The following is a 53,327-nucleotide window of genomic DNA, read 5'->3' as shown; positions in this document are numbered from 1 at the left end:
GGTCCACGGCCTTGCGGCTTTCACGCTCCGCTTCGACGAACCGGCCGACAGCGGCGAAGGCCAGGGCCCGATGGCGGCGTGCCGCGGCGTGGTTCGGGTCCAAGACCAGCGCCCGTCGCAGCGCCGCGTCGGCGGCCGCGAAGTCGCGGTCGGCAAACAGCGTCACCAGCCCCAGCGCGGACCAGGCCCGGGCCAGTTCGGGATCGAGGCCGACCGCGGCCTGGGCCGAGGCCTTGGCGGCGGCGAGCAGGCCCTGCCCGCTCGCCCCTTGGCCGGCCAGATGCTGGGCAGCGAGAGTTTCCGCCAGGCCGACATGGGCCGGGGCCCAACCAGGCGCCTCGGTGACGGCGGCCTCGAAATAGAGCCTGGCCTGGGCCTGGGCGGCGGCGAAGGGCGCGGCGAGCGCGGCGCGGCCCTGGGTCACGAGCGCGGCGGCCTTGGGCGGGGCTTCGGGTCGGGCCCGGGCCGCGCCTTGCGCCGCCGCTTGCGCCATGACCAGCCGGTAGCCGCGCTTCGGCAGGGTCTCGATATAGCGGCGCTCTCGCGTCTCGCCGAGCGCGCGGCGCAGGCGGCTGACGGCGGCGGCCAAGGTGTCGTCGCCCACCGCGCGGCCGCCCCAGACGGCCTCGATGATCTCGTCCTTGCCGAGCACCCGTCCCGCGGAGCCCGCGAACAGCAGCAGCAGGTCCATGAGGCGCGGTTCGAGATGTGCTTCGACCCGGCCGTCGAGCGCGCTCAGCAGGCCGCGGGCCGGCTCGACCCGCCAGCCGCCGAACTCGAAAGCCTGTTCGCTGAGCGCGCGCGGGCTCATCGCCGCGCGCGCTACTTCGGTGACCAGACGACGATGTCGTAGTGGTCGCCGGCTTCGGTGAGGTCGACGCGGACACCGTGGGCCTGCCGGCCTGTCAGGTGGGTGATCGCGTCGCGGCTGCGGCCCTCGGCGTGCTGGCGCCGCGTGGTCACCCCCGGCTCGTCGGCGAAGTTCGCGACGCAGGCCAGGAGGCGGTAGGCCAGGCCGCTTTCGTGGGCGGCCATATCGCAGAACGCGCGGGTCGCGGCGTTGTCGGTGACGGCGCGGCAGGGCGCCGGCGCGGCGAAATCGACGCCGGACCAGATCCTCTGCGGCTCGCCGGTGCGCCGGGCCTCGTCATCCACCCCGTGAAGGGCCGTGCAGAGCGGGGGGAACTCGTCGGCGAAGGCCGGCGCCGCGGAGAGGGTCGCGAAGATCAGGGCGTAGATGAGCCGGCGCATGGCGTGACTATAGTCCGATCTCGGCGAGTTGGCAGATCGTCTTCCTCTGCCGCCTGCGGTGGGAAAGGAAGTTTGACGCCATGACGCCGCGGCGCGATCCTTCCAGTGAACGACGTTCAGGAGCCACAGCCATGGCCGACGGCAACATCACCAAGGACGCCATGTACGGGGCCGTCGCCCCGGACGACTTCGAGTCGATGCTGACGCTGGACCGCTACGGCGAGCGCTCGACGGCGTTCGACAAGATCATCAGCGCGACCCACGACCATTTCTGGGACCCGCTCGACAAGCGCTACATCGATTTCGATGAGCCCTTCGACCTCGTCAACGTGGCCATGACGCCGGAGGAGCAGAACCCGCTCCTTCGCCTGCCCTACGTCGCCGAGACCCTGGAGGACCCTCTGCAGAAGGTCGCCTTCATCAACTATATGCAGCTGCGCGGCTTCTCCTCGATCCTGCATGGCGAGCAGGGCGCGCTGAACCTGTCGGCGAGCCTCTGCCACGTGCTCTATGACCAGGGGGCCCAGGAATACGCCGCCAACCAGACCCGCGAGGAGGCGCGCCACGTCACCGCCTTCGCCAAATACATCAAGAGCCGCTGGGGCCGGCCGACCGAGTGCGGGGCGGCGCTCAAGACCCTGCTGGTCGAGATCATCGAGACGCCGGAGGTCTACAAGAAGATCGTCGGCATGCAGATGCTGGTCGAGGGCCTGGCCATGGGCGCCTTCGCCAACGGCTACCGCTACAATCGCGATCCGGTGGCCAAGAAGCTGTTCCAGCTGGTGATGACCGACGAGGCCTTCCACCACAAGTTCGGGAAGATCTGGGCCGACCGGACGATCCCCAAGCTGACCCAGGCCGAACGCAACACGGTCGAGGACTGGACGGCCCACTGCGCCCAGAGCCTGCTCTTCGACCGCGGCGACCCGCGCCAGATGGCCGAGATCTACGGCCTGTTCGGCCTCGATCCCGAGCGGGTGATCGCCGACATCGTCGAACGCCGGAAGACCCGCGACCCGAACCGCAAGTTCAAGGGCGAGACCAACGTCTTCCGGGTGCTGATCAAGACCCTGCTGCAGGCCAGCCTGATCACCGAGCGGACGCGCGGCTTCTACGCCATGTACGTCGACATGGACGAACTCGCCGCCGAGGGCGAGCGCACGGTGGGCGACGACATCGCCGAGGACGGCATCCGCTTCCTGCAGGCGATCAATTTCAAGGACCGCAACCGCTCGGTTTCTATCGCCGCGGAATAACAGCGTAGGCGCCTGCAACGCTCCGCCCTTAAAAGGGCATGGTTGTGTTGCGTCCTTATGCAGCGCCCGCGAAGCCCTCGCGGGCGTTTCAATTGTCATCATACGAAGCTATTCACCCGCCCATGTTGAAGCGTCTGCTCACGATCCTGGCCGCCACGGCCGCCCTGGCCGTCGCGGCTCCGGCCGTGGCCAACGCCATGGTTCAGCCGGTTTCCCACGTCGATCCCGCCCGGATGATGGGCCGCTGGTACGAAGTGGCGCGCATGCCCAACACGACCCAGCGCGGTTGTCATGCCGGTACGTCGGACTGGACTCGCACCTCGGAGGGCTTCGCGGTCATCCAGGCCTGCCACCGCGGGTCGCCCGACGGCCCGTTGGCGGAGTGGAAGGCGCACGCCCGCGTCGCCGACCCGGTCTCCAACGCCAAGTTCAAGATGAGCTTCTTCGGCGGCCTGATCTCCCAGGAATACTGGGTGCTGGACGACCGGGCCGACGAGGGCTGGCTGATCCTGGCCACCCACGACGGCAAGTATCTCTGGCTGATGGCGACCAAGCCCACCCTGCCGGCGGCGTTCAAGACCGAGGCCGTGGCGCGGATCAAACAGCTGGGCTTCGACACTGGGCGCCTGGAATTTCCGCTGCCGATTCACGGCTAGCCGTCCGCGCGCCCCCAGTCGGCGTTCCGGGCCTTGCCTTGGGAACGAAGGCGGAACAATCTGGGCGGATGGACGTCTCCGCCAGCCCCGCCGGCCTGTCGCGCCCCGAAACCACCGCGGCCGTCACCCGCGGAGCTGGGCGGCTGCTGACGGCGCTCGGCTACGCGCCGCTGGCGGAGGTCACTTTGCCGAACGGGCGGCGCGCCGACCTGATGGCGCTGGGACGGCGCGGCGAGATCTTCATCGTCGAGGTGAAGTCGAGCCTGGAAGACTTCCGCACCGACCAGAAGTGGCACGAGTACCAGCCCTATTGCGACGCCTTCGCCTTTGCCGTCGCGCCGGAGTTCCCACGCGAGCTGCTGCCTGAGGAGCCTGGTCTGATCGTCGCCGACGGCTTCGGCGGCGCGGTGCTGCGCGAGGCCCTGCCGGCGGCGCTGGCCGGCGCGCGGCGCAAGGCGCTGACGCTGGCCTTCGGGCGGCTCGCGGCGCTCCGCGCGGCGGGAGTGGTGGCGTTCAGCCTGGAATGAACGGTGGGCGGCTGGGTCTACATCATGGCCACGGCGCCTTACGGCACGCTCTACGTCGGGGTGACGAGCGACATATCGAGACGCGTCTTTGAGCACAGGGAAGGTATCGGAAGCGCGTTCTGCCGGAAGTACGCGGTGAACCGGCTTGTTCACTCCGAGCCGTTCGAGGACATCAGCCACGCGATCCATCGCGAAAAGCGGCTGAAGAAGTGGCCGAGGGCGTGGAAGATCAGGCTGATCGAGGAAACCAATCCTGCCTGGAGCGATCTCTACGAAACGATCCTCGAGTGGGGACCGCTTTGATCGCCACATCCCAAACGGTCGTCATCCTCCGGTCAGCCGCAGGCTGATCCGGGGGACCCAAGCTGAGCCGGCGGGACATCTGCTGAGTTGAAACTGACTCGGCTTGGGTCCCCCGGATCGCGTCTTCGCGCGACCGGAGGATGACGACCTTTTTTGTGGTCTTTGGCGTTCAGACAGCCGCGCGTCATCGCCCCGGGTTAGTTGTCATCGCTTTCAGCGCGCCCATGTGGCGGCGCGAGACGGCGATTTCGACCCCGGTGGCGAGGATCACCGCGCCCCGGCCGCCGGCGTGGCGGATGCGCACGATACGGTCGCGCCGCACCAGGCTCGAGCGATGGACGCGGACGAACACCGCCGGGTCCAGCCGCTCGGCGAGCGCCCCGATCGACTGGCGGATCAGGAAGCTGCGGGCATGGGTGTGGATGCGCACATAGTCCCGCTCGGCCGCCACCCAGTCGATGGCGGCCACCGGCACGCTGGTCCGCCCGCCGCGTTCCTGGATCCAGATCTCGCGGTCGAAGTCGCCGGCGGCGGAGTTAGGCGAGGGGCCGCTGCGCAGATTGCGCAGGATCTCCTCCAGTTCGCCCACCCGCTCGGCGGCGGCGCGTTCGGCGAGCGTCTCGCGGGCGCGCGCCAGCGAGGCGGCAAGGCGGGCGGGCTCGACGGGCTTCAGCAGATAGTCGAAGGCGGCGCGGTCGAAGGCGTCCAGCGCGAAGCGGTCGAAGGCGGTGACGAAGATCACGATCGGCGCCTCCGGTCCGAGCGCATCCAGCACCTCCAGCCCCGTCAGGCCCGGCATCTTGATGTCGAGCAGCACCACGTCGGGACCGCGCTCGGCGATCAGCTTGCGCGCCGCGATCCCGTCGGCGGCGGCGCCCACCAGCTCCACGTCGGGCTGCTCGCGCAGCAGGATCTCCAGGCGCCGCCGGGCCAGGGGCTCATCGTCGACGATCAGCACGCGCAGCATGGCTCAGCGCCGCTCCAGCGGCAGCTCGACGGTCGCCGCGAAGCCGCCGCCGGGCCGGGGCCCGCAGGTGAGCGCGCCCGCCTCGCCGTAGAGCACTTCGAGGCGGCGGCGCACATTGGCTAGGCCGACGCCCAGCGTCGTGGGCGCCCCGGATTGGCTTGGGCTGATATCCGGCGCCCCGTCGTCGCGCACGGTGATCGCCAGGCGGCCGCCACGCAGCTCCGCGGCGATTTCGATGGCGACCGGCCGCGTGGTGCGCGCCACGCCGTACTTCACCGCGTTCTCGATCAAGGGCTGCAGGATCAGACCGGGGACGAGCGCATCGCGCAGCTCGGGCGGCGTGACCTCGGAGAGCCGCAGGCGGTCGCCGAACCGCTCCTGCTCGATGGCCAGATACTGGTGCTGGGCGGTGAGTTCATCGGCGAGCGTGATCTTGTCGCCCGGCGCCTTTTCCAGGGAGGCGCGCAGGAAGTTGGATAGCGACAGCACCATCCGCTCCGCCCGCTCCACGTCCTTCTGCAGGATCAGCGACGACAGCGCGTTCAGCGTGTTGAACAGGAAGTGCGGGTTGATCTGATAGCGCAGCATCTGGTTCTGGCTCTCGGCGGCCAGCGCCTGGGCCTCCAGCAGCCGCAGGCTCTGCTCGCGGGTCATCTCGTCATAGCTCAGCGCCAGCACCACCGCGCACCAGGCGATGAAGGACCAGATCACCACGCTCAGATTGTACCCCCACGACCAGAAGAGTTCGCTTGGCGTGTCCTTCAGCGGCTCATAGGGGAGCACGAGGTAGAAGGCGGTGTGGTTGATCGCGGTCCAGACGATCCCGCCGGCCAGGGAAAGCCCGCCCGCCAACAGGAAGCGGCGCCGCCACGACCAGCCCCGGCTGGCCAGCAAGGCCCGCTGGATGAGGTAGCAGACCCCCACGCAGAGGATGCAGACCGCCGCGCGGCGCACCCCCATGTTCATCAGTCTCGGGATCGGGGTGTCCATGCCCAGCGACCGCACCGAGGTCAGGGCGTAGGTCACCAGCCACAGGATCAGGTTGGCGGCCAGATAGCGGTCGAACAGCGGCCGGCTTTGCGGCTGCGCTCTGCTCTCCAAGGGAAAAACGCCTCCGCGCCGCTAGGTGTCCGCGGCGAGGTTAGGGCAGGCGGCCGGTCGAGGCGATGCCGTTCGTCGTGCGAATGGTTCCGTTTGCAGCAGCGACTGCAACTGGCCTCGCCGGTTGCAGCCTTCATCGAATACGGCGTGATCGACCGTGCGTCTAACCGGATGCTGGCCTGGCGAAGCTTTTGTCCAAGCTGTTTGGAAAGGCCCGGTCCCATGCGCAGCCGCAACACCGTCCTGCAGGCCCTGCATCTGATGAAGGCGCTCGACGCCCGGATCAGTGTCAACGAGGTGATCGCCTTCCTCTACGCCGCCGAGAACGAGGGCCTGACGGTGCAGGAGATGGCCGATGTTTCCGGCCTCACGCAGTCGACCGCCTCGCGCAGCCTGCGGGCGCTGGGGCCGCCCGAGTCCGAGTGGTCGCAGGCGCCGGCGCTGGGGCTGGTCGAGGCCTATCTCAACCCCAACGACGCGCGCAGCCACGTGATCCAGCTCTCCGCCAGGGGGCGCGAGGTGCGGGAGCGGCTGGACCGCATCATCCGCCAGTCCGTGCCCATCCAGTATGATCGCGCCGTGCGGGCCGCTTAGCGCTCGCTCCGGGTGGCGCCTTGGGCTGCGTCGTAGGCGCGGCTGACCTTCTTGGGGACGATCTGGCGCCAGGCCTCGCGGACCAGGTCGTCGATCTCGTCAATCTCCAGCGCCTCGATGTCCACGAAGCTCCAGCGCAGGGCGCCGGCGATCATCGGCGTGAAGGCGTCGGGACGCGCCTCGAACAGCAGTTCCTGGTGGTGCTTCTCGAGCTTCATGATGCAGCGGCCGCGAGAGCCCTGCACGAAGCCCTTCTTGCCGACCTGGAAGCACGGCTCGCCGTACCAGCTATTCTCCCAGGCGCCGGGCAAGGTCAGCGCGACGGCGCGGATGTCGTCCCAGGTCGCCATCGCCCCCTTCGCCCAAGGACCTAGCGCGGCGCCCGCTTGGCCAGGATCCGCTGCAGGGTGCGCCGGTGCATGTTCAGCCGGCGCGCCGTCTCCGAAACGTTGTGGTTGCAGAGCTCGTAGATGCGCTGGATGTGCTCCCAGCGCACGCGGTCGGCGCTCATCGGGTTTTCCGGCGGCGGGGGAGAGTCGCCGCCGCGGGCCAGCAGGGCGCGGGCCACATCGTCGGCGTCGGCGGGCTTGGAGAGGTAGTCCACGGCGCCGGCCTTCACCGCCTGCACGGCGGTGGCGATGTTCCCGTAGCCGGTCAGCATGATGATTTTGGCGTCGGGCCGGGCGTCGCGCACCGCCTCGACCACCTTGAGCCCCGTGCCGTCTTCCAGGCGCATGTCCAGCACGGCGAAGGCCGGCGCGTGGCTGCGCACCGCGGCGAGCGCCTCGGAGACCGAGCCGACGAGCGTGGGCTCGAAGCCCCGCTGCTCCAGCGCGCGGCCCAACCTGGTGCGCAGAGGCGCGTCGTCGTCCAAGACCAGCAGGCTCTTGTCGGAGAGGGCGGCGACGTCGGCGGAGAGGTCGGTCATGCGGGAACTCCCTAGGGGGTGGGCTCGCGAGGCTCTGACAGGTGCGGCATCCTGTCGCACGTCATAACGTCAGGGCAAGCTGGAACTCGTATCAGGCGACTACATGGCGCCCGCCTCGATTTTCGAGCGCGGCCAGCGGGCCGACACGACGGCGCCGTGCGGTCTGCCGTTCTGAAACGTCACAAGGGCCCCAGTTCGTTCCAAAAGCGTCTTGGCGATGAAGAAGCCCAGACCCATGCCGATGTGGCCGGTGCGCGACCCTTCCGCCCCTGGCCGGGTGGTCACATAGGGCTCGCCGAGCTTGGACAGCACCTCAGCGGAAAAGCCCGGCCCGTCATCGCGCACCTCCATGGAGATGGTCTCGGCGTCGAAGCGAGCGGAGACCAGGATTTCCGACTTCGCGAAATCCACGGCGTTCTCCACGAAGGAGGTGAAGGCGTGGGTGATCTCGGGCAGCCGGCGGATGTCGGGGGTTTTCATGCCCTTGGCGCCGGTGACGATGGCCTCGACGCGGACGCCCTTCACGCCGCCATGCGGCTCGATCACCTCCTGCACCAGCTGGCGCAGCGACAGGCGCTCATGCACCACGTCGGCGGCCGCGTCGGGGGTCTCGGTCAGGCGGCGCAGGATCTCGCGGCAGCGCTCGGCCTGGGAGACCAGGAGTTCGGCGTCTTCCTTCACCGCCGGCGTCGGCGCCTCGCGGCCCAGCTCCTTGGCGACGATGGAGATGGTGGCGAGCGGGGTGCCGAGCTCATGGGCGGCGGCGGCGGCCAGCGCGCCCAGCGCCGATAGCCGTTGCTCGCGGGCAAGCACCGCCTGGGTCACGTCGAGCGCCAGGGCCATCCGCGCCGATTCCACCGCCGCCTGGCGCACATAGCCGGCGGTGAGCGCGATGCCGGCGATGTTGGCCAGCGCCGCGGCGACCCGGAAACTCAGCGGGATGACCACCTCCATGCCGGGCGACTGCGGCAGCGGCAGGGAGACGATCGCCAGGACCGCGGAGATCACCGAGGCCATGGCCGCCAGCGTCAGGACCGGGCGCAGCGGCAGCGTAGCGGCCGCCAGCGTCACCGGCGCGATCAGCAGCAGCACGAAGGGGTTCGACGAGCCGCCGGTCAGGAAGATCAGCGTGCTGATCTGCAGAATGTCGATGCCGAGCTGCGCGCCGGCCTCCCGGTCGCCGAACACCCGCTGGCCGGGCGAGGCGACGCCGGTCAGCAGGTTCACCCAGATCCCGGCGCCCACGACCGCGAAGCACAGGAAGAACGGCAGGGAAAAGCCCATGCCGGCGGCCACCAGCAGCAGCGCGGTCTCGCCGGCCACCACCAGCCAGCGCAGGGTGACGAGCGTGCGGACCCGCAGGCGTCCGCGGTGGACCGCGCCTTCCGACCAGTCCTCGCCCTGGTCGGCGCCAAGACCGATCCCGTCCCTGGCCAGTTCGCCCGGCGTCGCCGGCTTGGACCCGTCCTCGCCGCCGTCCTCACCTTGCATAGGCGCTGCGCCGGCCCTATCGAGACCGGGCTGGATCGGCGGCGCGGGGTGCGTCCTCGGTCTGGCCATGCCGGCTCAGGATCGCGCGCCTGGGCCGCCGTGACGACCCCTAAAGCAGATTCGGGCCCTAAAGCGGATTTGGGCATCCAGCCGCTGCGGCCGGCGCCCGGAAGGAAAGCAGGAACCGCTCATGAGCCGAACCGTGTGGATCATCCTGGCCATCCTCGCCGTCGCCTTCGCCGCGGTCACCGGCCTGGCTGTCAAGCGCGGCATTCTCGGCGGCCAAGGGCAAACCGCGGCCATCGGCGGACCGTTCCACCTGGTCGACCAGAAGGGGGCGCCCGCCGACGCGTCTGTCCTGAAGGGAAAATGGAACGCGGTCTTCTTCGGCTTCACCTATTGCCCGGAGGCTTGCCCGACGACGCTCCTGGCGCTTGGCCAGACCGAAAAGCTGCTGGGGCCCAAGGCCGGCGACTTCCAGGCGGTGTTCATCTCGGTCGACCCCGACCGCGACACGCCCAAGGTGATAGCCAACTACCTGTCGAACTCCGCCTTCCCGCGCCGCACCGTGGGCCTGACCGGCACGCCGGCCCAGGTGGCTGAGGTCGCGCACGCCTACAAGGTCTTCTACCAAAAGGCGGGTGAGGGGCCAGGCTACCAGATCAACCACTCGACCATCACCTATCTGATGAGCCCGACCGGCGATTTCGTCTGCGTGATCCCCTACGGCGAGGCTCCGCAGCAGATGGCCGGCCAGATTCAGGCGGCGATGAAGCAGGGGCCGCACGCGACATCGTGTAGCGCCTAGCGCGTATAGGCGCTCCAGAACGAGCCCGCCGCGGTCGCCGCGCCCACCACCTCGGCGTCAAGCTGGCCTGTGCGGACAAGGGCGAAGCGCTCGGCGAGCAGGGCCCGCAGGTCCAGGCCGTCGTCCGCCCAGCGGGCTTCGACCGCTGGCACCACGCGGCGCAGGGTGTTGACGATGGCGATCGGCGCGCCGGGCGGCAGGGCCTGGGCGATCAGGCCGATATCCTCGGCCGGACGCAGGCAGTGCTGCAGAACCCAGACGCTGAAGGCCGCCTGGGCCCGCAGGCCGCCGCCGATCAGCCCTTGGAACGTGCGCCGCGAAACGACCGAGAAGTTGGCGTGATCCACATAGGCCGGCGCCAGGGCGCGCATCTCCGCGCTGCTGTCGACGCCTAGGACGACGCAGCCGAACCGCTCGATGAGCGCCTTTGAGAGACGTCCGACCCCGCAGCCGTAGTCGACCACCAGCATCCCGGGCTGGATCGCCAGCCACTCGCCCAGCAGCTCGGCGAGATAGGGAGTCTCCCGCCGCCAGCGGTCCTCGGTTCCCTGGCCGGCCGATCCGGTGACGATGATCCGCTTGGCGGCCTCGAGGTCGGGCGCGGCGAAGATGCCGGGGTCATAGGTCACGCGGGTCATGCGGCGATCCTAGCATCGGGTCCGCTGGCGCAAAGCTGGGGAAAAGCTGAACATCGGGTATGGACCCGGTTAACGGTTCAGGTGTTATGCTGCGGCGCACAAAGGATGGGGCATGCTCTACTCCCTCTATGAAGCGGGTTTCTATGCTGCAACGCCGCTGCGCGCGGCTGCGCGGATCACGCGGGATTTCTGGTCCTCGCCGCTCAATCCGGCGCGCGACAGCGAGCTCGGCCGCCGCCTCTACGCCAACGCCGACCTGTTCGCGAACCTGACGCGCCGCTACGGCAAGCCCGACTGGGGCATCGAGACCATCGAGATCGACGGCGAGCCCGTTCGGGTCCGGCTCGAGGAGGTCTGGTCGAGCCCCTGGTGCAAGCTCACCCACTTCGCCCGCGACATGGCCGACATGCGCCGCGCCGGCCGCCGCACCCGCGAACCTGCGGTGCTGATCGCCGCCCCGCTCAGCGGCCACTACGCCACCCTGCTGCGCGGCACGGTGGAAGCCTTCCTGCAGGACCACGAGGTCTACATCACCGAGTGGACCAACGCCCGCGACGTGCCGGTGATGGAAGGCCGCTTCGACTTCCACGACTACATCGACCACATCCGCGAGATGCTGCGGATCCTGGGGCCCCGGCCGCACGTGGTCGCAGTTTGCCAGCCGGGCCCGCCGGTGCTGGCCGCCGCGGCGCTGATGGCCGAGGACGGCGAGGAGTGCCGGCCGGGATCGATGACCTTCATGGGCTCGCCGATCGACGCGCGGCTGTCGCCGACCGTGACCAACAAACTGGCCGAGGAACGGCCCTTCACCTGGTTCCAGTCGACCATGATCGACACCGTGCCGCCGCCCCATCCGGGGATGGGCCGGCGCGTCTATCCGGGCTTTGTGCAGCTCGCCAGCTTCATGTCGATGAACGCCGCCAAGCACGAGGAGGCGCACCAGCGCTACCTGCGCCAGCTGATGGACGGCGACGGCGACGGGGCCGAGCAGCACCTGAAGTTCTACGACGAGTATCTTTCGGTGCTCGACCTCACCGAGGAATTCTATCTGCAGACCGTCGATGTGGTCTTCCAGCGCTACCTGCTGCCCAAGGGCGAACTGACGCATCGCGGACGCCTGGTCCGGCCCGAGCTGATCACCGACATCAGCCTGCTGACCGTCGAGGGCGAGAACGACGACATCTCCGGAATCGGCCAGACCCAGGCGGCCCACGATCTCTGCTCGGGCCTGCCGGCGGACCTCAAGCAGGACTATGTGCAGCCTAAGGTCGGCCACTACGGCGTCTTCAACGGCGCGCGCTTCCGCGACGAGATCTATCCGCGCGTGCGCAGCGTGATCTGGACCGCCGAAATGGCGCTTTCGCGCGAGCCGGCCAACGCCGCGCGGCCCAAGCGTATCAAGGCCGCCTAGAGGCCCCTCCCGTTCAGGGCCGAAGCCGCTTACTTAGGGCGCATGAGTCTCTTCGGCCGTTCTCTTGCCGACGGCGACCGGCTGGAAGTCGCCGGGACCGCCGTCACCTTGAAGGTGAACCGCCGCGCGCGCCGCGTATCGCTTCGGCTCGACCGGACACGCCGCGAGATCGTCGCCACCGCGCCGTCGCCGCGCCGCCTGCCCGAGGCCGCCGCCTTTGCCCGCGAGCGGGCCGGCTGGATCGCCGCGCGGATCGCCGAGCTGCCGGACGCCACCCCGGTCCATCCGGGCATGATGCTCGAGGTGTTCGGCGAGCCGGTGCGGCTGGAGGCCGGCAGCGGCCGCGCCAAATGGCTGCCCGCCGCGCACGGCGAGCCGGCCCGCATCACCGCCATGGCATCGTCCGATCTTGGGGGCGAAGGCTACGCGCGCGCGGTGATCCTGATGCTCAAGAAGCGGGCCAAGGCGGTGCTTGGCGAGCGCACGGAGGTCTACGCCGCCATGCTGGGCGTCGCCCAGCCCACGGTCACCGTCGCCGACGCCAAGGGCCGCTGGGGCTCGTGCCGCCCGGGCGTGCGGGGCGGCGTGGCGTCGATCCGCTATAGCTGGCGCCTGGCGCTGGCCCCCTTCGAGGTCGCCGACTATGTGGCGGCCCACGAGTGCGCCCACCTCTTGGAACTGAACCACGGCCCGCGCTTCTGGGCCCACGTCCGCGCCCTGGTCGGCGAACCCAAAGCCCACCGCGCCTGGCTGCGCAGCGAGGGCGCGCGCCTGCACGCGTTTGGGCGGTAGCTTCGCTCCAGATGCTCCCCCGCAGGGGGAGCTGTCTGCGAAGACAGACTGAGGGGGTTCAAGCCCACTCCGCTATCCGCTTTGGGTGGAACCCCCTCCGTCTCGGCGCTGCGCACCGAGCCACCTCCCCCTCAATCGCGCTGCGCGCTGGGGGAGGATCTGAAGATCAGTGCGGCGCCTCGTCGGCCGGCTGACGCGGTCCTGACGCCCCACGCGGCGGCGGGGCGGGATCGGCCTCGTGATCGCCGTGCAAGAGGTCCTGGACGCCGTTGAGGATCGCCCCGATCGCGTCGGTCGGCTGGTCTGGCGGCGGCGGGGCCTCGGCGCCGGGGATCGGCTGAACCGCGAGCCGTGGCAGGGCCTGGGTCATGTAGTCGTGCCAGATCGCCGCCGGCGGGCCGCCGCCGGTGACCTTCTTCATCGGCGTATTGTCGTCGCGCCCGACCCAGACGGCGGTGACGAAGCCGCCGGTGTAGCCGATGAACCATGCGTCCCGGTAGTCGCTGGTGGTGCCGGTCTTGCCGGCCAGGTCGTAGCCCTTCACCGCCGCCCGCGTGCCGGTCCCGGACACGATCACCTGGCGCATCATGCGGATCATGTAGGAGAGCGCCGGCTGGCCGATCACGGTGCGGCGCTGGTCGCCTCCGACATTGTGGTCGTAGAGCACCCGGCCGGACGCGGTGCGGATGCGCTCGATGCCGTAGCCGCGGGCGAAGACGCCGCCGTTGGCGAAGGGCGCGTAGGCCTGGGCCATCTCCAGCGGGCTGACCTCGACGGCGCCCAGCGACATGGAGGGGTCGAGCTGGATAGGCGAGACGATGCCCAGCCGATGCGCGGTCGCCGCCACGTTCGAGGTGCCAACCTCGTTGGCCAGGCGCGCCGCCACGGTGTTGATGGATTCCTTCAGGCCGATCTCCAGGTTGATCGGACCCAGGTATTTGCCGGTGTAATTGCGAGGCGTCCAATTGCCGATGGTGATCGGCTCATCGACCACCGGGGTGTCCGGGGTGCGGCCCGCCTCCATGGCGGTCAGATAGACGAAGGGCTTCCAGGAGGAGCCGGCCTGGCGCCTGGCCTGGGTCGCCCGGTCGAACTGGCTCTGCAGATAGTTGACCCCGCCGACATAGGCGCGGACGCGGCCCTCGCCGTCGAGCGACAAAAGCGCCGCCTGCTTGACGCCCTGGCCCTGCGCGCCCGCGACGCCGGCCTGCACCGCCTGTTCGGCGCTGGCCTGCAGGGGAAGGTCGAGCGTGGTCTCCACCACCAGGTCCTCGGTCGGCTGGCCGACCAGATGGCGGACCTGATCGTCGACCCAGTCGGTGAAGTACTGCGCCCGCTGGTTGGCCAGCACCGGATTGACCCGGATGGGGCCGGAGTTGATGGCGTCCTGCGCCTGCTGGGCGGTGATGGCGTGGGTGCGGACCATCTCGTCCAGCACGGTGGTGGCGCGCCGCTCGGCGCGCGCGGTGTCGGCCATCGGCGAATAGCGCGAGGGGCCCTTCATCAAGCCGGCCAGCATGGCGCTTTCGGCGAGCGTCAGTTGGGCGGCGGGCTTGCCGAAATAGCGCTGGGAGGCGGCCTCGATGCCATAGGCGCCTTCGCCGAAATACTCCCGGTTCAGATAGAGCTCGAGGATCTGCTTCTTGGAGAACTTGGCCTCCAGCCAGATCGCCAGGATCAGCTCCTGGGCCTTGCGGCGGTAGTTCTGGTTGGGCGTCAGGAAGAGCGCGCGGGCGAGCTGCTGGGTGATGGTCGAGCCGCCGCGCAGGGGCCCCGCGCCGTGATGGGTCCAGTTGTAGACCTGGCTGCGCGCGATGCCCCACGGGTTGAAGCCGAAGTGCCAGTAGAACCAGCGGTCCTCGATCGCCACGAAGGCCTTGGGCACATAGGGCGGCAGCTTGTCCAGGTCGACCGGCGGGGCGAACTGGCTGCCGCGCACCGCCACCAGGCCGCCGGAGCGGTCCAGGTAGGAGATCGAGGGCTGGCGCTTGACGTCGTAGAGCTTGGAGGTGTCGGGCAGGTCCACCGAGAAGACGGCGAAGAAGGCGACGACGAAGATCAGCGCCCAGACGCCGAGCACGAGCGTCCAGTAGATGAAGGCCTGCAGCGGCGTGCGCCCCGGCCGGGGCTCGCCCGAGCCAGCGCCGGAACCGTTGCCAGAGCCGCCGCCAGAGCCATTGCCGCCGCCGCTGCGGCCGGATCCGCGACCCGGCCCGCGTCCCGAGCCGCCCCTGGATCCATTGGGCGGCGGCTGCGCGTTCGCCATCTGCTCGTCCTACGGTCCCGGGCCGACCCATGTCGCAACACAGGGCGCGACCCATAGCTTAGCGCAGACAAGCACGCGACAAGATTGACGAGATATGAACGGCGGGCTTTGAGAGGGCCCTACGACGGCTTCGCGCGGCTTTCTTTGCAGCCAAGCTTAGGTCACATTCCGCGTCGAGTTTGGCCGCGCCGAGTTTTGGCCTCGCCGGTTTCGGAACAGTCGGGCCGGCGCGCCCTTAGAGGATGAGAGACGATGTTGCGGACGCGGGTTGCGGTGGCGATGGCGCTGGTGATGTTCGGCGCGGCGGCCTGTTCCAAGGGCGGCGGCGGGACCGCGCTCACCCAGGATGACATGGATCAGGGCAACGCCCAGGCGAAAGTCACGGTGGTGGAATACGCCTCGGTCGGCTGCCCGGTCTGCGCCAAGTGGCAGAAGGAGGTCTATCCGGCCTTCAAGGCCAAATACATCGACACCAACAAGATCCACTACGTGTTCCGCGAAATGCTGGTGGGCCAGGGGCCTGAGATCGCGGTGGCCTCGGCCGGCTTCCTGCTCGCCCGCTGCGCCGGCAAGGACAAGTACTTCGCGGTGACCGACGCGATCTTCACCAGCCAGCAGCAGGCCTTCGAGGCGCCGCGCGAGACCCTGCTCAACGTGGCCAGGTCGGTGGGCATGAGTGACGACGCCTTCAACAAGTGCATCAACGACGACAAGGCGATGCAGGCGCTGCAGGACCGGGTCGACCACCACAACCGCGACGACCACGTCAATTCGACGCCGACCTTCGTGATCAACGGCAAGAGCCTCGAGCCCGGCTACCACTCGCTCGACGAGATCGACGCGGCGATCAAGGCGGCGGGCGGCTAAGGCCGGCCATTCGCGCCGTAGGAACGCCCGCCGGACGGTTCAAGGGCGCGAAGCTCTACATTCACGCATACCCGTGTTGCGAAAAAAGCGGTTGCCCGCGATCTTAACACTGTTATCTTAGCGATGCTCAGTTCGTCGTGCGCCGAGGGTGGGGATACCCGGAGCGGTCCCACGCGGTGAATCGGGCCGGCGCCTTGAGCAGGGGCGCCGCCACTCCCCGAACCGGAGGGCTCATCATGAAGCTCCTGACCCTTGCGGCTGCCTGCGCGGCCGTCGCCACCCTCGCCGCCGCTCCCGCTTTCGCCGCCGATCCGGTGGTCGCCAAGCTGGCGCAGCCCGTTCCTCAAGCCACCAAGTTCATCGCCGGTGAAGCGGTGTTCAAGTGCGAGGGCGACACCTGCGTCGCCGCCGCGCCGCAGTCGCAAACCTTCTCGACCGCGGCCTGCAAGGCCCTCGCCGCCAAGGTCGGCGCGGTCGTCGCCTTCACCGGCGAGAAGGCCATGGACGACTCGCGTCTGTCGGCCTGCAACGCCGTCGTGGTGGCCCGCGCCGCCGGCGGCGCGCAGATGGCCAAGCAGTAACTCCAGACTTTTTCAGTCTCCCAGCGGCTCTGTTGTCGAGCTTCTGAACTTGGGCGCCGGCCTTCGGGTCGGCGCCCTTTTCTTTTTGCGCAATCCTGCCCTGAGGTCGCGAAGCCCGTGACTATAGGTCGGGTCCGGCGGGCCGCGTCGCGTCCCCCTTGTGTTGCGGCGCGGGAGGTCGCGTGCTATCAGGCGCGCGGCTTCGGGCAAGGGGTCCTTGAGACCTTTGCGCTCGCTGTGCTTTTTCCAAGCGCTTTCAAGCCTTTAAGGCTGCAGCGGCATTCGTCGCGGCGGCTCCCTAGACGCACCGGGCGGACACTTAAGTGGCGGACGATTCAAAGGTATCGAATGTGGGCGGCCGGTACGCTCAGGCCCTGTTCGACCTGGCGAGCGATGAGAAGCAGGTTGCGGCCGTCGAGGCGGACCTGAAATCCCTGAAGAAGGCGCTGGCCGAAAGCCGGGACCTGCGGACGCTGGTGGCCTCGCCCGCGTTCAGCGCCGAAGACAAGGGCAAAGCCCTGGTGGCCATCGCCGTGAAGGCGAAGTTCTCCATGACCACCATCAAATTTCTTGGGTTGCTGGCCACCAACGGCCGCGCCGGACTGCTCGCCTCGATCATCACCAGCTATGAGGCGCTCTCGGCCAAGGCCCGCGGCGCCGTCTCCGCCCAGGTGACCACCGCCATCGCGCTCAGCCCCGCCCAGTCGAAGGGCGTCGCCGCCGCGCTGCGCCAGGCGTTGGGCAAGGACCCTGAAATCGAGACCCGCATCGACCCCGCCATTCTGGGCGGCATCAAGGTGCAGGTCGGTTCCCGTCTGTTCGACGCTTCGCTCAAGTCGAAGCTCGACTCCCTCAAATTCGCCCTCAAGAGAGCGTAAGATCCATGGATATCCGCGCCGCCGAAATCTCGGCCATCCTCAAGTCGCAGATCGCGAACTTCGGCCAGGAAGCTGACGTCTCCGACGTCGGTCAGGTCCTGTCCGTCGGCGACGGCATCGCCCGCGTCTTCGGCCTCGACAACGTCCAGGCCGGCGAGATGGTCGAGTTCACCAAGGCCGGCGTTAAGGGCATGGCGCTGAACCTCGAGCGCGACAACGTCGGCGTCGTGATCTTCGGCGAAGACCGCGCCATCTCGGAAGGCGACGAAGTCCGCCGTCTGGGCGAAATCGTCGACGTGCCGGTGGGCAAGGGCCTCTTGGGCCGCGTCGTCAATCCGCTGGGCGAGCCGATCGACGGCAAGGGCCCGATCACCAACGTGGCCGAGCGCCGCCGGGTGGACGTGAAGGCGCCGGGCATCATTCCGCGCAAGTCGGTGCACGAGCCGGTGCAGACGGGCCTCAAGGCCATCGACACCCTGATCCCGGTCGGCCGCGGCCAGCGCGAGCTGATCATCGGCGACCGCCAGACCGGCAAGACCGCCGTCGCCATCGACACCATCCTGAACCAGAAGTCGATCAACGCCGGGACCGATGAGAGCGCCAAGCTCTATTGCATCTACGTCGCCATCGGCCAGAAGCGCTCGACCGTCGCCCAGATCGTCAAGACGCTCGAGGAGCGCGGCGCGCTCGACTACACGATCGTCGTTTCCGCGACGGCGTCGGAGCCGGCTCCGCTGCAGTTCCTGGCGCCTTTCGCCGGCTGCGCCATGGGTGAGTGGTTCCGCGACAACGGCATGCACGCGGTCATCATCTACGACGACCTGTCCAAGCAGGCCGTCGCCTACCGCCAGATGTCGCTGCTGCTGCGCCGCCCGCCGGGCCGCGAAGCCTATCCGGGCGACGTCTTCTATCTGCACAGCCGTCTGCTGGAACGCGCCGCGAAGCTCAACGAAGCCAACGGCTCGGGCTCGCTGACCGCGCTGCCGCTGATCGAGACCCAGGCCAACGACGTCTCGGCCTATATCCCGACCAACGTGATCTCGATCACCGACGGCCAGATCTTCCTGGAAACCGACCTGTTCTTCCAGGGCATCCGCCCGGCGGTGAACGTCGGCATCTCGGTGAGCCGCGTGGGCTCGTCCGCCCAGATCAAGGCGATGAAGACCGCCGCCGGCCCCATCAAGGGCGAGCTCGCCCAGTACCGGGAAATGGCCGCCTTCGCCAAGTTCGGCTCCGACCTGGACGCCACGACCCAGCGCCAGCTGGCGCGCGGCGAGCGCCTGACCGAGCTTCTGAAGCAGCCCCAGTACTCGCCGCTGTCGGTCGAGGAGCAGGTGGCGGTGATCTACGCCGGCACCCGCGGCTATCTGGACGGCATCGCCACCAACCAGGTGCGCCGTTTCGAGAGCGAACTGCTCGCCCACCTGCACGCCAAGCATCAGGGCATGCTCGACAAGATCCGCACCGAAAAGGACATCAAGAACGTCGAAGACGATCTGAAGTCCACGCTGGCCGCCTTCGCCCAGTCGTTCGCTTAGACGCGCGCGGGCAGAGGATCAGGATCTAGGGGATGGCCAGCCTCAAGGAGATGCGCAATCGGATCGGAAGCGTGAAAGCCACGCAGAAGATCACGAAGGCGCTGCAGATGGTGGCGGCGGCGAAGCTGCGCCGCAGCCAGGACGCCGCCCAGAACGCGCGGCCCTACGCCGAGCGCATGGCCGCGGTGATCGCCAACCTGGCGGCCGGGGTCTCGGGCGAAGGCGCGCCGCGCCTGCTGGTCGGCACTGGCTCGGACCAGCGTCACCTGATCGTGGTGGCGACCTCGGACCGCGGCCTGGCCGGGGGTTTCAACTCCTCCATCGTCCGCGCCGCGCGCGAGAAGATTTCGCGCCTGCTGAACGAGGGCAAGGACGTCCGCGTGCTCACGCTGGGCCGCAAGGCCCGCGACCAGCTGAAGCGGCTCGACCGCTCGGCCGGCGCCTTCGAGGCCGGCGGCAACCCCTCGCTCGCCGTCGCCGAAGAGGTCTCGGCGAAGATCCGCGAGCTGTTCGAGGCGGGCGATGTCGATGTCGTCACCCTCTATTTCTCGAAGTTCAAGTCGGTGATCTCGCAGACCCCGACCGCCGTCCAGCTGATCCCGGCGCAGGTCGAGGCCTCCGCTCCGGCCATCGATCTGAAGGGCGCCGTCTACGAATACGAGCCTGACGAGGAGACCATCCTCGAAGAGCTGCTGCCCCGGAACATCACCACCCAGATCTTTTCCGCCATGCTGGAAAACCAGGCCGGGTTCTACGCGTCCCAGATGACCGCGATGGACAACGCCACCCGCAACGCCGGCGACATGATCTCGGCCCTCACCCTGAAGTACAACCGCTCACGCCAGGCGCAGATCACCAAGGAGCTGATCGAGATCATCTCCGGCGCCGAAGCGCTCTAGCCGAATACCGAAAGAGACAGTCATGGCCACCACCACCGCCAAGAAACCCGCCGCCAAGAAGCCGGCCGCCCCGAAGGCCCCGACCAAGTCGGCCGCCAAGACCCCGGCCGTCGCCATCAAGGGCGTCGCCACCGGCAAGCTGGTGCAGATCATCGGCGCGGTCGTCGACGTGGAGTTCGAAGGCCACCTGCCGGCGATCCAGAGCGCTCTGGAAACCACCAACACCGACCAGCGGACCGGCGCGCCGTTCCGCCTGGTGCTCGAGGTCGCCCAGCACCTGGGCGAGAACACCGTGCGCGCCATCGCCATGGACACCACCGAGGGCCTGACCCGCGGCCAGCCGGTCACCGACACCGGCCGCCCGATCACCGTGCCGGTGGGCCCGGCGTGCCTGGGCCGCATCATGAACGTCATCGGCGATCCGATCGACGAAGCCGGCCCGATCAACTCGCCTTTTGAATCGCCGATCCACCGCGAGGCCCCGTCCTTCGCCGAGCAGTCGACCTCGGCCGAAGTGCTGGTCACCGGCATCAAGGTGATCGACCTGCTCTGCCCCTATACCAAGGGCGGCAAGATCGGCCTGTTCGGCGGCGCCGGCGTCGGCAAGACCGTGACCATGCAGGAGCTGATCAACAATATCGCCAAGGCCTACGGCGGCTACTCCGTGCTGGCCGGCGTCGGCGAGCGCACCCGCGAGGGCAACGACCTCTATTACGAAATGATCGAGTCCAAGGTGAACATGGACCCGAAGGAGCACGGCGGCTCCACCGAGGGCTCCAAGTGCGCGCTGGTCTACGGCCAGATGAACGAGCCTCCCGGCGCCCGCGCCCGCGTGGCGCTCACCGGTCTGGCGCAAGCCGAGTACTTCCGCGACCAGGAAGGCAAGGACGTGCTGCTGTTCGTCGACAACATCTTCCGCTTCACCCAGGCCGGCGCGGAAGTGTCGGCGCTGCTGGGCCGCATCCCGTCCGCCGTGGGCTATCAGCCGACGCTGGCCACCGAGATGGGCAACCTGCAGGAGCGGATCACCTCGACCAACAAGGGCTCGATCACCTCGGTGCAGGCGATCTACGTGCCCGCCGACGACATGACCGACCCGGCGCCGGCCACCTCCTTCGCCCACCTGGACGCGACGACGGTGCTGAGCCGCGACATCGCCGCCCAGGCGATCTTCCCGGCCGTGGACCCGCTGGACTCCACCAGCCGGATCATGGACCCGCTGGTGATCGGCGAAGAGCACTACAACGTCGCCCGCCGCGTGCAGGAGACCCTGCAGGCCTACAAGGCGCTGAAGGACATCATCGCGATCCTGGGCATGGACGAGCTGTCGGAAGAGGACAAGCTGACGGTGGCCCGCGCCCGCAAGATCTCCAAGTTCCTGTCGCAGCCGTTCCACGTGGCCGAGCAGTTCACCAACACGCCCGGCGTGCTGGTCAGCCTGGAAGACACCATCCGCTCGTTCAAGGCGGTGGTGGACGGCGAATACGACCACCTGCCGGAAGCCGCCTTCTACAACGTCGGCGCCATCGAGGACGCGGTGAAGAAGGCCGAGCAGCTGGCGGCGGAAGCGTAAAGAACGGACATGGCCGACAAGCTTCACTTCTCCCTGGTCTCACCGGAGCGCGAGCTGTTCTCGGGCCTCGTGGACCAGGTCGACGCGCCGGGCTCCGAAGGCGACTTCGGGGTGCTGGCCGGCCATGCGCCGTTCATGACCGCGCTGAAGGAAGGTCCGGTCACCGTGCACAACGACGGCCAGATCACCGTCTATCAGGTGCGGGGCGGTTTTGCGGATGTCACGCCGGATGGCTTCACCGTGCTCGCTGAGCACGCTATTGAAGCAGTCTAAATTATAGTTGTAAATTCGCCGCCGTAAGGTCTTGCTTCCGCCCTCGCGGTCCCGTTTTATGGCCCGCTGAAAAGTCAGGGAAAGTCTTAGATGCGCATCGTCCTCGCCAGCCTGCTCGCCACCGCGGCCCTCGCGTCCGTGGCTCAGGCCCAGACGCCTTCCGCGCCCGCGGCGCCCGCGGCGCAGACTCCTCCCGATGCGACCGCCGCCGCGCCGCCCGCGACGCCGACACCGCCCGCCACGCCGGACGCGAACGCCGCGCCGGCCCAATCCCCGACCGACGAGGCCCGGGCGAAGCTCGCGGCGCTCACCGGAGACGGCGCGCAGGTCCTGCAGATCGTCGAAAAGTTCTGCGTGCCGTTGGTGCGCGGCGGCAACTTCGACCAGCTGGCCAAGGCCAACGGCATGAAGAACAACCGCCGCGACGGCACCTGGTCGATCCAGCTCGGCACGACCAACAAGGACTACAACATCACCTTCTCGCCGCCCGGCGTGAACAAGGACGTCTGCCGCGGCGAGGTCCACTATGCGGTGGGCCAGGACCAGCCCATCGTCCAGGCGCTGCTGGTCTGGTCCTTCCTGCATCAGCCCGAGCTGATCCTGCAGGCCAACTATGTGGCGGTGGATCCGGACGGCATCAAGCGGGTGCGGAAGTCCTGGGAAGCCTTGAACGCGACCTCGTCCACGGCGGTGAATTTCTCCACCTGGACCAAGCCGGACGACAGCTCGCTGAACCCGAAATATTCGACCGGCGAGATCTTCTACCAGGAACGCAAGCTCGGATGAGCTGGACGGACGCCGCGGGACTTGCCGGCGTCCTGATGATCCTGGCAGCCTACGCCGGCGCGGCGCTGGGCCGGCTCGATCCCAAGGGCGTCTGGTCGCTCCTGGCGAATCTGATCGGCGCCTGCGGGATTCTGGTTTCGCTGCTGATCGCCAACTTCAACCTGTCATCGACCGTGATGGAAGGCTCCTGGGCGCTGGTCGCACTGGCGGGCCTGATCCGGCTGGCCGTGATCAAGCGGCGAGGCTGACCGTCTCGGCCAGCCAAGCGAGCGCGCTCTGCGCCACCGTCTCCCAGCCGGGCTCGCCGACCAGCCAGTGGCTCATCCCCGGCATGATCTCGAACGTCGCGCCGATGCGCTCGGCGATCGCCTTGGCGGTCGTGCTGGAGTGGACGACGTCGCCCTGGCCGGAGATCACCAGGGAGGGCGCTGCGATGGCCCCCGGGCCGACGCTGGTCGTCATGAAGGGGTCGAGCCACCAGTTCAGGGTCTCGCGCACGGCCATGGCGCTTTCCGGCCGTAGCCTGGCGACCGCCGCCTCCCGCTCGGCCTTGGGCATCCTGTCGAGGCTGTAGGCGCGCATCAGGCCACGATCGGGCTCCAGGGCGCCCGAGGAAAACAGCCCGGCGATCTGCACGCCGAAGGCGGTCGCCGCCTCCTCCAGGCTGGACCCCACCACGCCCCAGGGCGGCGAAGGGGCAAGCAGCACCAGCGCGCGGATCTTCGCCCGCCGCGCGGCCAGCTGCGCCACCAGGCCGCCCATGGAGTGGCCCAGCAGCACCGGCGGCTCGGCCAGGCTGTCGCAGAGCTTGGCGATGTCGGCGGCGTAGTCGCTCATCGAGACGCCGATCACCGCGCCGGTCGGCGCGTCCGCGGCGTGGCCGCGCAGGTCAGGCGCGATGACCTCGAAGCCAGCGGCCTCAAAGGGCGCGCGAAAGGCCTCGAAGCACCAGCCGCCGCAAAAGGCGCCGTGCACCATCACAATGGCGGTCATCTAGTTCTCTTTCACGCGGGCGGCCGCAAATGCGCCAAAGGCCTCGACCACCCGACGATAGGCCGCCTTCTTGAAGGGCACGATCAGGTCCGCCGCGTCCTCCAGATAGGCCCAGCGCCAGGCGTCGAACTCCGGCGGGCCGTGGGCGGTCAGGTCGAAGTCCGTGTCGTCGCCCTGGAAGCGGAAGGCGAACCACACCTGCTTCTGGCCTTTCCAGCCGCGCAGCGCCTTGGAGCCGCCGTGGCCAGGCGGGAAGTCGTAGGGCACCCACTCCTTGGTGCAGTCGAGGAAGGCGGCCTTCGTCGCGCCGGTCTCCTCGGCCAGCTCGCGGCGCGCGGCGGCTTCCAGGTCTTCGCCCGGATCGACGCCGCCTTGCGGGAACTGCCAGTTGTGCGGCCCGGGCGTGTTGGCGCGCCGGCCCAGCCAGACGCGGCCGTCCGCGTCGAAGAGCACGACGCCGACGTTCGGGCGGTAAAGGTCCAGATCCTGGGTCATGCGCCCCTGCTGTTCGCGCAGAGGTCTCTTAGCCTAGGACGCTTTCCAACGCATCAATGCGCCCATCCCTCAATGGGCCAGGGCCGAGGCCGGCGCGAGCTGGAAGCCGCGGTCGCTTAAGGACCGCGACCATTGGGCGACCTTCTCCAGCGTCACCGGATAGGCGAAGCCTGAGCCAAGCGCCTGGCCGCGCTGCAGGGCCGAGGCTTGCAGGGCCAGCAGCTGCTGGTCGATGGCGGTCTGGTTGAGCTGGTCATCGATCACCCGCTCGGCGGAGCCGCGGATGACGCCCTTGCCGGCGCGGCTGCGGGCCGAGCCGTCGTCGACGAAGGCCAGGCCCCGCCCGCGCACGGCTGAGGAAAAGGTCTGATAGGCCCCGTCCGAGGCCAGGAACTTGGAGCCCAGATAGTTGGTCAGGCCGAAATAGCCGGTGGCCCGCGACAGAATCCACTCCAGCTTCTTGACCGTCTCCGGGCCCTGTCCGCCGGCCATCAGGGTCAGCGGGCCAGGGTCGTTGTCCGGATAGTCCACCGGCTCCATGGGCGTCTCCAGCAGCACCTCGTGGCCGTGGGCGCGGGCCATGTCGATCCAGCCCTGCAGGCCTTCGGCGTAGGGGCTGAAGGAGAGCGTGATCTCGGCCGGCAGGGTCTCGATGGCCGCCTGGGTGGTCCGGGCGTTGAGACCTAGCCCGCCGATCACCAGGGCGACCTTCGGGCGGCCATTGGGCGCGAAGGGCCGGCGGTAGGCCTCGAAGGGGGTGCGGCCGTCCGGCGCGATGATCGGCAGCGGCCCGGCGGGGCCCGGCGCGAAGAAGCCGGCGATCGGGGCCACGGCCAAGGGCGCGCCGGGCGGCGGCGGGGCGGTGAAGGTCCCGGGCCTGTTCCAGCTGGCGCCGCCGGTCAGGGGCGCCAGCGGGCGGTCGGAGAGCCGGATCACGTCCTGGCTCACCCGCGCCGGGCCGCGCAGGGGGTTCAGGGTCTCGCGCCAGCCTTGCGGCGCGCGGCGGAAGGCCTGGCTGAGCGACAGGCGAACGGTGTTGGGGTCGTGGTTGGCGGGTCCGAGCGTCTTGACCAGGCCGAAGGCCGCGGCGGCCAGCAGGGCGGCGGCGGCGAAGAGGCCGACATAGCGGTTGGACGCCAGCGCGCGCAGCGGCGCGAGGTTCAGCGTCGGCGCGGAAAGGCGGGGAAGGGCGATGCTGGCCACGTTGCGGATGCTCCTCAGCTAAGGAGACTCCCAAAACAGGGTTAACGATCGCTTCTCAAAACTTAAGGAATTGGCCGGACCCAAGCCAAATCGCGACGAACGCTCAGGCGGCGGCCAGGCCGTGGCGGCGACTGCGGCGAAGGATCGCACCGACCCCGCCGAAGCCGACGATCATCAGCGCCCAGGCGCTGGGCTCGGGGACGTTGCCGGCCGGAACGGGCGAGGGCCGGTCGCCCGGCGGGTTGTCGCCGTTGGGATCGAAGGCGGTGTAGCTGAAATCGTCCAACCCCAGCCAGCCGCGATCGGTGACGCCGGTCTGGCCGATGGTCTGTTGGTTGATGGTGACCTGGGTCAGGTCGGTAAAACCGTCCAGGGCGATCAACTGGAAGTGCGAGGTGACCGCGATAGAGATGGTCGGGTTGCAGGCGGTCACGCAGTCAGCACCGCTGATGCCGCTGATCGTCACCATGTCCGGGCCGAGCGTGTTGCCGAAGCCAAGGCCGATCTTGAGATACCAGAGATTGAAGGCGACGTTGTCGGCCGTGACGCCGCTCAGGTCCGCACCGTCCGGTGGAGCCGTGCCGGTGTAGTGGGTGAAGGTCAGCGGCTCCACCTGAAACATGTTGCCAGTTTCCATGAACTGGCTGGCTTGGCCCGTGATCTGCGGGTCCAGCCCAACGGGCATGATGGTGAAGGCGTCTTGCTGAAAGTGCAGGCCGCCGTCGTAGAGGTTGTTCTGGAAGTAGCCATAGGCGTTCGGCGAGAAGTCGATGTCGTCGAAGCCGACGATGCCGGCGCGCGCGCTTTGCGCCACGCACAGCGCCGCGGCCAGTGCGGAAAACACGCCGATCGAAAAATGCCTAGGCATAGTAACCTTAACCCCCCGGCCATATGGCCAAGATACGAAGCAGCCATAGCATTGGATGCAAGCCGCGCGCCAAAACCTTCACCTGGTGCGCGAATTTGCCGCCCAGGTGTCGCCGCGGAGCTACGAAAGGTTAACGCCCCGCCGAGGCAGGGGTGGGCGCGCTAAGGCTGCTTCGGCGTGGGCGCCTTGACCTCGGCCACCTTCGACTTCGACAGGATGCTGGCCAGGCGGGCGGTGGGGGCCGACAGCTTAGGCGTCGCGGCGACTGAGCCGTAGCGCAGCACGTCCTCGGCGCGGGACATCTGGAAGTCCTTCTTCACGTCGAAGCCCTCGGGCGGCGCCTCGGCCGGGGTGTGGGCGCCCTTGCGGACCTTGCCCTCGTCGGCGTTGAGCGCGTTCTTGAAGGAGGCCTCGGAGAAGCCGAAGGCGCGGTTGGCGATCTCCTGCGCCTCGTCCTTGCTGGCCGCGACCTCAAGGTCGGGTTCGATGCCGGTCTTCTGGATCGAGCGGCCGGACGGCGTGTAGTAGCGCGCCGTGGTCAGCTTCAGCGCCCCGTCCATGCCGCCGCGCAGCGGGATCACCGTCTGCACCGAGCCCTTGCCGAAGCTGGTCAGACCGACGATGGACGCGCGCTTGCGGTCCTGCAGGGCGCCGGCGACGATTTCGGCGGCCGACGCCGTGCCGCTATCGATCAGCACCACCATGGGCAGGCCATTGGTGATGTCGCCGGGCCGGGCGTTGTAGCGCTCGACATCGCGCGGATCGCGGCCGCGCTGGCTGACGATCTCGCCGCCTTCCAGGAACAGGTCGGAGATGCCGACCGCCTGGTCGAGCAGGCCGCCGGGATTGCGCCGCAGGTCGAGGATCAGCCCCTTCATGTGGGGGTTCTTGGCCTTGATCTCCTCGAAGGCGGCCTTGGCCTCATCGGTGGTCTTCTCGTTGAAGCCGGAGACCCGCAGGATGCCGTAGTCGCCGTCCAGCTTCGCCGTGGCCGACTTCTGCTTGATGATCTCGCGCTGCAGCTTGACGTCGAAGGGGTCCGACTTTTCGCGCGCGATGGTGAGCGTCACCGTCTCGCCGGGCTTGCCGCGCATCTGCTTGACCGCGTCGGTGACCGAGAGGCCCAGCACGCTGTCGCCGTTGACGGCGGTGATGTAGTCGCCGGGCTTGAGGCCCGCCTTGGCGGCGGGCGTGTCGTCGATCGGCGAGATGATCTTCACCACGCCGTCCTCGGTGGTGACCTCCAGGCCCAGGCCGCCATATTCGCCGCGGGTCTGGTCGCGCATGTCGTCGAAGCCCTCGGGGTCGAGGTAGTTCGAGTGCGGGTCGAGCGAGGTCAGCATGCCATCCAGCGCTGCGTGGATCAGCTTGGTGTCGTCCACCGGGGTCACGTACTGGCGCTCGACGATATCGAGCACGTCGCCGAACAGGCCCAGCATCCGGTAGGTGTTGGCCTTCGGCGGCGTCGCCGCGGCGATCGCGTGCTGGCTCACATAGGCCATGGAGCCTGCGCCCAGCACGAAGGCCGAAACGCCGATCAGGAGGTACTTTTTCATCGCAGCCGTAGGCTCCCTTGCGGCGCCGCCCTGCTGGACGGCCGACCGCCTCAATGATGCGCGGCCCCTCCCGAGCGTCCTTTTTGAATAAGTCCGCTCAGCCCGCTTTGTTCAGCCAACGCCCCGGGTCGACTGGGGCGCCTTGTTCCCGGACCTCCAGGTAGAGTTCCTGGGGGGCCTTAGTATCCCTGGCCGGAGCCGCCTCTTTAGCAGTCTGGCGGCCATCGGGCATGAAACCTACAGCCTCACCGGCCGCGACAGATTGCCCAACCGACACGCTGGTCCGGTCGAGACCAGCAAGCACCAGATGGTATCCACCCGCCAGCCTTAATATCAAGATGACGCCCCATCCCTTCACGGGGCCCACATATTGCACATAGCCAGGGCCGGGGCTGGCCACGCGGGCCCCGCCGGCGGCGGCGAAGGTGACGCCGTTGGAGCGGCCGCCGCTCGCCAGCGCCTGACCGAACCGCCGCACGATGGGGCCGGGCGTCGGGATAGACAGGGTTTGCGGCGGGGTGATGGCTGCTTCTTGACCGGGCGCGGCCCCACTTGCCGATGGGGGCGACAATGGGCCGCGCAACAGAGGCGCCGCTTCCGGCGGCGGGGCCGCCTCGGCGCGTTCGCTGTCGTTGGTGAACAGCGCCTCGCTCTCGACGGCGGCCAGCCTGCGCTGGCGCATCATCTCGCCGGCCTCGTGGGCGTAGCCCAGCGCGCGGGCCTGCAGCTCCGGGGTCATGGCCTTGACCAGGATCGCGGCGCGCACCGCGTCCTTGGCGTCGCGCGGGCTGACCAGCAGGGCCGGCGGCGGGTGGCGCTTCAGCTCCTCCAGCACGGTGAGCAGCCGGGCGAGCTGGCCCATGTTGTGCGACTGCTCGACGGAGAGCTCGGTCTCCTGGCTGTTCAGCCGCGCCAGGCGCTCGCCGGTGGCGGCGATGGCCGCGGCGCCGAGCGCGAGGGCGGCGAGCGAGACGGGCAGGACGTAGGCTGATGTCTTCACAGGGGTCTTCATCAGTCCCGATGATAGGGCGAGCCGGCCAGGATGGTCACCGCTCGATAGACCTGTTCGGCCAGCATGGCGCGCGCCATCGCATGCGGCCAGGTCTGGGGGCCGAAGGCGAGCTTGCCGTTGGCCTTGGCCAGCAGCGCCGGATCCAGCCCATCAGCGCCGCCGATCACGAAGGCCAGGCGGCGCACGCCCCGGTCGCGCAGCGCCGCGATCTCTTCGGCGAAGACGCGGGACGGCCGCGCCTGGCCGTGCTCGTCGCAGGCGATGACATGCGCGTCGGTCAGATGCGGGCGCAGGACGTCGGCCTCAGCGGCCTTGCCAGGTTTCTTCGCCTCGACTTCGATCACCTCGACGGGGCCAAGACCCAGGGCGCGGCCGGCGTTGGTCGCCCGCGCCACATAGGTCTTCGTAAGCTCCGTCTCCGGTGATCGCGGCAGCCGGCCGATGGCGAGGATCGTCAGCTTCACAGGCGCGGCTCCCCGCGCGCTTTGGAGCCAGGAACAGCCTTACGTTGCGGCATTTGGCGGTGCGCCTACGCTATATCCCGCTCCCGCAGTGATTCGGGGGCTGCCCGAACGTGGGAGAGAAACCTTGAAAATCATCACAACGGCGCTCGCGGCCACCCTGCTCCTGGCGGTCTGCGCCAGCGCGGCCTCGGCGCACCCCAGGCATCACCGAATGCACCATCGCGCGATGCACCACCACCACGCCGTGATGCATCACCACCATCACCATCAGCCCTGAGGGCTAGAGCCGGCGGCCCTGGCGTAAGACTGCGCCAGGGCCTGCCGAACTAGGGTTTCGAGCCGGGCGTGCCTGGCGCGGCGGGCGCCGGCGGAGCCTCCTCGTGGGTCCAGCTGCCCGGCGCGCCCGGGAAGACCACCGGACTTTCCCAGCCGTCCGGGCTGAGCGCGCTGACCCCGAAGTACCAGTCGTCGATATTGACGTCCTTCAGCACCGCCTTGCCGCTGGGCGCCGCGTCGCGGGCGTAACGCCACTGCGGGTCGGTGGTGGAGCGCCACCAGAGGCGATAGTGCGCGGCGTCGGCCGCCGGCTGCCATTTCACCGTCGTGTCGGCCGAGACGGCGCCGGAGATGTCCACGTGGGTCGGCGGGGCCGGCGCCATGGCCATCGAGGCCATGGTGATCACGTTCACCCGGGTGACATTGGCCAGGTAGGCGAAGTCGACGCCTTCGATCACGTCGCCGTAGCGGATGCCGTTTTCGGTCCGCAGGTCCTGATGCTGGCGGTTGTAGTTCTCGTTGGCCTCGGTCACCCGCACGGCCGGAAAGCCCGCCTTGATCATCTCCGTCTGGTCGCCGCCGCGGCCGAAACGGTCGGTGCGGTAGACCATGGTGACCTTGAAGTTGCCGAGATAGGTCCCCGCCAGGCCCTCCATGTACCGTGCGATCTGCCGCGACGGCGAATCGACCTCGCCGCCGTTGTAGCGGCGCTTGTCGGCCTCGGCGGGGGTCTCGACGCTCTTGGTGCCCTCGGAGAAGACCCGCACGCGGGTGGTCTCGCGCACGCCGTTGATGCCTTCCGAATTGCCGACGATGTCGTTGTTGAGGTCGGCCTCCACACGCCAGCCCTGCTTGCTCGCGTAGTCGGCGAGCACGTGGCCGCCGTAGAGCCCCTGCTCCTCGCCGGACAGCACCGCGAAGACCAGGGTCGCCGGGAACCTGCGCTTCGACATCACCCGGGCGGCCTCGATCACCGCGGCGGTCCCGGAGGCGTCGTCGTTGGCCCCGGGGGCGTCGGAGGTGAAGTTCTGGACGTCGGTGACCCGGCTGTCGATGTGGCCGGAGATGACGATCACCCGGTTCGGATCGGTGGTCCCCTTCTGGATCGCGAGCACGTCCATCACCTCGGTCGGGTTGGGCACGCGGCGGCCGGTGAACATCTCCGACGGTGTCTCGACGGTCAGGCAGCCGCCGCAATCCTTGGACATGGCCCGGAATTCGGAGGCCACCCAGCGCCGCGCGGCGCCGATGCCGCGGGTGTCGGACTTGGTGTCGCTGAGCGTGTGGCGGGTGCCGAAAGAGACCAGCTTGGCGATGGTCGCATGCTCCTGCTCGGGCGAGACCTGGGCGGCGAGCTCGTGGAGCAGGGCGTGTTCGGTGGGGCTGGGCTGGGCGGAGGCGGCGGTGGCGGTGAGGGCCGCTGCAAGGACGGCGGCGGCGAGGAACAAGGGACGCAAGGGCGGGCTCCAGACTTGAGGCGCGCGACCTTCGCCGTCCGACCAGGCTTACGCAAGGGGACCCGTGCTTAAGTTCATGGTGGCGAGAATGCTCCGGGGTTCGACCGGGTCAAGGACGGCCCTTCGGGCCGCCGCTCCGCGGCGAGCGCGACGCGCTCGTCCTTGACGCGGCCGATCCCCGGAGCCCCAATCTGACCATGGGCCTTAAGGCTCGCTGCATTCTGAAGAATGCCGGCCCGACGGGCGACCTGGGGAGAGCGAAATGCGCCGATGGTTCGGGGTGATCACCGCGGCGGTAGCGCTGTTCGCGGGCAGTCAGGCCTCCGCCGCCGCCCTCAAGGGCGACTGCCCGGACAACTACGTCGTGCACGCCGGCCTCAACACCGATTTCCCGCACGCCGGCGAGAAGCGCGCGTTCCTGGTCTATCCGCCAGAGGGCGACGTCGGGAACGTTCCTATCCCCGCGCCGGTGTTCGTGCCTCTGACCGGGTCGGTCGAGTCGACCATGGACAACCTCACCGTGGCCCGCAGCGGGGCGACATCGCTGATGGCCAAGCAGGGCTTCCTGGTGATCGGGCCGGTGCGCGCCTGCGCCAACCAGGACCCGAACCTCAAGGCCGGCGTCTGCAACGGCCCGGGGCACGACGGCTGGAACTGGAACCCCTGGCGGGAGGGCCGGGCGGCGGGCGTCGCCGGCGAGAAGTTCAAGACCGACGAGGGGCCGGACTCCACCTTCCTGATCGCGGCGGTGAAGTGCGCGGCAAAGTCGTTCCCGGTCGACGCCAAGCGGGTCTACCTGGGCGGCATCTCGTCGGGCGGGACGATGACCAACCGGGCGCTGACCTTCCGCTCCGACTTCTGGGCCGGCGGCCTGCCGATTTCCGGCGAGTGGTACGTGAGCAAGGACGACGGCGGCGCGCTCAGCTTCAACGACGCCCGGGCCTTCGTGGCGAGCGATCCGCACAAGATCTTCCAGGGCCGGGTCGGGCCCTATCCGTTGCCCAAACGTCTGGGTCCGATGATCGTGATCAGCGTCTGGGGCGGCCAGAAGGACCTCTGGGACTGCGGACCGCCGCTGGGGCTGTGCTCCGACTACCGGCCCACGACGCAGGCGGCGAGCAACTATTTCAGCGCCCAGCCGGCGGTGGTGCATGTGGCCTGCACGGCGACCCACGGCCACATGTGGCCGCAGGTGAACACCCAGGCCTTCAACGCCTGGGCGCTCAAGACCTTGGCCTCGCACCCCAAGGGCAGCGACCCGAAGCGCTTCGCGCTGACGCCGCCGCCGGAGGGTTACGCCTGCCAGCTCGGCCGTTTCACCGACCACTATCCGGAGGGCTAGAGGGCCATGCGGTGCGTACTCCTGTCCCTGATCCTTGCGGTTGTTTCCACAGCCGGCGGTGTGGAAGCGGCCCCGAAATGCGCGCCGCCCGGCGCGGCCAAGGACGTCGAGGCCGCCGTGCGCGGCTGGTTCGGGGCCTTCGCGCGGGAGGACTATGCGGCGGGCTATGCCCTGCAGGCGCCGGGCTTCTACGCCTATGACGGCGGCAAGCGGTATGACGGCGCGGCGCTGGGCGAACTGCTGCGCGGCGCCAAGGCGTCGGGGATCCGCGTCGAGTGGAATCTGCACGACATCGACGTGCACGTGGCCTGCGACCAGGCCTGGGCGGCCTGGGTCAACACCGGCGCCAGCGGCAAGGCCGGGGCCCTGCAGCCGGTGACCTGGCTGGAATCCATGGTGCTCCGCTATGAAGGCGGCCGCTGGCGCGTGGAATTCCTGCACTCCGACCGGGTGCGTCCCCCAGGCTAGCGCGGGTAGTAGGGCCGCTGCTGGTAGGCCCAGGCCGGGGGCTCCGACGGCGGCGGCGGGATCTGCTGGCCGTTGTAATAGTAGTACTGCTGGGCGGCGCGCTGCTGGCGGGCCTGGTCGGCATAGGCCCGCTCCTGCGCCTGCTCGGCGTAGGCGCGCTCCTGCACCGCCTTGGCGGCCAGTTCCTCGGCCTGGGCGTTGGCCCGCTGGGCCTCGGCGGCGAGCCGCTGGCGCTCGGCCTCGGCGGCCGCGGTCTGGGCCCGGGCGGTGGCCAGCTGTTCGTCGGCCACGGCCTTGGCGCGGGCGTCGGCGAGCTGGCGCGCGCGCTGGGCGTCGAGCTCGGCCTCGCGGGCGCGGTGCTGGCCGGCCACCTGGGCGCCGCAGGTCTTCAGGTCGGCGATCCCCTGGCCGGCGCCGGCCAGCGAGGCGCTCACCGCCTCGTCCGACAGCCAGGCCACCTGCAGGGTCTTGCCGTGGCGCAGCGCCCCCAGCGTCTCGTCGGAGAGGTTCATCACCGCCAGCCCCTCTTCGCCGGTGCGCTGGACGAGGTTGGAGAAGGGTCTGCCGTCGACGCGGATCGGAAGGAAGGCCTGGCTCGGCACGCCCTCCTTGGCGAAGCGCAGGGCCACGTGGTCGCCATCGGAGATCAGCGCGATGGGCGCGATCGCGCCGGAGCGCGAGACCAGCTCGATGTCGGTGTGACAGGCGGCGTCCTCGGGCGTGATCGCCCAGGCCGAGGCCTCAAGACCCGCAGCGGTCGCTCGGCCAGCCGCCAGCGGTCCCGCAACCGCCGCCGCCACGCCTAAGAAAAGAACCCCAACCCGACGCATTTGACAGCTCCGATAGAGCCGTCCCTCGCGGTCAAGTTACGCCTGAGCGCGCCGCGCGGCTAGAGCCCGGTTTGTCACATCTTCTTAAAGGCTAAGCCGCGGCCTGCAGGGCGTAGCGGCGGCAGTAGTCAAGGTAGGCCGCCTCATGGGTCTGGATCAGCTCGACGATCGCCGACCACAGCCAGGAGGGCGCATCCAGCGTCGCCGAGCGGTTGCGGGCGAGCTCCGTCCGCCAGGCGGTCTTGGTGGCGCTGTCCATCTGGCGGGCGTGGGCGCGGCCGACCACCAGCGCGAGGTAGTGCGCCGCGCGCACCGCCTCCTCACGGCTCAGGCGTTCGATGTCGAGCTTGAGGTCCTGCGGCAGCAGTTCGCGGATCACCACCGACCGGCGCATGAGCTTGCCGGCCATCATCCGCCGCCCCAGGAACGGCGAGAGGGCGCGGGCGCCGGCGACCACGCGTTTGGCGTTGTCGGCCGGCATCTTGGCGCCGGGCGCGGACGGCGCGGCCGCGGCGGTGGCCTCCTTGATATCGATCAGCAGGGTCTCGGTGTGGCCGTGCTCGCCCTCCACCCCGATCAGCACGGCGTAGCGCAGACGGCCGAGCGAACTGCAGCCTTTCATCCAATAGGCCCCGTCGAGCACCTCGATGGCCGCGTCGTCGGGCCGGTGCTGCAGGCCGGTGACCAGCTTACGCAGCTCCTCGTCGTCGGCGAGCGCGTGGATGGCGGTCCGTTCAGCCTCGGAGAGCGGCCAGAACCGCCGGCCAAGCGGGATGGTGGGCCGCGCGTCTTCGATCCGCTCGCGGGCGAGGTCCTTCCAGCGCCGCCGCAGCGCCTGCTTCAGCACGCGGCGGACCTCTTTCGGCGCGTGCTCGTCGTCCGGGGCCAGGGTCTCGCCGGCCAGGCCCGCCTCGTAGCCCTCGACCATGTGCTCGACCATCAGCGCGGTGGTGACGCCGGGCAGGTTGGAGCCGCGCGCGGCGGTGGCCAGCGAGAGCCCAAGGCGGATCAGGTCGTGCGCCGGATTGCCGATCACCGTCTGGTCGAGGTCGCGGATCTGCACCGCCACCTGGCCGCGGGGGCTGGCGATGGGGCCGAGGTTGCCGGAATGGCAGTCGCCGCAGATCCACACCGACGGGCCGTGCGGGACCTTGCCGGCGCTCGCCTGCAGCCATTCGTAGAACTTCGCCGTCGAGCCGCGCACATAGGCGTGCGGCGAACGGGTCATCTTCGTCCGCTGAGCGTCGCGCAGGATCGCGGCGCGCTCTTCGGGTGTCGGAAGCTTGAGCTTGGCCATGCTTCCGGAAGCCGGCCGTGCGCGGAAAGTTCCGCCTAGGCGGCGTAGCTCAGCGGGTGCGGCTCGGCGCCCAGGCCGGACTCGAAGTCCTGCAGCAGTTCGAGGATCTCGCCCTGCGAGGCCATCAGCGGCTTGCCCATCGGGAAGCGGTAGCGCCAGAAGGTGGCGACGTGGCTGAGCGTGCCGGCGCCTTCGCCCAGCGACATGAACATCTCGGGCGAGGCCAGCAGGAAGTCGCGGAACGCCGCGGCATTGCCCTCGGTGAGTTGCAGGAACACCGCGTCATAGGTCTTCAGATAACCCATGACGGCCTTGACCTGGCTCTCCATAGCGGCGCGCAGGCGCAGCTTCATCTCGTCGATCAGCACCATCAGGTCGCGGTCGCGCGGGCCGATGACGCGCAGCTTCATGACCTCGATCAGCACTTCCTTGAGCTTCGGCCAGAGGCTGTTCAGCACCCACTTGTAGTAGAGGAAGCCCTTCCAGGCGAAGATGCCCTCGCGGTAGCTTTCGCCTTCCAGCTGCAGGGTGAGCCGCAGCGGCTCCAGCCGTTCGTCGGTCTTGGAGGACAGGAGCGCCTCGACCAGGCGCCCGGTGGCGCCGCCCGAGCCCGCGCCGCCGTAGGCCAGCTCGATCAGGCGGGCGATTTCGCCCCCCACGAAGCGCTGCATCTTGTCGGCGTCGCCGGGCGAAATATCGAAGTGGCTCGGGCTGATCTCGTGGCCGCGGCGCTTCATGTGCTCGCGCAGCAGAAAGGGGTCGAGCGAGGGCAGTTCGGCGATCGCCTCCAGGATCTCGACGTCGCGGATCATGTCGTCGGCGCCGCCGCGCAGTTCCTCGAGGACCGGCATCCAGCCCTTTTCGCCGACGAAGACGGTGCGGCCGCCCAGCGACAGGTCCGACTTGTCGAACGGCACGATCACCTTGGTGGCGGTGCGGGTGAGACCTTCGAAGAGCTCGGCCTCATCGACCCGCAGGCGGTGCTTCAGCACCACCGAGCCGTTGAGCACGGGGCTGCGGAACAGGGGCTGGGCGCTGTGTTCGGGGTTGCCGGCGTTGCGCACGGCGAGCGCGGCCAGGTTCAGCACGCGGCTGGTCGAGGCCGTCTTTTCGAGGCCGCGCAAGCTTCGGTAGATGCGCTCGTTGGAGCCCGCCACGTGCGACCATCCGGACTAGACGAACCGCTTCTGCGGCCCTGACCGCCCCATGCATCCCATGCAAACCCGAAAGGACCGTTAAAACGGCATAGGACCGGACCGGTCTGACCGCGCTCAATCCGGAGGGCCGACGATGTGGGCGCTGACCTCGCCGGCGGCTGTTTCGCCCTTGATGAACACCCAGGTCATCTCACGGGTCGAGGTGTGGCGGATTTCCACCCCGCCGAACCAGGCGCGGTCGAGGCTGGGGTCGGGGTCGAGACGGATGGCGCTCTCGCCGCCCTCCATGACCAGGCGGGTCAGGTCTTCGACGCAGGCCTCGATCCACAGCACCTCGAAACCGCGGCCGGTGAGTTCAGCCAGCTTGGCGTTCAAGCCGTCCGTCAACCGCCAGGGCGGGGCCTCGGGCTCGTTCGCAACGCGTTGCGCCTGATTCGCCATGCAGCCAACGGTAGCGCTTTGCGCGAAATTGCCAAAGACCGCGTTATCTGAGTAACGCGGGGCGCGGCTTTGGGGCGCAGGTCTGGCCAAATCAGCCGCGGGCGGCCCATGGTCGGGCTCACGTTCGCGCCGCGCCCCGGCGCGCCCCAAAGCGAAAGGCGGTCGATGAGCGGGCTGAGCTGGTTCCTGTTCGCGCTCACCGTGGTGCTCGACGTCTTCGGCCAGACCGCGTTCAAGCTGGGCCTGGACGCCGCCCCGGACGGCGTCGCCGGTCTGGCGTTCTGGCGGGCGGTGGCGACCAGCCCCTGGGTGGCGGCAGGCTTCGCCGGCTACTGCGTCGAGGCGGTGAGCTGGATGTACGTGCTGGGCCATGCGCCGCTCTCCATCGTCGGGCCGATGGCGGCGCTCTCCTATGTGGGCGCGGTGCTGACCGGCCGGCTGTTCCTGGGCGAGCGGCCGAAGGCGCGGCGTTGGCTGGGCGCCGGCCTGGTGACGCTGGGCGCCGGCCTGGTGGGGGCGAGCCTTGGCTGAGATCCTGAAAAGCCGCGCACCAAATGCTCGCGCACTATGGGCCGCCATCGGCGGCTGGGTCCTGTTCATCGTCGTGGAGACCGCGACCCAGGTGGCGTTCAAATACGCCGGCGCCACGCTGGACGACCGCTCTGGGCTTGCGCACCTGGTCGCTCAGGCGCTGTCGACGCCCGTCGTCCTGCTGGGCTTTGGCCTCTATTTCGCCGGCTTCCTGGTTTGGATGACCATCCTGAAGGATGTGGACCTCGGCCGCGCGTTCCCGATGACCGCGATCATCTATGTGAGCACCCTGGTGGCCGCTGTCTTCCTGTTCCACGAGCGGTTGAACCCGACCCGGATCGCGGGCGTGGTGGTGATCGCTCTAGGCGTGGCCCTGTTGGCCTCGGACAGCGGCGCGGGCGACCACAAGCTTGGCGATCCAAAGGAAAACCCGCCGCACTGACGTGCGGCGTTGATGGCGCTATGACGTCTCAGGACACGATGACCGCTCAACCGACCCGCCAGATTTTCAAGGTCAGCGCCTGGGACGCCGTGCCGGCGATCCTGGCGGTGGTTCAGCTCGCGCTCGCCATGGCGCTGTTCGCCGCCTGGCCGGCGCTCGGCTGGCCGGCGCGGATCGGCTGGACAGCGCTCTACGCCTTCAGCGTCGGCTGGAACCTCAATTCCATCGCCCACAACTTTATCCACAACCCCTTCTTCAAGTCGGACGCCCTGAACCGGCTGATGAGCCTGGTGATCAGCCTGGCGCTGCTCTCGCCCCAGACCATGTACCGGTACGTCCACCTGAAGCACCATGCCGGCAACGGCGACCGGCCCGACGAGACCGGCGTCACCATCGACCCCCTGTCGATCTACCAGCATGGCGCGGACGGGAAGGCCGAGCCGATGCTCACCTACGTCTTCCTGGAGTTCTTCCGCGGCGACGCGCCCTTCGAGATCGCCCGCAGAATCGGCGAAAAGCGGCCGAAGGAAGCGGCCCAGGCGCGCTTCGAGTTCTGGGCGGTGATCGGGCTCTATGGCGCGCTGTTGGCCATCGGCGTCTTCACCCACCGCTGGGCCTTCGTCCCGGCCATGGTGGTCGCCAGCTACCTTGGCCAGTGCGTGTCGAACCTGAACGGCTACTACGAGCACCTGGGCGGCAATCCGGACAAGCCGATCGCCTGGGGCGTCTCGACCTATGGGCGGATCTACAACTGGGTGTTCCTCTACAACGGCTACCACGCCGAGCATCACTACCGGCCCAAGATCCACTGGACGAAGATGGTCGCCTTCCACCGCCAGATCGCCGAGGAGCAGGCCCGCGAAGGCGTCACCGTCATCGCCCGCGCCCACTTCCTGGGCTTCCTGGACCCTCAGACCTGGCGTGTGCCGACCGCGCGCCGGCGTAAGGTGGCGGCATGACGGAGACGGTCGCTCCGGCCCGGCGGGCCAAGCCCCAGAGGCGCCCAAAGCCGCATGCGCTGCTGTTCCGCTACTCCGCCTGGGACGCGGTTCCGGCCGCGCTGGTGTTCGTCCACCTGGGCCTGCTCGTCGCGTTCCTGATCTTCTGGCCGCAGATGACCTGGCCGGAGCGGATGGCCGGCGCGGCGGCCTATGGGATCGCCATCGGCTGGAGCCTGGACTCGGTTTCCCACAACTTCATCCACAACCCGTTCTTCGCCTGGGAGCCGCTGAACCGGCTGACCAGCCTGCTCCTGACGCTGGAGCTCGGCACGCCGCAGACCATGTACGGCTATGTCCACATGCGTCACCACGCCGGCAACTCCGACCGGATCGGCGCGGACGGGACCACGGTCGACCCGATCTCGCTCTATCAGTATGGCGCCGACGGCAAGGTCGAGCCGACCTGGTCCTATGTCTTCAAGCAGTTCTGGCGCGACGACGGCCCCTTCACGGTGGCGGCCAAGATCCGTAGCAAACGGCCCAAGGAGGCGGCCCAGGCGCTGCAGGAGTTCTGGGCGATCGTCGGGGTCTATCTGGTCGTCCTGGTCCTCAACTGGAAGTTCGTGCTGCTGCTGGCGCCCTTCTACTACCTGGGCCACTGCCTCTCGTTCCTGATCGCCTGGTACGAGCACGCCGGCGCCGACCCCGACCAGCCGATCGCCACGGGCGTGTCGACCTATGAGCCCCTCTACAACTGGGCCTTCCTCAACAACGGCTACCACGCCGAGCACCACCACCGGCCCAAGGTCCACTGGAGCCGGATGGCGCAGCTGCGCGAAGAGACCCGCGAGGCGCAGGCGGCGGCCGGGGTCCGGACGCTGAGGGTCGCCCACTTCCTGGGGTTCGCGGACTGGAGCGCCCAGAAGGTGCCGACCGCGAAGGCAAAAAACATCGCACGTTAAGCGAATTTCTCGCCAGGGTAGCGAACTGGCCGCGCTTGCGGGCATTATGTGGTCATGGCGACCAAGCTTGACCGCAACCAGGACGACGCCGGCCAAACCTCAGAGAGCCGGGCCTCAGGTGGGCAGACCTCTGGCGGCGCCACCACCGCGTCGGTGACCTATCACCTGCCGGCCGAGCCGCTGCGGGGCGCGATCACCACCTACTACCTGGTCAAGGTGACCGGGCCGGGCGTGGTCTGGGACCAGATCTTCCCGGAGTGGCCGAACTTCCGGATCATCCTGGAGGGCGAATGGAACGCCCACTTCCCCGGCGAGCCCGACCAGCCGGTGCCGACGCTGGGCATGAGCGGGGCGCTGGAGCGGGCGCTGTGGGCCGGCGGGTCGGCGGGCCTGATGGTCGGCGTGGGGCTGATGCCGCAAGGGTGGCCAAGGTTCACCAGCCTTCCGGCCGACGCCACGACCAACCTGCTGCTGCCGCTCTCCGACGTGCTGGGCCCGGTGGCCGACGATCTCTACGCAAAGTTGAAGAGCGCCCATCGCGCCGGCGGCGGCGACGCGGCCCTCTATGCGGTACTGGACGAGGTCCTGGGGCGCGTCATCGCCGACCGGCCCGAGGCCGCGGCGGTGGCGGCGGCGCACGCGGCGCTGCAGGACCCTGGGGTGCAGATGGTCGCCGACTGGGCCGACCGGGTGGGGCTGTCGGCGCGGACGCTGGAACGGTTCTCGCTGAAGTACTTCGGGCTCTCGCCCAAGCGCCTGCTGCGCCGCCAGCGGATCCTCAGAACGCTGGCCGCCATGCGCGACAAGCCGGACGGAACCTGGACCGAGATGCTCGACGCCCAGTTCGCCGACCAGGCCCATTTCATCCACGAGTTCAACTACTACATGGGCGCGACGCCTGGCGCCTACCTGGCCCGCGAGCAGCCGTTCATGGCCGAGGCCTGGAACCGCCGCAAGGCCCTGCTCGGCTCGCCCGTGCAGGTGCTGCAGCCGCCGTCGAAAGCGGACGCCTGAAGCCTTTTTCGGCCCGGCCCTAGCCTGTCGCGAACTTACAATCGGACGTGGCGACAACGCGGTTCACTGACCGCGTTGTTTGGATTCGTTGGATGGGTGGGTGAGTGCGATGCGTGACGATGTGGATGCGATGGTTGGCCGGCGCCTGCGGATGCGGCGCAGACTGCTCGATCTTTCGCAACAGGACCTGGCGAACATCTGCGGGGTGACGTTCCAGCAGATCCAGAAGTACGAGGCGGCCAAGTGCCGGATGCCGGTGGCGACGCTCTGGCGGCTGGCCTACGCCCTGGAGGTCGACGTCAGCTATTTCTTCGCGGGCCTGCTGGACGAGAAGCCGCCCGCCCCGGCGCCGCGCGCCGAGCCGGCGATCGCGGCCACGGCCGGCGCGCTGGGCTAGGCCGAAGGCGCGAACTCGGGTTAGCCTTCGGAAAGCCGCTGCGCACCGAGAGTTAGCCCCATGACTGATGAGCCCAAGCCGCCGGCGCAGGTCGTCCCGCTTTCGGCCCGTCCCCTGATCGCGGACGACATCGAGGACGGTTTCGCCGCCGCGATGAGGCGGATGGCCGCGCCGACGCTGGAAACCGACGAGGCCGATGCCGAGTATACGGCGGCCGAAGCCCTGAAACTGAGCGCGGCGCGGCCCGTGGTTCCCGGGCCGGGCGAGGACGATATGCCGATCCCGATGCCCTACGAGGGAGAGGACTGAGGCCGGGCCGCGGCCTGGCGATCGCTCAAGGCTCGCCCAGCGTGTCGTGGAAGAACGCCCCGATCTTCGCCAAGGCCTCGGCGCGCGGCGTATCGAGGGGCAGGCAGATCGAGGGCGAACCCCTGTAGCCGGTGGGCGGCTTGACGATGTGCAACTGCTCGGCGCTCAACTCCGCCATCTCAAGATCGACGCGCACCTCCCAGTTGACGAAGCGCGCCTGCTGCAGGGCAGACCTGACGGCGGCCTTCATGGCGGGATCGACGCGCGGCTGATCCTCAAGCTGGCGCAGTTCCGCCCAGGCCTTCTGCTCCTCGTTCTGGTCGACGTAGAGCTCGCGAAGGCGGACGTAGAGGCCGCCGAGCTCCGCCTGTTCCTTGTCGGTGAGCAGCGCCACGCGCCCGCCCTGAGCGGCGGCGTCCCAGCCGGCGGTGACCAGGCCCCACTCCTGGGGCCGGCCGATCCAGTGCGGGGCGACGTAGCCCGGCTTGTCGGCGGCCAGCAGCAGGCCGCTCACCTCGTCGAGGCGCCGGTCGATGCAGGCCTGTATCGCGCGGCGGTCGATGAAGTTGTGCAGCGCGGCGCTGAGCTCCGCCCGCGCCGTGGCCCGCGTCTCGTCCGCCAGGCGCAGCTCATGCAGCCGCGCCACCGCCTGTTCGGCGCCGAGCGCGATCAGCACGCCCAGCACGATGATGCCGACCTCCTTCAGGAACTCGCGCCAGCCGTGGATCGGCTTGGGCTTGTGGACGTCCATGCGGCGGCTCCCCCGAGTGGCCTTGGGCCAGGCTTGGTTAGCACGGAGTCCGGCGTTGCGCGCGGGGGTGCGCCGGATCGATCGGGTGGGTGGCGTCCTTCTCCCCTTGTGGGAGAAGGTGGCCTGCGAAGCAGGTCGGATGTGGGGTTTCTCTGAATTTCAGTATCACCCGACGGTCGGTTTCGCGCCGATGGCGGAGCGTGACCCCACCTCCGTCAGCCGTCCGGCCGACACCTCCTCCCACAAGGGGAGGAGGACCTGGAATCTCGCCCGGCCCTCTTTGAGAGGGCTGACCGCCCTTAAACCCCATGGATGATGCGAGCCTGCCGCTCCGGCTCAGTCAAGGCCGCGCTCTTCGGCGCGCCGCTCCGCGGCCGGGCGGAGCCCGGGCCTTGAGTGAGCCGGAGCGGCAGGCAAACTGGCCGCCATGGATTTAAGGGTTAGAATGGCGGCCGCGACCTGGTCAAAAGGCCCCCTCGCGCGTTGACACAGCGCTCCCCATCCGTATAAGTCCCGCCCTCTCGCCCGCGGGCCATCTCGCGGGCGCATTCCGTTTTGCACATAGACAGTGATTTTGAAGGCGCGAACGATGTACGCGGTGATCAAGACCGGCGGCAAGCAGTACCGGGTCTCCCCCGGCGATCTGATGGTTGTCGAAAAGCTCGCGGGCGAGCCCGGCTCGGACGTTTCGTTCGGTGAAGTCCTCATGGTGGGCGAAGGCGACGCGGTCGTCATCGGCGCCCCGACCGTGAAGGGCGCGGTCGTGACCGCCACCCTGGTCGAGACCCGCAAGGGCGAGAAGGTGAAGATCTTCAAGAAGATCCGTCGCCAGGGCTATCGCCGCACCCGCGGTCACCGCCAGCACGAGACCGCCCTGCGGGTCATCGGCATCACCGGCGCCGACGGCAAGACCACCAAGTGGGACGGCAAGGTCGACCTGACCACCAAGGGCGAGCTCGATGCGCGCGCCCGCGGCCTGACCTACATCAGCCCGGCCGCGCAAGCCGAAGCCTACGCCGCCTCCAAGATCCAGACGCCCCGCAAGGGCGCCGGGACCGCTAGAGCCGCGCCGGTGAAGAAGGCCGCCGCGCCGAAGGCGGAAGCCAAGGCTGAAGCGGCTCCGGCCACCGAAGCCAAGGCGGCGCCGGCCAAGAAGGCCGCCGCCCCCAAGGCCGCGGCTCCGGCCGCCAAGGCCGCGGCTCCGGCCGCTGAAAAGAAGGCTGCTGCGCCGAAGAAGGCCGCTGCGGCTCCGAAGAAGGACAAGTCGGCCAAGTAAGGCCGGCTCAAGGGATTTAGGAGAGCACCATGGCTCACAAGAAATCAGGCGGCTCCTCGCGCAACGGGCGCGATTCCGCCGGCCAGCGTCTGGGCGTGAAGAAGTTCGGCGGCGAAGCGGTGCTCGCCGGCAACATTCTCGTCCGTCAGCGCGGCACCAAGTTCTGGCCGGGTGAGAACGTGGGCCTTGGCCGCGACCACACCCTCTTCGCGACCGCCACGGGCGCGGTGCAGTTCACCACCAAGCGTGATGACCGCACCTACGTGAACGTCGTGATGGCCAACGAGACCAAGAAGTAGGCGAACCGCCTTTCTCCGGTTCGCCCACGGGCTGAACCGGACAGACGAACCCAAGCGGGGAGTCCGGACAGCCGGGCTCCCCGCTTTTCGTTTTGGGCCCCGCTTAGAGGGCCGGGAGGTAGATATGTGCGCAGTTGAAGTGACCCCGGTGGTCTCCACGGAACGGCTGATCCTTCGGGGTCCGGTGGTGACCGACGCCCCGGCGATCGCCGGCCTGGTGAACGACCGCAACGTCTCGGGCATGACCGGGATGATCCCGCACCCCTACGGCCTGGCCGACGCCGAGGCGTGGATTTCCCGCGCCCAGGCCATCGACTGGGGCCGCGACGCCAACTGGGTGATCGAGCACCAGAACTTCGGCGTGGTCGGCGGGATCGGGTTCAAGGGCGGCGGCGCCCAGAACAATGGGCGCCCCGAGATCGGCTACTGGCTCGGCCGGCCGTTCTGGAACCGCGGCTACGCCACCGAGGCGGTGCGCGGGGCTTTGAAGTGGGTGAAGCGCGACTGGCGGAAGAACGTCGTCGTCGCCGGCCACTTCGCCGACAACCCGGCGTCCGGCCAGGTGCTCTGCAAGGCCGGCTTCCTCTACACCGGCGACGTGGAACTGCGCCCGTCGGCCGCCCGCGGCGGGGCGGAAGTGCCGACGCGGATGATGGTGTGGCTGGCCTGATCAACCGGGAGGCTCCGTGCTGGCGGGGCCTCCCCTTTTTTGAACCACGGAAAACACGGAAAGAGCACGGAAAGAGGAAGAAGGAAGGCTCAACCACGGACGCACACGGACGCGCCTTGGCTGTCGCGAGCGCAGCTCGCCTTCCGATCGTAAGCAGAGCCTATCGGAAGATGGCCTTCGGCCTTTCAAGCGGCAGGACGCGTCCGTGTGCGTCTGTGTCCGTCCGTGGTTGAATCCTCTTTCCGTGCTTTTTCCGTGTTTTCCGTGGTTCCTCTTTCTTCCCGCTTCCTTCGCGCTTCGCCGGGGTTGGCGGTTTTGTGCTAAGGCCCGCCCACAATGAAGTTCCTCGACGAGTGCAAGATCTACATCCGGTCCGGAAACGGCGGCGGCGGGGCCGTGTCGTTCCGGCGGGAGAAGTACATCGAGTACGGGGGCCCGGACGGCGGCGATGGCGGCAAGGGCGGGGACGTCTGGATCGAGGCGGTGGATGGCCTGAACACCCTGATCGACTTCCGCTACCACCAGCACTTCAAGGCCGAGACCGGCGTCCACGGCATGGGCCGCAACCGCCATGGCCACAATGGCGAGGACGCGGTGCTGCGCGTGCCGGTGGGCACCCAGGTGTTCGCCGAGGACAAGGAGACCCTGCTCTTGGACCTGGACACCGCCGGCATGCGGGTGCGGCTGCTGAAGGGCGGCAACGGCGGGTTCGGCAACACCCACTTCAAGGGCCCGGTGAACCAGGCGCCGCGGTTCGCCAACCCCGGCCAGGACGGCGAGGAGCAGTGGATCTGGCTGCGCCTGAAGCTGATCGCCGACGTCGGGCTGGTGGGCCTCCCCAACGCCGGCAAGTCGACCTTCCTGGCGGCGGCGAGCGCCGCCAAGCCGAAGATCGCCGACTATCCGTTCACGACGCTGGCGCCGAACCTCGGCATGGTCGACCTGTCGGTGGGCGAACGCTTCATCCTGGCCGACATCCCGGGCCTGATCGAGGGCGCCAGCGAAGGCGCGGGCCTGGGCGTGCGGTTCCTGGGCCACGTGGAGCGCACCGCGACGCTGATCCACCTGGTCGACGGCACGCAGGACGACGTGGTCGAGGCCTGGAAGACCGTGCGCCACGAGCTCGAGGCCTATGGCGAGGAGCTGGGCGGCAAGACCGAGGTCCTGGTGCTCTCGAAGGTCGATGCGCTGGACCCCGAGACCCGCAAGGCCAAGGCCAAGGCGCTCAGCAAGGCGTCGGGCGAGAAGGTGCGCCAGGTGTCCGGCGTGTCGGGCGAGGGCGTCACCGAACTGCTGCGCGAAGCCTACGCCTTGGTCCGTGCACGGAAGAGTGAAGAGGCCGCCGACGCCCTGGAGGCCAGCGGCCAGGCGCCCGAGGACTGGGCGCCGTGACGGGCTTAGCCTCGGCCAAGCGGATCGTGGTCAAGGTCGGCTCGGCCCTGCTGGTGGGCGCAGACGGCGCCGATCGCCATTGGCTGGGCGCGTTTGCCGCCGACGTGGCGCGGATGCGGGCGCGGGGCCAGCAGGTGCTGGTGGTCTCCTCAGGCGCCGTGGCGCTGGGCCGCCGCCGCCTGGCGCTCCCCAAGCGCGCCCTGACGCTGCCGGAGAAACAGGCGGCCGCGGCCGCAGGCCAGTCGGCCCTGATGCGCGCCTGGGAAGAGGCGCTCGAGCCCCACGCCATCGCCGCCGCCCAGATCCTGCTGACCCGCGACGACACCGAGGTGCGCCGGCGCTGGCTGAACGCGCGCGCCACCGTCGAGACCCTGCTGGCGCTGGGCGTGGTGCCGGTGGTCAACGAGAACGACACGGTGGTCACCGAGGAGATCCGCTACGGCGACAACGACCGCCTGGCCGCCCGCGTGGCGCAGATGATCGGCGCCGACGTGCTGGTGCTGCTCTCCGACGTGGACGGGCTCTACACCGTCGATCCCCGGCATGATCCGTCTGCGGAGCATCTACCGCGCGTGGCGCGGCTGACGCCGCAGATCGAGGCCATGGCCGGCGGCGCCAATGCGGAGACGGGCGTTGGGACCGGCGGCATGGCGACCAAGCTCTCCGCCGCCCGCATCGCCAGCGCCGCGGGCTGCGCGACGGTGATCACGCTTGGAAACCGGCCCTCGCCGCTGCAGGCGGTGGAGGATGGCGCGCGGGCGACCGTGATCGAGCCCTCGACCACGCCGGCCGCCGCCTACAAGGCCTGGATCGCCGGCTCGCTGGCCCCAGCCGGCGCCCTGGTGGTGGACGAGGGCGCGGCCCAGGCGGTGCGGCGCGGCAAGAGCCTGCTGGCGGCGGGCGTCCGCCGCACCGAAGGCCGCTTCGACAAGGGCGACGCGGTGGTGATCCGCGACGAGGCCGGGCACGAGATCGCCCGCGGCCTGGTCCGCTACGAGGCGCAGGACGCGGAGCGCATCTGCGGCCTGAAGAGCGAGGCGATCGAGGCGGCGCTGGGCTATACCAGCGGCCCGCTGGTGCATGCGGACGACCTCGCGCTGGCGGCGCACGCGGCTCAGATTTGAAAAGTAGAGCCGCGGAAAGCGCACGGAAAGAGAAGCGAAGAAGAACCACGAACCCACACAAACGCACACGAACAGGGCGTGCGCGCCGCGAGCGGAGCTCGCCTTCTGATCTTAGGCTTTGCCTATCGGAAGAAGGCCCTTCGGGCTTTCACGCGGCAGGACGCGTTCGTGTGTGTTTGTGTGGGTTCGTGGTTGAATCCTCTTTCCGTGCTCTTTCCGTGTTTTCCGTGGTTGAATCCTATCTTGCCAGGTCGCCCGGCTCGTCCACGTCGAACAGCACCCCGTCGTCGGGGCTTTCCACCAGGGCCAGGCGGTCGCCGAGGTTCTGCAGCACGCCGCGCGCGCCGGCGTCGCCGGTGAGCGCCAGGAGCTGGGGGAAGAGGGTGCGGTCGAGCAGCACGGGGTTGCCGCGGCGGCCCTGGTAGATGGGCGCCGCGGCGAGCGCGCCGTCGATCAGCGCCTGGGCCATGCGCGGCAGGACCTCGGCCGGGACCCGCGGCATGTCGCCCAGGAAGACGAAGACGCCGTCCGCATCGCCCGGCAGGCTGGCGATACCGGTGCGCAGGGACGCGCCCATGCCCTCGGCGTGATCGGGCGCGTGGACGACGATGGCGCGAGGGTCGAAGGCCAGCGCCGCGGCGGCCACGGCGTCGGCGTCGGCGCCGATCACCACGGTGACGCTGCGCACCGGCGCGGCGAAGGCGGCGGCCAGCGCACCTTCCAGGAGGACGCCCGCGTCCCAGGCCGCCAGCAGCTTGCCGCCCCCGAACCGGCGGCCCGATCCGGCGGCCAGGACGACCGCTTCCAACGCTGGACCTGTCGCCAAGCCGATATCCTCTCTATGTTCTAGGCCGCATGACGCCCTACGACGCCTCTTCGCCGCAAGCTCAAAGCGCCCCCGCCGCGCCGCTGGTCGACGCCTTCGGGCGCACGGTGACCTATCTGCGCGTCTCGGTGACCGACCGCTGCGACCTGCGCTGCGTCTACTGCATGGCCGAGCACATGACCTTCCTGCCCAAGGCGCAGGTGCTCACGCTGGAGGAGCTGGACCGCATCGCCAGCGCCTTCGTGGGCCTGGGCGTGAAGAAGCTTAGGATCACCGGCGGCGAGCCCCTGGTGCGCAAGGGCGTGATGGGGCTGTTCGAAAGCCTGGGGCGGCATCTGCGCAGCGCCGCCTTGGAAGAGGTCACGCTGACCACCAACGGCACGCGGCTGACAGAGTTCGCCGGGCAGCTGGCGGACGTGGGCGTGAAGCGGATCAACGTCTCGCTGGATACGCTCAAACCCGACCTGTTCCGCACGCTCACCCGCGGCGGTGATCTCGCCAAGGTGCTGGCCGGCATCCAGACGGCGCAGGCGGCGGGCCTGAAGATCAAGATCAACGCCGTGGCGCTGGCGCACGACAACGCCGCCGAACTGCCGGACCTGATCCGCTGGGCGCACGGCATCGGCGCGGACATGACGCTCATCGAGACCATGCCGATGGGCGAGGTCGAAGCCGACCGCACCGACCAGTACCTGTCGCTCACCCGCCTGAGGGCCGAGCTGGAGAGCTTCTGGACGCTGACCGACCTGCCCCTCACCACGGGCGGCCCGGCGCGCTATGTCGAGGTCGCCGAGACCGGGGGCCGGCTGGGCTTCATCACCCCCCTCAGCCACAATTTCTGCGAGGCCTGCAACCGGGTGCGGCTGACCTGCACCGGCACCCTGCACACCTGCCTGGGCCGCGAGGACGCCGCCGACCTGCGCGCGGTGATCCGCGCCGGGGCGAGCGACGCGGATCTGGCCGACGCGATCCGCGCCGCCGTCGACGCCAAGCCCAAGGGCCATGATTTCCACATCGGCCGCGAACTGGCGCCCGCCGTCGCCCGGCACATGTCGACGACCGGAGGCTAGGCCGTGGCCCGGGTCCTGCTGTTCGGGCGCCTGAGCGACGTGGCCGGATGGCGCGAGCGGCAGGTCGACAGCCCGTTCCTCTCGGCGCTGCGCGCGAAGCTCTCTGATGAAGACGCGACGCTCGGCGAGGCGCTGGCCGGGCGCGGCGTGCAGGTGGCCCTGGACCAGGTGATCGTGCGTGGCGACGCGCCGCTGAACGCCGGGACCGAGGTCGCCTTCCTGCCGCCGATGAGCGGGGGCTAGGCGGTGACCCTCCTTCGCAAAGGCTTCGGAGGGCAGGTCCGCCTCACCTTCGATCCTTTCGACCCGGGCGCCCTGCTCACGCAATTCTGCCAGGGCCGCAGCGAGGTCGGTGCGGTGGCCACCTTCACCGGCATCGCCCGCGCCGAGGCCGGCGCCACGGTGGCCCTGGAGCTGGAGGCCTATCCGGGGTTCACGGAAGCCGAGATCGGTAAGGTCGCCGACCGGGCCCGCGCCCGCTTTGGGCTGGACGACCTGCAGATCCTGCACCGGGTGGGCCGAATCGCGCCGGGCGAGCCGGTGGTGTTCGTGGCGACGGCCGCGCGCCACCGCCGCGCGGCCTTCGAAGCCTGCGACTTCCTGATGGACTACTTGAAGTCCAAGGCGCCCTTCTGGAAGAAGGAGCATGGTCCGGACGGCGCCCGCTGGGTCGAGCCGACCGACCGGGACCACGCCGACCTGACGCGCTGGGAAGAGGAGACACAGCCGTGAACGCACTGACCCCCGGCGGCCGCATCGACGAGAAGCAGGCGATCAAGCCCGTGCGGATCGCGGTCCTGACCATCTCCGACACCCGCGACGAGGAGAGCGACACCTCCGGTCACGTGCTCGCGGAGCGGGTCAAGGCGGCGGGGCATGAGCTGGCCGACAAGGCGATCTGCAAGGATTCCATCGTCGAGATCCGCGAGAAGATCGAGGGCTGGGTGGCGTCGGGCTTCGTCGAGGCGATCGTCACCACCGGCGGCACCGGCATCACCGGCCGCGACGTGACGCCCGAGGCGGTCGAGCCGCTGTTCGACAAGAAGCTCGACGGGTTTTCGGTGGTCTTCCACATGGTGAGCTACCAGTCGGTGGGGCTCTCGACTCTGCAGTCGAGGGCCACGGCGGGCATCGTGAAGGGCGTCTTCGTCTTCTGCCTGCCGGGATCGAACGGGGCGGTGAGGGACGGCTGGGACAAGGTGATCTCACCCCAGCTCGACAGCCGCCATGGGCCCTGCAACATGGTCGAGCTGATGCCGAGGCTTTTGGAATCGTGAGCAGGCTCACGCACATCGGCGAAGACGGCCGGGCGCGGATGGTCGATGTCTCCGGCAAGCCGTCCACGGCCCGCGAGGCGGTGGCGCAGGGCTTTGTGCGGATGAGCGCCGCGACGCTGGCGCTGGCGACGTCGGGCGCGGGTAAGAAGGGCGACGTCTTCGCCGTGGCCGAGCTGGCCGGGGTGATGGCGGCCAAGAGGACCTCCGACCTCATCCCCATGTGCCATCCGCTCAGCCTGTCGAAGGTCGAGGTGGCCGTGGCGGCGGCGGACGGGGGGCTCGCGGTGACGGCGCGGGTCAAGACCACCGGGCCGACCGGGGTCGAGATGGAGGCCCTGACCGCCGTGACGGTCGCCTGCCTGACGCTCTACGACATGCTGAAGGCCGCCGAGAAGGGCATGGTCATCGAGGCCGTGCGCCTTGTGAGCAAGAGCGGCGGCAAGAGCGGGGACTGGAGCGCGGCGTGAAGCTCCTCTCCGTCGATGACGCCCGGGCCGCGATGCTGGCGGAGATTGCCCTGTTGCCCGCGGAGCGCGTTGCGCTCGCCCAATCCATCGGCCGCGTGCTCGCCGAGGATGTCACCGCCGTTCGCGACCAGCCGCCGTTCGCGGCCTCGGCCATGGATGGCTGGGCGGTGCGGTCTGCCGATTGCCCGGGGACCCTGAGGATCGTCGGCGAAAGCGCGGCGGGGCACGGCTTCGAGGGCGCGGTGAGCGCGGGCGAGGCGGTGCGGATCTTCACCGGGGCGGCCGTGCCGCGAGGTTGCGACGCCATCGTGATCCAGGAGGACGCGGAGCGGGACGGCGAGCATGTCCGCGCGCCCGAGGTCGCGGCGGCGAATTTCATCCGGCCGGCGGGCGGCGACTTCAAGGCGGGCGCGGCGCTGCTGCCGAAGGGCGTGCGGATCGACCCCTGGCGGCTGTCGCTGGCGGCCTCGGCGGGGCGCGCGGAGGTCTCCGTCCACCGGCGGCCGCGCGTGGCGCTGCTGTCGACTGGCGAGGAGATTGTCGAGGCGCCGGCCAAGCCCGGGCCCTTCCAGATCTACGACAGCGGGGTTCCGGCGCTCGCGGCGATGATCGAGGGCTGGGGCGGCGCCGTGATCCGCGCCCGGCCGGTGCGCGACGAACTGGACGCTGTGATCGCCGCTTTACGCCAGGCCGACGCCGATCTGGTGGTCACCGTGGGCGGCGCCTCGGTGGGCGACCACGACCTGGTGCGGGCGGCGGCGGCGCAGCTTGGCCTGTCGCTCAAGGTGGAGAGCGTCAATGTACGGCCGGGCAAGCCGACCTTCTTCGGCGTGTTGCGCGATGGACGCCGGCTGCTGGGCCTGCCCGGCAATCCGGCCTCGGCCTTCGTCTGCGCCGAGATGTTCCTGAAGGCCATCCTCGCCGCCTACCAGGGCGCCGCGACCGAGCCGGTGACGATCACCGCGCGCTTGGCGCAGGACCTGCCGGCCAACGGCTCGCGCGAACACTGGATGCGCGCCAAGCTCAGCTACGCCGAGGGCGGCGTGACGGTCCAACCCTACCGCGACCAGGACTCCTCTCTGGTCAGCGTCTTCGCCGCGTCCGACGCGCTGTTGCGGCGCCTCGCCGGCGCTCAGGCGGCGTCTGCGGGCAGCGCGGTCGAGGTGCTGCCGCTGCCCAGGGCATAGCGCAGGGCCATGATCTCGCCGATCACCGAGGCGGCGACCTCCCAGGGCGCCTTGCCGCCGATGGCCAGACCGATGGGGGCGTGCAGCTTGCCGAACAGGTGCTCCGGCGCGCCTTCGGCCCTGAGCGGGGCCAGCCGGTCGGCGATCCGCCGCCGCGCGCCCAACAGGCCCACATAACTCGCCGCCGACGGCAGGGCGGCGCGCAAGGCCGCGCGGTCGGTCTCCAGGTCGTGGGTGGCGATGGCGATGGCCGTCCAGGCGTCGACGCCGATGGCGGCGAAGGCTTCATGGGGCTCGGCGCGGCTATAGGCGACGCCGGCGATGGGCGGGCCGGACGCCGGACCCTTGGGGCGGACGAGCGTGGTCTCGAACTCCGACTGTGCGCCGAGCTGGGCGATGGCCAGCGCCGTGGGATCGCCGCCAACCACGATCAGGCGCGGCGTCGGCTCATGCTCGCGGACCACGGCGGCTTCCGGCCAGGGCGACAGGTCCTCGGCGCACTGGCGCGTATAGCCGTCGCTCACCCAGGTCACGGGCCGCCGGTCCCGATGGGCGTCCAGCAGCTCGGTCAGGGCCGGATCGTCCGACGCGACGCGTTCCAGGAAGATCTCGATCCTGGCCCCGCAGAGCAGCTGGATGTCCGGCCAGGGGCTGCCTTCGCCATAGACCAGGGTGCGCGGCTCGCCGTCCGCCAGGCAGGCGAAGGCATGATCGGCGACATCGCTTTCGACGCAGCCGCCGGAGAAATAGCCCGCGGTGAATCCGGGCGCGAAGACCATCTGCGTGCCGATCGGTCGCGGCCCGCCGCCCTCCACCGCGATCAGGGTGGCCAGCGTGCAGCTGAGGCCCGCCGCGCGCACCTCGCGCAGGGTCGGGCGGACATCGCCCGTCATGCCGAAAAGGGGCCACTCAGGCAGCGGCTCGCGCTCGATCAAAATTTACCCCTCGGAAAGGTCCTGGATACGGGTTCTTAGGCATCATAGGCCAAACATGCCGGCTCATTGGAAGTGGTCCCTTAAGTCGCCCCGACACATGACGTCCCCGATCCACAAGCTGGGCCTCGGCTCCGGACAGTTCGGCCTCGACCAGCAGCCTGGCGGGCGCGGGCGTCCGCGCGACCAGGAAGCCCGCGAGATCCTGGCGATCGCCGCCCGCTCCGGGTTGGGCGTGCTGGAGGTCGGCCGCCACCCCAATCCCGCCGAGATCACGCTGGGCCAGGTGCTGCCCAAGCCGCAGCCGTTCAAGCTGACCGTCACCACCGTGCGCCCGGACCGCGGCGCCGACCTGGTGGAGGCGGAGATTCGCGCCCAGTTCGCCCGCCTGGGCGTGAGCTCGGTCGATGCGATCCTGGCGCCCAGCGCCACCGACCTCTTCAGCGCCCACGGCCCGGAGCTGTGGGACCGCCTGCGCAAGCTGCGCGACGAGGGGCTGTGCAAAAAGATCGGCGTCTCGGTTTATGCCTCGGACGATCCGGTGGGCCTGGCGAGGCGCTTCAAGCCCGACCTGGTTCAGGCGCCGGCCTCACTGCTCGACCAGCGGATGCTGATCGACGGCACACTTGGCGAACTGGCCGGCATGGGGATCGAGATCCACCTGCGCTCGATTTTCCTCAATGGCCTGCTGTTCCTGCCGCCCGACCGCGCGCCGAACCATCTGAAGGCCGCAGCCGGGCGGATCAGCCGCGCGCGCCGCCTGATCGCCGAGGGGCGCTCCGACCCGCTGCAGGCGGCGCTGGGCTTCGCGCTTTCGCGGCCGGAAGCCTCCTGCGTCCTGGTGGGCGTGGCCTCGGCGGCCGAGATGAGCGCGGTGGTCGCAGCCGCCATGAGCCCGCCGCCGGACCTCGACTGGGACGAGATGGCGCTGGACGATCCCGACGCGCTCGACCGCGCCTGGGTGGCCGCCTGAGGCTCCTGATCGCCGCGCAAGCGGCTTTCAAGATTCAACCACGAACCCACACAAACACCACGAACGCGCTCTGTCGGTTGAGGCGCCGCTAGCCAAGGCCTGCCGGCTCCGAGGTTCCAGGACTGGCCTGCGGCCGGCCGGCTTACGCAGGCGCGTTCGTGGTGTTTGTGTGGGTTCGTGGTTTTCTTTTCTAATTCTTCTCTGAAAACGGCTGGTCGAGGCTGGGCTGAGGTTCGGTGAACCA

Annotated in this window: 63 protein-coding genes and 1 pseudogene (2 of these 64 cut by a window edge); 39 read left to right on the top strand and 25 right to left on the bottom strand. The window is 69.3% G+C overall.

The window, feature by feature from the left end; genetic code table 11:
- Both VKQ35_RS06140 and VKQ35_RS06135 read right to left on the bottom strand, forming a co-directional pair.
- On the bottom strand, window positions 1-811 hold the 5' portion of the coding sequence (locus tag VKQ35_RS06140) for a transcriptional regulator (protein ID WP_324359603.1). 515 nt of this gene lie to the left of the window's left edge; only the first 811 of its 1,326 coding nucleotides appear in the window; its start codon is at window positions 809-811; its stop codon lies beyond the left edge, outside the window.
- Between the two features lie 11 nt (window positions 812-822).
- Window positions 823-1,251 (bottom strand): hypothetical protein, encoded by a 429-nt coding sequence (locus VKQ35_RS06135; protein WP_324359601.1) that lies wholly within the window; start codon window positions 1,249-1,251, stop codon window positions 823-825.
- 131 nt (window positions 1,252-1,382) lie between these two features.
- Between VKQ35_RS06135 and VKQ35_RS06130 the strand changes: the two genes are divergently transcribed.
- The 4 genes from VKQ35_RS06130 to VKQ35_RS06115 all read left to right on the top strand — a co-directional run bounded on the left by VKQ35_RS06130 (window position 1,383) and on the right by VKQ35_RS06115 (window position 3,993).
- Window positions 1,383-2,507 (top strand): ferritin-like domain-containing protein, encoded by a 1,125-nt coding sequence (locus VKQ35_RS06130; RefSeq protein ID WP_324359599.1) that lies wholly within the window; start codon window positions 1,383-1,385, stop codon window positions 2,505-2,507.
- Window positions 2,508-2,629: 122 nt separating this feature from the next.
- Window positions 2,630-3,163, top strand: a complete 534-nt coding sequence (locus VKQ35_RS06125; RefSeq protein WP_324359596.1) for a lipocalin family protein — start codon at window positions 2,630-2,632, stop codon at window positions 3,161-3,163.
- 68 nt (window positions 3,164-3,231) lie between these two features.
- Entirely contained in the window at window positions 3,232-3,690 is a 459-nt protein-coding gene (gene mmcB, locus VKQ35_RS06120) for a DNA repair putative endonuclease MmcB (protein ID WP_324359594.1), read from the top strand.
- Between the two features lie 3 nt (window positions 3,691-3,693).
- A complete protein-coding gene (locus VKQ35_RS06115; protein WP_324359592.1) occupies window positions 3,694-3,993 on the top strand; it encodes a GIY-YIG nuclease family protein in 300 nt (99 codons plus the stop codon).
- Between the two features lie 184 nt (window positions 3,994-4,177).
- On the opposite strand, the gene VKQ35_RS06110 is transcribed toward VKQ35_RS06115, so the two are convergent.
- Both VKQ35_RS06110 and VKQ35_RS06105 read right to left on the bottom strand, forming a co-directional pair.
- Entirely contained in the window at window positions 4,178-4,960 is a 783-nt protein-coding gene (locus VKQ35_RS06110; RefSeq protein WP_324359590.1) for a LytTR family DNA-binding domain-containing protein, read from the bottom strand.
- A gap of 3 nt (window positions 4,961-4,963) precedes the next feature.
- Window positions 4,964-6,061: a sensor histidine kinase gene (locus tag VKQ35_RS06105; protein WP_324359588.1), complete on the bottom strand. Its 1,098-nt coding sequence runs from the start codon at window positions 6,059-6,061 to the stop codon at window positions 4,964-4,966.
- A 222-nt stretch (window positions 6,062-6,283) separates the two neighbouring features.
- Between VKQ35_RS06105 and VKQ35_RS06100 the strand changes: the two genes are divergently transcribed.
- A complete protein-coding gene (locus VKQ35_RS06100) occupies window positions 6,284-6,655 on the top strand; it encodes a hypothetical protein (protein ID WP_324359586.1) in 372 nt (123 codons plus the stop codon).
- On the opposite strand, the gene VKQ35_RS06095 is transcribed toward VKQ35_RS06100, so the two are convergent.
- From VKQ35_RS06095 to VKQ35_RS06085, 3 genes are all read right to left on the bottom strand, one after another.
- On the bottom strand, window positions 6,652-7,005 hold the full coding sequence (locus VKQ35_RS06095) for an MmcQ/YjbR family DNA-binding protein (protein WP_324359584.1): 354 nt from the start codon (window positions 7,003-7,005) through the stop codon (window positions 6,652-6,654). The two genes, VKQ35_RS06100 and VKQ35_RS06095, sit on opposite strands and share 4 nt — an antisense overlap.
- Before the next feature lie 20 nt (window positions 7,006-7,025).
- Window positions 7,026-7,583, bottom strand: coding sequence for an ActR/PrrA/RegA family redox response regulator transcription factor (locus tag VKQ35_RS06090; protein WP_324359582.1), 558 nt, complete (start codon window positions 7,581-7,583; stop codon window positions 7,026-7,028).
- Between the two features lie 99 nt (window positions 7,584-7,682).
- Window positions 7,683-9,074, bottom strand: coding sequence for an ActS/PrrB/RegB family redox-sensitive histidine kinase (locus tag VKQ35_RS06085; protein ID WP_324359580.1), 1,392 nt, complete (start codon window positions 9,072-9,074; stop codon window positions 7,683-7,685).
- Window positions 9,075-9,264: 190 nt separating this feature from the next.
- Between VKQ35_RS06085 and VKQ35_RS06080 the strand changes: the two genes are divergently transcribed.
- Complete coding sequence (locus VKQ35_RS06080; RefSeq protein WP_324359578.1) at window positions 9,265-9,882, top strand: SCO family protein; 618 nt, start codon at window positions 9,265-9,267, stop codon at window positions 9,880-9,882.
- On the opposite strand, the gene VKQ35_RS06075 is transcribed toward VKQ35_RS06080, so the two are convergent.
- A complete protein-coding gene (locus VKQ35_RS06075; RefSeq protein ID WP_324359575.1) occupies window positions 9,879-10,520 on the bottom strand; it encodes a class I SAM-dependent methyltransferase in 642 nt (213 codons plus the stop codon). The two genes, VKQ35_RS06080 and VKQ35_RS06075, sit on opposite strands and share 4 nt — an antisense overlap.
- 112 nt (window positions 10,521-10,632) lie before the next feature.
- Between VKQ35_RS06075 and VKQ35_RS06070 the strand changes: the two genes are divergently transcribed.
- Together VKQ35_RS06070 and VKQ35_RS06065 are read left to right on the top strand one after the other, a co-directional pair.
- Window positions 10,633-11,931, top strand: coding sequence for a polyhydroxyalkanoate depolymerase (locus VKQ35_RS06070; protein WP_324359574.1), 1,299 nt, complete (start codon window positions 10,633-10,635; stop codon window positions 11,929-11,931).
- Between the two features lie 42 nt (window positions 11,932-11,973).
- Window positions 11,974-12,723 (top strand): M48 family metallopeptidase, encoded by a 750-nt coding sequence (locus VKQ35_RS06065; protein WP_324359572.1) that lies wholly within the window; start codon window positions 11,974-11,976, stop codon window positions 12,721-12,723.
- A 166-nt stretch (window positions 12,724-12,889) separates the two neighbouring features.
- On the opposite strand, the gene VKQ35_RS06060 is transcribed toward VKQ35_RS06065, so the two are convergent.
- A complete protein-coding gene (locus tag VKQ35_RS06060) occupies window positions 12,890-14,989 on the bottom strand; it encodes a penicillin-binding protein 1A (protein ID WP_324359570.1) in 2,100 nt (699 codons plus the stop codon).
- A 252-nt stretch (window positions 14,990-15,241) separates the two neighbouring features.
- On the opposite strand from VKQ35_RS06060, the gene VKQ35_RS06055 reads away from it, so the two are divergent.
- The 9 genes from VKQ35_RS06055 (at window position 15,242) to VKQ35_RS06015 (ending at window position 22,632) form a co-directional block, all read left to right on the top strand.
- Complete coding sequence (locus VKQ35_RS06055) at window positions 15,242-15,856, top strand: DsbA family protein (protein WP_324359568.1); 615 nt, start codon at window positions 15,242-15,244, stop codon at window positions 15,854-15,856.
- Window positions 15,857-16,092: 236 nt separating this feature from the next.
- Window positions 16,093-16,437 (top strand): CC_3452 family protein, encoded by a 345-nt coding sequence (locus VKQ35_RS06050; protein ID WP_324359566.1) that lies wholly within the window; start codon window positions 16,093-16,095, stop codon window positions 16,435-16,437.
- A 323-nt stretch (window positions 16,438-16,760) separates the two neighbouring features.
- Window positions 16,761-17,315 carry a F0F1 ATP synthase subunit delta gene (locus tag VKQ35_RS06045; RefSeq protein WP_324359564.1) on the top strand — a complete coding sequence of 185 codons (555 nt, stop codon included), beginning with the start codon at window positions 16,761-16,763 and terminating at the stop codon, window positions 17,313-17,315.
- A 5-nt stretch (window positions 17,316-17,320) separates the two neighbouring features.
- A complete protein-coding gene (atpA, locus tag VKQ35_RS06040; protein WP_324359562.1) occupies window positions 17,321-18,853 on the top strand; it encodes a F0F1 ATP synthase subunit alpha in 1,533 nt (510 codons plus the stop codon).
- 32 nt (window positions 18,854-18,885) lie between these two features.
- Entirely contained in the window at window positions 18,886-19,752 is an 867-nt protein-coding gene (locus VKQ35_RS06035) for a F0F1 ATP synthase subunit gamma (protein ID WP_324359559.1), read from the top strand.
- Between the two features lie 22 nt (window positions 19,753-19,774).
- A complete protein-coding gene (gene atpD, locus VKQ35_RS06030) occupies window positions 19,775-21,325 on the top strand; it encodes a F0F1 ATP synthase subunit beta (protein WP_324359558.1) in 1,551 nt (516 codons plus the stop codon).
- Between the two features lie 9 nt (window positions 21,326-21,334).
- Window positions 21,335-21,598 (top strand): ATP synthase F1 subunit epsilon, encoded by a 264-nt coding sequence (locus tag VKQ35_RS06025; protein ID WP_324359556.1) that lies wholly within the window; start codon window positions 21,335-21,337, stop codon window positions 21,596-21,598.
- A gap of 90 nt (window positions 21,599-21,688) precedes the next feature.
- Entirely contained in the window at window positions 21,689-22,384 is a 696-nt protein-coding gene (locus tag VKQ35_RS06020) for a hypothetical protein (protein ID WP_324359554.1), read from the top strand.
- Entirely contained in the window at window positions 22,381-22,632 is a 252-nt protein-coding gene (locus VKQ35_RS06015) for a CBU_0592 family membrane protein (RefSeq protein ID WP_324359552.1), read from the top strand. The genes VKQ35_RS06020 and VKQ35_RS06015 overlap by 4 nt, the downstream gene beginning before the upstream one ends.
- Here the strand turns inward: VKQ35_RS06015 and VKQ35_RS06010 are convergent.
- From VKQ35_RS06010 to rlmH, 7 genes are all read right to left on the bottom strand, one after another.
- Window positions 22,616-23,377, bottom strand: a complete 762-nt coding sequence (locus VKQ35_RS06010; RefSeq protein ID WP_324359550.1) for an alpha/beta hydrolase — start codon at window positions 23,375-23,377, stop codon at window positions 22,616-22,618. The two genes, VKQ35_RS06015 and VKQ35_RS06010, sit on opposite strands and share 17 nt — an antisense overlap.
- Window positions 23,378-23,872 carry an RNA pyrophosphohydrolase gene (locus VKQ35_RS06005; RefSeq protein ID WP_324359548.1) on the bottom strand — a complete coding sequence of 165 codons (495 nt, stop codon included), beginning with the start codon at window positions 23,870-23,872 and terminating at the stop codon, window positions 23,378-23,380.
- Between the two features lie 69 nt (window positions 23,873-23,941).
- Window positions 23,942-25,075, bottom strand: a complete 1,134-nt coding sequence (locus tag VKQ35_RS06000) for a divergent polysaccharide deacetylase family protein (RefSeq protein ID WP_324359546.1) — start codon at window positions 25,073-25,075, stop codon at window positions 23,942-23,944.
- A gap of 103 nt (window positions 25,076-25,178) precedes the next feature.
- The gene (locus tag VKQ35_RS05995) at window positions 25,179-25,943 is read right to left on the bottom strand and encodes a PEPxxWA-CTERM sorting domain-containing protein (protein WP_324359544.1); all 765 of its coding nucleotides are present in this window, start codon (window positions 25,941-25,943) and stop codon (window positions 25,179-25,181) included.
- 161 nt (window positions 25,944-26,104) lie between these two features.
- Entirely contained in the window at window positions 26,105-27,499 is a 1,395-nt protein-coding gene (locus tag VKQ35_RS05990) for a S41 family peptidase (protein WP_324359541.1), read from the bottom strand.
- A 97-nt stretch (window positions 27,500-27,596) separates the two neighbouring features.
- Complete coding sequence (locus VKQ35_RS05985) at window positions 27,597-28,499, bottom strand: murein hydrolase activator EnvC family protein (RefSeq protein WP_324359540.1); 903 nt, start codon at window positions 28,497-28,499, stop codon at window positions 27,597-27,599.
- Window positions 28,500-28,510: 11 nt separating this feature from the next.
- Window positions 28,511-28,975, bottom strand: coding sequence for a 23S rRNA (pseudouridine(1915)-N(3))-methyltransferase RlmH (gene rlmH, locus VKQ35_RS05980; protein WP_324359537.1), 465 nt, complete (start codon window positions 28,973-28,975; stop codon window positions 28,511-28,513).
- A gap of 124 nt (window positions 28,976-29,099) precedes the next feature.
- Here rlmH and VKQ35_RS05975 point away from each other — a divergent pair, with 124 nt between their 5' ends.
- Window positions 29,100-29,252, top strand: a complete 153-nt coding sequence (locus VKQ35_RS05975) for a hypothetical protein (RefSeq protein ID WP_324359535.1) — start codon at window positions 29,100-29,102, stop codon at window positions 29,250-29,252.
- A 49-nt stretch (window positions 29,253-29,301) separates the two neighbouring features.
- Here the strand turns inward: VKQ35_RS05975 and VKQ35_RS05970 are convergent, their stop codons facing one another.
- Window positions 29,302-30,708 carry a M28 family peptidase gene (locus tag VKQ35_RS05970; protein ID WP_324359533.1) on the bottom strand — a complete coding sequence of 469 codons (1,407 nt, stop codon included), beginning with the start codon at window positions 30,706-30,708 and terminating at the stop codon, window positions 29,302-29,304.
- A 262-nt stretch (window positions 30,709-30,970) separates the two neighbouring features.
- Here VKQ35_RS05970 and VKQ35_RS05965 point away from each other — a divergent pair, with 262 nt between their 5' ends.
- Together VKQ35_RS05965 and VKQ35_RS05960 are read left to right on the top strand one after the other, a co-directional pair.
- On the top strand, window positions 30,971-32,050 hold the full coding sequence (locus tag VKQ35_RS05965; protein ID WP_324359531.1) for a prolyl oligopeptidase family serine peptidase: 1,080 nt from the start codon (window positions 30,971-30,973) through the stop codon (window positions 32,048-32,050).
- A 6-nt stretch (window positions 32,051-32,056) separates the two neighbouring features.
- Window positions 32,057-32,518, top strand: coding sequence for a nuclear transport factor 2 family protein (locus VKQ35_RS05960; protein ID WP_324359529.1), 462 nt, complete (start codon window positions 32,057-32,059; stop codon window positions 32,516-32,518).
- On the opposite strand, the gene VKQ35_RS05955 is transcribed toward VKQ35_RS05960, so the two are convergent.
- From VKQ35_RS05955 to VKQ35_RS05940, 4 genes are all read right to left on the bottom strand, one after another.
- Window positions 32,515-33,348, bottom strand: a complete 834-nt coding sequence (locus VKQ35_RS05955) for a hypothetical protein (protein WP_324359527.1) — start codon at window positions 33,346-33,348, stop codon at window positions 32,515-32,517. The genes VKQ35_RS05960 and VKQ35_RS05955 overlap by 4 nt on opposite strands.
- 91 nt (window positions 33,349-33,439) lie before the next feature.
- Window positions 33,440-34,645: a DUF2252 family protein gene (locus VKQ35_RS05950; protein ID WP_324359525.1), complete on the bottom strand. Its 1,206-nt coding sequence runs from the start codon at window positions 34,643-34,645 to the stop codon at window positions 33,440-33,442.
- Window positions 34,646-34,680: 35 nt separating this feature from the next.
- On the bottom strand, window positions 34,681-35,802 hold the full coding sequence (locus VKQ35_RS05945; protein ID WP_324359523.1) for a hypothetical protein: 1,122 nt from the start codon (window positions 35,800-35,802) through the stop codon (window positions 34,681-34,683).
- Window positions 35,803-35,916: 114 nt separating this feature from the next.
- Complete coding sequence (locus VKQ35_RS05940) at window positions 35,917-36,177, bottom strand: hypothetical protein (protein WP_324359521.1); 261 nt, start codon at window positions 36,175-36,177, stop codon at window positions 35,917-35,919.
- Window positions 36,178-36,408: 231 nt separating this feature from the next.
- Between VKQ35_RS05940 and VKQ35_RS05935 the strand changes: the two genes are divergently transcribed.
- The 7 genes from VKQ35_RS05935 (at window position 36,409) to VKQ35_RS05905 (ending at window position 40,839) form a co-directional block, all read left to right on the top strand.
- Window positions 36,409-36,774 carry an EamA family transporter gene (locus VKQ35_RS05935; protein ID WP_324359519.1) on the top strand — a complete coding sequence of 122 codons (366 nt, stop codon included), beginning with the start codon at window positions 36,409-36,411 and terminating at the stop codon, window positions 36,772-36,774.
- On the top strand, window positions 36,767-37,216 hold the full coding sequence (locus VKQ35_RS05930; RefSeq protein WP_324359517.1) for an EamA family transporter: 450 nt from the start codon (window positions 36,767-36,769) through the stop codon (window positions 37,214-37,216). Before VKQ35_RS05935 ends, VKQ35_RS05930 begins: the two co-directional genes overlap by 8 nt.
- A gap of 38 nt (window positions 37,217-37,254) precedes the next feature.
- Window positions 37,255-38,175: a fatty acid desaturase gene (locus VKQ35_RS05925; RefSeq protein ID WP_324359515.1), complete on the top strand. Its 921-nt coding sequence runs from the start codon at window positions 37,255-37,257 to the stop codon at window positions 38,173-38,175.
- Window positions 38,172-39,119: a fatty acid desaturase gene (locus tag VKQ35_RS05920; RefSeq protein WP_324359513.1), complete on the top strand. Its 948-nt coding sequence runs from the start codon at window positions 38,172-38,174 to the stop codon at window positions 39,117-39,119. Before VKQ35_RS05925 ends, VKQ35_RS05920 begins: the two co-directional genes overlap by 4 nt.
- A gap of 54 nt (window positions 39,120-39,173) precedes the next feature.
- On the top strand, window positions 39,174-40,133 hold the full coding sequence (locus VKQ35_RS05915) for a helix-turn-helix domain-containing protein (RefSeq protein WP_324359511.1): 960 nt from the start codon (window positions 39,174-39,176) through the stop codon (window positions 40,131-40,133).
- A gap of 109 nt (window positions 40,134-40,242) precedes the next feature.
- Complete coding sequence (locus VKQ35_RS05910; RefSeq protein ID WP_324359509.1) at window positions 40,243-40,530, top strand: helix-turn-helix transcriptional regulator; 288 nt, start codon at window positions 40,243-40,245, stop codon at window positions 40,528-40,530.
- A gap of 60 nt (window positions 40,531-40,590) precedes the next feature.
- Window positions 40,591-40,839, top strand: a complete 249-nt coding sequence (locus VKQ35_RS05905) for a hypothetical protein (protein WP_324359507.1) — start codon at window positions 40,591-40,593, stop codon at window positions 40,837-40,839.
- A 25-nt stretch (window positions 40,840-40,864) separates the two neighbouring features.
- On the opposite strand, the gene VKQ35_RS05900 is transcribed toward VKQ35_RS05905, so the two are convergent.
- A complete protein-coding gene (locus VKQ35_RS05900) occupies window positions 40,865-41,590 on the bottom strand; it encodes a hypothetical protein (protein WP_324359505.1) in 726 nt (241 codons plus the stop codon).
- A 589-nt stretch (window positions 41,591-42,179) separates the two neighbouring features.
- Here VKQ35_RS05900 and rplU point away from each other — a divergent pair.
- From rplU to proB, 5 genes and pseudogenes are all read left to right on the top strand, one after another.
- Window positions 42,180-42,569 (top strand): annotated as a pseudogene (gene rplU, locus VKQ35_RS05895) (50S ribosomal protein L21); the annotation flags it as partial.
- Between the two features lie 326 nt (window positions 42,570-42,895).
- Window positions 42,896-43,165, top strand: a complete 270-nt coding sequence (gene rpmA, locus VKQ35_RS05890) for a 50S ribosomal protein L27 (protein ID WP_324359503.1) — start codon at window positions 42,896-42,898, stop codon at window positions 43,163-43,165.
- A gap of 124 nt (window positions 43,166-43,289) precedes the next feature.
- Window positions 43,290-43,835: a GNAT family N-acetyltransferase gene (locus VKQ35_RS05885; RefSeq protein ID WP_324359501.1), complete on the top strand. Its 546-nt coding sequence runs from the start codon at window positions 43,290-43,292 to the stop codon at window positions 43,833-43,835.
- A 336-nt stretch (window positions 43,836-44,171) separates the two neighbouring features.
- On the top strand, window positions 44,172-45,227 hold the full coding sequence (gene obgE, locus VKQ35_RS05880) for a GTPase ObgE (RefSeq protein WP_324359499.1): 1,056 nt from the start codon (window positions 44,172-44,174) through the stop codon (window positions 45,225-45,227).
- Window positions 45,224-46,351: a glutamate 5-kinase gene (gene proB, locus VKQ35_RS05875; protein WP_414692313.1), complete on the top strand. Its 1,128-nt coding sequence runs from the start codon at window positions 45,224-45,226 to the stop codon at window positions 46,349-46,351. Before obgE ends, proB begins: the two co-directional genes overlap by 4 nt.
- A 238-nt stretch (window positions 46,352-46,589) precedes the next feature.
- Here the strand turns inward: proB and VKQ35_RS05870 are convergent, their stop codons facing one another.
- Complete coding sequence (locus VKQ35_RS05870; RefSeq protein WP_324359497.1) at window positions 46,590-47,177, bottom strand: nucleotidyltransferase family protein; 588 nt, start codon at window positions 47,175-47,177, stop codon at window positions 46,590-46,592.
- 29 nt (window positions 47,178-47,206) lie between these two features.
- On the opposite strand from VKQ35_RS05870, the gene moaA reads away from it, so the two are divergent.
- From moaA to glp, 6 genes are read left to right on the top strand one after another with little or no spacing between them, the layout of a single operon-like run.
- Complete coding sequence (gene moaA, locus VKQ35_RS05865) at window positions 47,207-48,247, top strand: GTP 3',8-cyclase MoaA (protein ID WP_324359495.1); 1,041 nt, start codon at window positions 47,207-47,209, stop codon at window positions 48,245-48,247.
- Window positions 48,248-48,250: 3 nt separating this feature from the next.
- Window positions 48,251-48,490 carry a MoaD/ThiS family protein gene (locus VKQ35_RS05860; protein ID WP_324359493.1) on the top strand — a complete coding sequence of 80 codons (240 nt, stop codon included), beginning with the start codon at window positions 48,251-48,253 and terminating at the stop codon, window positions 48,488-48,490.
- Between the two features lie 3 nt (window positions 48,491-48,493).
- Window positions 48,494-48,979 (top strand): molybdenum cofactor biosynthesis protein MoaE, encoded by a 486-nt coding sequence (locus VKQ35_RS05855; protein ID WP_324359491.1) that lies wholly within the window; start codon window positions 48,494-48,496, stop codon window positions 48,977-48,979.
- Window positions 48,976-49,524, top strand: a complete 549-nt coding sequence (gene moaB, locus VKQ35_RS05850) for a molybdenum cofactor biosynthesis protein B (protein ID WP_324359489.1) — start codon at window positions 48,976-48,978, stop codon at window positions 49,522-49,524. The genes VKQ35_RS05855 and moaB overlap by 4 nt, the downstream gene beginning before the upstream one ends.
- Window positions 49,521-49,991 (top strand): cyclic pyranopterin monophosphate synthase MoaC, encoded by a 471-nt coding sequence (gene moaC, locus VKQ35_RS05845; RefSeq protein WP_324359487.1) that lies wholly within the window; start codon window positions 49,521-49,523, stop codon window positions 49,989-49,991. Before moaB ends, moaC begins: the two co-directional genes overlap by 4 nt.
- The gene (gene glp, locus VKQ35_RS05840; protein WP_324359485.1) at window positions 49,988-51,178 is read left to right on the top strand and encodes a gephyrin-like molybdotransferase Glp; all 1,191 of its coding nucleotides are present in this window, start codon (window positions 49,988-49,990) and stop codon (window positions 51,176-51,178) included. The genes moaC and glp overlap by 4 nt, the downstream gene beginning before the upstream one ends.
- Here the strand turns inward: glp and VKQ35_RS05835 are convergent.
- Entirely contained in the window at window positions 51,124-52,071 is a 948-nt protein-coding gene (locus VKQ35_RS05835; RefSeq protein ID WP_324359482.1) for an XdhC family protein, read from the bottom strand. The two genes, glp and VKQ35_RS05835, sit on opposite strands and share 55 nt — an antisense overlap.
- A 139-nt stretch (window positions 52,072-52,210) precedes the next feature.
- Between VKQ35_RS05835 and VKQ35_RS05830 the strand changes: the two genes are divergently transcribed.
- The gene (locus VKQ35_RS05830; protein ID WP_324359480.1) at window positions 52,211-53,083 is read left to right on the top strand and encodes a bifunctional regulator KidO; all 873 of its coding nucleotides are present in this window, start codon (window positions 52,211-52,213) and stop codon (window positions 53,081-53,083) included.
- A gap of 190 nt (window positions 53,084-53,273) precedes the next feature.
- On the opposite strand, the gene VKQ35_RS05825 is transcribed toward VKQ35_RS05830, so the two are convergent.
- On the bottom strand, window positions 53,274-53,327 hold the 3' portion of the coding sequence (locus tag VKQ35_RS05825) for a Xaa-Pro peptidase family protein (protein WP_324359478.1). It continues 1,158 nt past the right edge of the window; only the last 54 of its 1,212 coding nucleotides appear in the window; its start codon lies beyond the right edge, outside the window; it ends in the stop codon at window positions 53,274-53,276.

Origin of the sequence: Phenylobacterium sp. (genome assembly GCF_035309685.1) — a bacterium.
Taxonomy (GTDB): domain Bacteria; phylum Pseudomonadota; class Alphaproteobacteria; order Caulobacterales; family Caulobacteraceae; genus Phenylobacterium.
The sequence above is the reverse complement of the archived record's forward strand: the minus strand, read 5'-3'. Positions and strand labels throughout refer to the sequence as shown.

Coding starts and splice junctions, on each gene's coding strand:
- VKQ35_RS06135 (WP_324359601.1), bottom strand. CDS start 1,251: ATGCGCCGGCTCATCTACGCCCTGATCTTCGCGACCCTCTCCGCGGCG.
- VKQ35_RS06130 (WP_324359599.1), top strand. CDS start 1,383: ATGGCCGACGGCAACATCACCAAGGACGCCATGTACGGGGCCGTCGCC.
- VKQ35_RS06125 (WP_324359596.1), top strand. CDS start 2,630: ATGTTGAAGCGTCTGCTCACGATCCTGGCCGCCACGGCCGCCCTGGCC.
- mmcB (WP_324359594.1), top strand. CDS start 3,232: ATGGACGTCTCCGCCAGCCCCGCCGGCCTGTCGCGCCCCGAAACCACC.
- VKQ35_RS06110 (WP_324359590.1), bottom strand. CDS start 4,960: ATGCTGCGCGTGCTGATCGTCGACGATGAGCCCCTGGCCCGGCGGCGC.
- VKQ35_RS06100 (WP_324359586.1), top strand. CDS start 6,284: ATGCGCAGCCGCAACACCGTCCTGCAGGCCCTGCATCTGATGAAGGCG.
- VKQ35_RS06095 (WP_324359584.1), bottom strand. CDS start 7,005: ATGGCGACCTGGGACGACATCCGCGCCGTCGCGCTGACCTTGCCCGGC.
- VKQ35_RS06090 (WP_324359582.1), bottom strand. CDS start 7,583: ATGACCGACCTCTCCGCCGACGTCGCCGCCCTCTCCGACAAGAGCCTG.
- VKQ35_RS06085 (WP_324359580.1), bottom strand. CDS start 9,074: ATGCAAGGTGAGGACGGCGGCGAGGACGGGTCCAAGCCGGCGACGCCG.
- VKQ35_RS06080 (WP_324359578.1), top strand. CDS start 9,265: ATGAGCCGAACCGTGTGGATCATCCTGGCCATCCTCGCCGTCGCCTTC.
- VKQ35_RS06075 (WP_324359575.1), bottom strand. CDS start 10,520: ATGACCCGCGTGACCTATGACCCCGGCATCTTCGCCGCGCCCGACCTC.
- VKQ35_RS06070 (WP_324359574.1), top strand. CDS start 10,633: ATGCTCTACTCCCTCTATGAAGCGGGTTTCTATGCTGCAACGCCGCTG.
- VKQ35_RS06065 (WP_324359572.1), top strand. CDS start 11,974: ATGAGTCTCTTCGGCCGTTCTCTTGCCGACGGCGACCGGCTGGAAGTC.
- VKQ35_RS06060 (WP_324359570.1), bottom strand. CDS start 14,989: ATGGCGAACGCGCAGCCGCCGCCCAATGGATCCAGGGGCGGCTCGGGA.
- VKQ35_RS06055 (WP_324359568.1), top strand. CDS start 15,242: ATGTTGCGGACGCGGGTTGCGGTGGCGATGGCGCTGGTGATGTTCGGC.
- VKQ35_RS06050 (WP_324359566.1), top strand. CDS start 16,093: ATGAAGCTCCTGACCCTTGCGGCTGCCTGCGCGGCCGTCGCCACCCTC.
- atpA (WP_324359562.1), top strand. CDS start 17,321: ATGGATATCCGCGCCGCCGAAATCTCGGCCATCCTCAAGTCGCAGATC.
- VKQ35_RS06035 (WP_324359559.1), top strand. CDS start 18,886: ATGGCCAGCCTCAAGGAGATGCGCAATCGGATCGGAAGCGTGAAAGCC.
- atpD (WP_324359558.1), top strand. CDS start 19,775: ATGGCCACCACCACCGCCAAGAAACCCGCCGCCAAGAAGCCGGCCGCC.
- VKQ35_RS06025 (WP_324359556.1), top strand. CDS start 21,335: ATGGCCGACAAGCTTCACTTCTCCCTGGTCTCACCGGAGCGCGAGCTG.
- VKQ35_RS06020 (WP_324359554.1), top strand. CDS start 21,689: ATGCGCATCGTCCTCGCCAGCCTGCTCGCCACCGCGGCCCTCGCGTCC.
- VKQ35_RS06015 (WP_324359552.1), top strand. CDS start 22,381: ATGAGCTGGACGGACGCCGCGGGACTTGCCGGCGTCCTGATGATCCTG.
- VKQ35_RS06010 (WP_324359550.1), bottom strand. CDS start 23,377: ATGACCGCCATTGTGATGGTGCACGGCGCCTTTTGCGGCGGCTGGTGC.
- VKQ35_RS06005 (WP_324359548.1), bottom strand. CDS start 23,872: ATGACCCAGGATCTGGACCTTTACCGCCCGAACGTCGGCGTCGTGCTC.
- VKQ35_RS05995 (WP_324359544.1), bottom strand. CDS start 25,943: ATGCCTAGGCATTTTTCGATCGGCGTGTTTTCCGCACTGGCCGCGGCG.
- VKQ35_RS05990 (WP_324359541.1), bottom strand. CDS start 27,499: ATGAAAAAGTACCTCCTGATCGGCGTTTCGGCCTTCGTGCTGGGCGCA.
- VKQ35_RS05965 (WP_324359531.1), top strand. CDS start 30,971: ATGCGCCGATGGTTCGGGGTGATCACCGCGGCGGTAGCGCTGTTCGCG.
- VKQ35_RS05960 (WP_324359529.1), top strand. CDS start 32,057: ATGCGGTGCGTACTCCTGTCCCTGATCCTTGCGGTTGTTTCCACAGCC.
- VKQ35_RS05955 (WP_324359527.1), bottom strand. CDS start 33,348: ATGCGTCGGGTTGGGGTTCTTTTCTTAGGCGTGGCGGCGGCGGTTGCG.
- VKQ35_RS05950 (WP_324359525.1), bottom strand. CDS start 34,645: ATGGCCAAGCTCAAGCTTCCGACACCCGAAGAGCGCGCCGCGATCCTG.
- VKQ35_RS05935 (WP_324359519.1), top strand. CDS start 36,409: ATGAGCGGGCTGAGCTGGTTCCTGTTCGCGCTCACCGTGGTGCTCGAC.
- VKQ35_RS05925 (WP_324359515.1), top strand. CDS start 37,255: ATGACCGCTCAACCGACCCGCCAGATTTTCAAGGTCAGCGCCTGGGAC.
- VKQ35_RS05920 (WP_324359513.1), top strand. CDS start 38,172: ATGACGGAGACGGTCGCTCCGGCCCGGCGGGCCAAGCCCCAGAGGCGC.
- VKQ35_RS05915 (WP_324359511.1), top strand. CDS start 39,174: ATGGCGACCAAGCTTGACCGCAACCAGGACGACGCCGGCCAAACCTCA.
- VKQ35_RS05910 (WP_324359509.1), top strand. CDS start 40,243: ATGCGTGACGATGTGGATGCGATGGTTGGCCGGCGCCTGCGGATGCGG.
- VKQ35_RS05905 (WP_324359507.1), top strand. CDS start 40,591: ATGACTGATGAGCCCAAGCCGCCGGCGCAGGTCGTCCCGCTTTCGGCC.
- VKQ35_RS05900 (WP_324359505.1), bottom strand. CDS start 41,590: ATGGACGTCCACAAGCCCAAGCCGATCCACGGCTGGCGCGAGTTCCTG.
- rpmA (WP_324359503.1), top strand. CDS start 42,896: ATGGCTCACAAGAAATCAGGCGGCTCCTCGCGCAACGGGCGCGATTCC.
- VKQ35_RS05885 (WP_324359501.1), top strand. CDS start 43,290: ATGTGCGCAGTTGAAGTGACCCCGGTGGTCTCCACGGAACGGCTGATC.
- obgE (WP_324359499.1), top strand. CDS start 44,172: ATGAAGTTCCTCGACGAGTGCAAGATCTACATCCGGTCCGGAAACGGC.
- moaA (WP_324359495.1), top strand. CDS start 47,207: ATGACGCCCTACGACGCCTCTTCGCCGCAAGCTCAAAGCGCCCCCGCC.
- VKQ35_RS05835 (WP_324359482.1), bottom strand. CDS start 52,071: ATGACGGGCGATGTCCGCCCGACCCTGCGCGAGGTGCGCGCGGCGGGC.
- VKQ35_RS05830 (WP_324359480.1), top strand. CDS start 52,211: ATGACGTCCCCGATCCACAAGCTGGGCCTCGGCTCCGGACAGTTCGGC.